Genomic DNA, 57,671 nt, shown 5'->3' with positions numbered 1-57,671 from the left:
CCATTAATTTTGCGAGCTTAGGTATCGCAGTCTCCGTCTCCGGTTGTTCCGCGTATGGCTCCTTTATATCCAGGATGTCTGCATGTAGTGGTGCCGTCTGTTCAGCCGGCTCTGCTTCTTCCTGCGTCGCGAACCGCTGGAAGCCATTTTCCGTTAGGCGGTATACATGCTCGGACAGCGAGATGGCCTGTTCCATCGTCGAGCAGGTCACCAGCACGGTTTTGCCCTGCTCGATGAGACTGGCGATGAGCTTCCGAACGATAATGCAGCTGTCGAGATCCAGATTTTGCTCGGGGTCCTCCCATATGACCAGCTCAGGCTCATGGACAATGCTTCTGGCAAAGCTAAGCCGCCGCTTCTCGGAGATGCTGAGTTTGGTGAGTCGAACCTTGGCTTTGGCCTCCAGTCCGACCGCCCCTAGCAGCTCGTCAACCGGCTTTCCCATCTTATATAGCCGTGCCCAAAATTGCAGGAAATCGCGTACGCTCATGTAACTGTAGACTCCGTCATCCAATAAACAAAGGCCGGCTCGATGCTTCATCTCCGAGCGCTGCAGATGAAGCGACGCACCCCTGTACTGGACGTTGTAGCCGAGATTAGACGGTTCACCTAGAATGGAGCCGATGAACTGGCGTCCATGCTCGTAGTTGCATTGCACAACCGTGCACTGTCCGAGCGTAAGCTCTAGCTCCATTAACGCCGAAGTAACGGTGCTCTCTTCTTTCTGCTGTTGTACTTGCAATACCGTCATACGTTTTGGCGCCTCCTATTGCTTTTATAAAGAGTAAACTTAACTTCCAATCGGCCGGCTTACTGCAGCTCCCCCTCCATGAACCGGATCAGATAGCTCTCCGGCTGAGCGAGAAATTCGGAAAATCCGCATAGGTCCCCGTATTCCTTGTGTTCCAAGTCATAGCAGCCCAGCCCCTTCTTCTTCGGGTTCCATACCAGCTGAAGATGGGAATAGTTGTCGATGTCAGCCGACAAACGAAGCAGCTTCTGCCGGCCGACCTTGAACGGAATCGTATCTGTCAGGGAGAAGAAGTCGATATAGCCGATTTCGTACGAATTGGCCGCTAATTCCAGACGCAGCTGGTCGCCGGTCAAGAAATGCATAACCTCCTCAGACAAATGATAGGACTTCAGCTCGTATGTTTTGTTGGCTGCATCATGAAACGCTGCCGGCTCCAACGATTTCAAATAATCGGCCAGCTCCTTGTTCTTGCTGGCCACAGCAATGGTATAAGGGCGCTCGCCGTCCTTCTCCGCAAGGGTCACATCCGCGCCCCGTTCGATTAGTTCTTTCACCATCGCCTGATTCCCTATACGCACCGCGACAGTCAACGGCGTCGCCCGATAGGGATATACTTGATCGGGTTCATTGTAATTAATATCCACTCCACGATCCAGCAAATAAGTGACGGTCTTCCTGTCATAATCGGAGACCGCCTTGCGCAATAAGGAGCCCCCGTATTGCTTTATATCCAATCCCAGCTCCTTAATAAGCGGGATATTGTGCTTGTTGCCGTAATACGCCTCGCTATACGCATTGGAGCCAACCTTGTTCACCATATCCAGCTTGGCGCCTTGCTCCGCCACATATCGTACAATATTTTCCTTACAGTATCGGACTGCTCGCAAAAAAGCGGAGTTTTGACGATCATTCAGATTAGCACCTTGCTCTACTAGCAGTTTAACGACGTCCAGCTTTTCCGAAAGCAGCGCCATGTCCAGCGGGCTTACCGTTATATGTTTACTGAGCGCAATACCTTCTTCTATATTCCAACCTGCCTCAATAGCTTCTTTCAAAGCCGGAATATCGCCTTTATAAATATGCATCGCGATGTCCGGAAGACTCTCGAACTTTCCGATATCCTTCAGCTTAATCATCGATTTATCCACTCCTGCCTAAGTCTTACAAAAAGTATAGTTGAACTATTCGGCAAAACGCATCCGACCAGGGACTTAGATCGGGCATTTGTCGGAGAGTGCAAGTTCCGTGCAGGCGGCAGGAATACCAACCCTCCCGTTGAATATTGCATAGACGCTTTAAAGAAAGGAGCGGTTCGAAATGAGCGCGTATGATGTGCATATTGGAAAATTAATTAGCGGAAGACGCGAGCTGGAGGGCAAAGGAGTCTACTTGCTCTGCACGCCGGAGAAGACCATTACCGAAATGGAATCTCCCGGCTCCGTTCAAGGAATTCTCGTGAGCTCCCAGGATTGGGAGGATGCTCTGTACGAATTCTGCCAATCTGCCCTCACCCAATATATAGCGGCTGGTCACAATAAAGATGTCTACACCTTCTCCATTCAGGTTGATACGTATCACGGCAGCTTGCTAGTCTATATCAACAACGCGGAGGGTCTGAATCAAAGCATAGAGGACGCGCTTCCGTATGAACGCTCCCGCGCCTCTGCTTCACAGACTGGACAAGACGATAGCCAGCTCCGCGAGCGGCTTCACTACGAGCTCCAGTATGCGGAAGCCGATTACCCCTTTATGTATGACGAGTATCCGCCGAGTCTGGAACATTGGCTGAACATGCTCGCTTGTATCGAGATCGGTACGCCACAACACCTGGACGTAGAGCAAAACTATATTTTTGAGAAGAAAATTACGGATTCCCAGCTCTTTCTCCTTGCTATTAACGTTATTCATCGTCTGAAGGAAGATCTCCGGCAGCTGGATCAAACGGACCGTTTTATTGCTTATGTGTCTGCGGCGGACGGTGTAGGCGGAGACTATCTCACGACCAGCCAGCTCATCCGAAAGTGTATAAGCGAAGAGAAGCTGTATCGGGCTATGCCGGAGGTTCAGGAGATGGATCTTGCTTTCGAAGCAGCCGCGCTGGAGGTGCAGAAGAAGCCTCTACAAGAGCAAGTGCTGCACTGGACAACTGCGATTGAGCAAGGCGAGTTCGGCAAGGGCAGCCCGCAGCAATATGAGAAGACGGACTATGCGTCCTATGAGCAACTCCTCTCGCTCGGTGAACCGGCTATACCGTACTTGAGAGAGCAGCTTCAGACAGAGCTCGAAGAGGATACGAAGCTGATTATAGAAATAGTATTGCAGGACTTGAGTTAGGAAAGGTGGTCTATTTTGAATCAGCCATACGCAGTAATTGATGATGTTATCAAAGACATGCGGGGCTTCATACAGGAGCTTCAGGATCAAGATCCCGATCATTACAGCCGATACCCTATGACATTGGCCAGCGAAGCGGACGAACAGTCCCTCCATAACATTAGCGAGTGGGCATTGCCAGATGAATACCTGTATTTTCTGAAGCGCTATGTCCCACAATCCGTCACATGGAATACCGGCGACTATGTGAACTTGGACATTTTCGGCGCCATGGATTTGGAGAGAGGGCAATGGGGGTACAGCCATAATCCTCAGACAAATGAAGTGTTCCAAGAATGGCCTGACCATTATCTGGTCATCGCCAGCGATGAAGGCGATCCCTATTGTATCGATTTGTCCAGAGGGGACACCGTTATATATGCTGCCGAGCATGGCACAGGATCATGGGATTTTGACGTTGCATACGACAATCTAACCGACTTTCTTCGCAGTGTCCTGCTGCCGCCGAGCAGCTCCTTGGACTGGGACACAGAAGAGTCCAATACCTACACCTATTACAAGATTTTCATTACAGGTGAAGGCAGCAACAAGCTGAAGACATTGGCGTTTATTAAAAAGAAGTTTTCCTGCGACTATGCGCAAGCAAGAGCGTTTATGGAGTCGCTGCCTCTCCTTGTGTACAAGGGAATTCAACAAGGTGCCGAGAAGATCGAGGCACAGCTGGAGGAGAACGGTGCGGAGTATGAAAAGCGAGAAATAAGCTTGGCTGAATTTGTGCAGTAGGTGCAGGCTTACAGCCCCGCATCAAGAAATAGGCGACATACGGCAATTCATTGAGGATTCCATTGAAATCATTGAACATGCGAGGAAAAAAGGAACTAACTCCGTCATCATTGAACCCTATCGTACATAGCTGAGCAATACAAATAGCTTTCCCCTTCATAACCATGGAGAGGAAAGCTATTTTTTGATTCAAGCTTAAGGCGTGGCGACGGATACGAGGAAGTCATTCGTCCCCGAAAGTACCGTTACCTCCGGGGCAAACTCGATATCTCGAATGTACAGAGACTCACCAATGTCCATGCCGCTAATATCGAGTTCAATAACATTCGGCAAGTGCTGAGGCAACGTGTCCACTTCAATAAATTCTTTATGGATTTGCACAACGCCGCCGGACTTGGTGCCCACCGCTGTGCCCGTAAACCTGACGGCAACCTTGGTGCGCACGCGCTCATTCGACTGCACATGCTGGAAGTCGATATGGATCACATCCTGTGTGACCGGATGACGCTGAAGGTCCTCTAACAATACCGGTAACTTCATGTCTCCCTCAAGCTGCAACTGAATAATGCCCGATCCGTCTTGCCTGAGCCATCTCTGAAATTCTATGGCTGAAATATGAATCATCTCATTACTTTTATTCCTGCCGAATACGATGCCGGGAATACGGCCCGAGTGACGCAGATTTCGAAGCGCCGATGTGTTCATATGAGTACGTTTTTCCGCTAGCAAGCTTTTTGCCATAATAAATCGCTCCTCTTCATGAATTTAGCGTGAATTGCCTAATCGCTGAACCCTCCCCTGGCGGGGATACAAAGAGAAACATAGCATCACCTCCCATAACCCTTCTCACGCCATCAGAGCTATACATTTAATGTAAAAACCCCTTAATACGCGCGAAGGCACCCCACTCAGGTAAGAGTGGAATGCCTATGGATTACAGCTACCATATCATAGAAGCTGCGCTTTGTCTAAGATTTGTGGCCATCCGGGTAAGACATAACAAAAGCGGCCCTCATCCATCTCAGGATAAAGGGCCGCTTAACTCATTGAAGATATAAAGACAATTAGACCGGTTGCAGTTCACGGCTTAGACGAAGCGTCTGTGCTGTCGTAGCATGAACTTCCTCAAGCAGTGCAGGGTTCTTCAATAAAGATTCTCCGTAAGAAGGAATCATCGCCTTAATCTTCGGCTCCCACTCCTTGATATGCTGCGGGAAGCATCTGTTCAATACTTCAAGCATGACGGAGACAGCAGTCGATGCGCCCGGCGAAGCACCAAGCAATGCAGCAATCGAACCGTCAGCCGCGCTAACGACTTCCGTACCGAATTGAAGCGTGCCTTTGCCGCCGGCTGCTGTATCTTTGATAACCTGTACGCGTTGTCCCGCGACAACCAGATCCCAATCCTCAAGCTTGGCGTTCGGGATGAACTCGCGCAGCTCTTCCATACGCTTCTCCTTCGACAACATGACTTGCTCGATGAGATATTTGGTTAGCGACATGTTCTTCGCGCCTGCTGCCAGCATGGTGAACAGATTATCCGGCTTCACGGACGTAATCAAATCGAACATAGAGCCCGTCTTCAGGAACTTCGGCGAGAAGCCGGCGAATGGACCGAAGAGAAGTGATTTCTTGTTATCGATGAATCGAGTATCCAGATGCGGCACCGACATCGGAGGAGCGCCGACCTTCGCTTTGCCATATACTTTGGCATGATGCTGCTCGACAACCTCTTGGTTTTTACACACCATGAAGATACCGCTGACCGGGAAGCCGCCCATATGCTTGCCTTCAGGAATGCCGGATTTCTGCAACAGATGCAGGCTTCCGCCGCCGCCGCCAATGAACACGAATTTGGCAGTATGATGCTCGGTTGTGCCGCTGGCTTCATTCCGCACTTTCAAATCCCAGTCGCCTTCGCTCGTGCGTTTCATATTATTGACACTATGCTTGTACTTGATGTCTACATTTTGGCTCTTCAAATGATCGAAAAGCATGCGCGTTAAAGCGCCAAAGTTAACATCCGTACCCGTGTCGATTTTGGTAGCCGCAATCGCTTCGCTCGCATCGCGGTTCTGCATAATGAGCGGAATCCACTCCATCAGCTTCTTCGGATCTTCGGAAAATTCCATTCCTTTGAACAATGGATTAGCGGACATCGCTTCATAACGCTTCTTCAAGAACGAAACATTCTTCTCACCTTGGACTAAGCTCATATGCGGCAAGGGCATAATAAAGTCCTGGGGATTGCGCAGCAGATTGCTATTAACCAGATGAGACCAGAACTGCATGGAAACCTGAAATTGCTCATTAATCTGAATCGCTTTGCTAATATCTACAGATCCGTCCTGCTTCTCGGACGTGTAGTTCAGCTCGCAGAGAGCCGCATGACCGGTTCCGGCGTTGTTCCATTCATTCGAGCTTTCTTCGCCTGCGCTTGGCAACTTCTCAAATACCGTGATTTTCCAGCTGGGGACCAGTTCCTTCAGCAATGCCCCCAGAGTTGCACTCATAATGCCAGCACCAATTAAGATAACGTCTGATTTGGTTTGTTTGTCACCCATTTTTACCGCCCTTACACACTAATATTTAAAGAAAAGATGTAAGACTTCCCGCTCAAGTACATAGCAAAGCAGGGTGCGAACCAGTCACGCACCTTTTCTAAATGAATCATTCAGCCGAACAACAAAATATTTTGAATTTGATATATATACTATTATATGATAGTTAGTTGGTATTTGAAAGCCGTTAAATTTTAGTGTGGCGACCCTGTTGCTGTTAAGAGGGGAGAAAGCTTCCTCTTGCGGTCCAATCAACACAAAAACCAAAGCTTTGCCCTTATTATATGCTCGGGTCTTTGCTTTGGTTTTGGATAAGGACGTTATAGGCTCCTGCTGCTCTCGTGTTATAGGTAGTCCAAGGTATTAAAGATAAGAATTAATCCGACAATACACATGATCCAAGAGATCGCCGATCCCGAATGCTTGGAGATGTAAGTCTGGAGCTTCTCCAGCGGTCTCTGCATCACTCTTCCTAGCAAAACATGCAATGCAAACACAATAAGCGGAGGAAGGACCATAACTACATTGTATCCAGCCAGCATCGGCAGCCATTGAAACATCGGCAAGTGATGGGTCGACATCAGCCCGATAGCCGCAAAATACGGAAAAGCCGTCCCTACCTCAATCAAAGACGTTGTGAATCCAAGCGCAATCATGGACGCGATGCTTTTGGACTTTGGTCTGTGCACGCTTGTCTTTTTGCTCTTCGGATAATAAAAGCTGGCTATGAACAATATGGCGCCTATGATGAATAATCCCCAGCTCACCGTCCGGTTTTCTAATATCGAGGACATAGCCGGGAGCAAGGCATCAAGGCCTAGCATCAGAGCAATGCCAACTGAAAAATAAAAGGCAGCGACTGTGGCCAAATAAATCATAAGGCGAGAGCTTAACCGTTCCTTCTCCGTTAACAACAAGTAGACCGTCACGCCCAGGGTTGCTGGACTTAGCGTATCTAGCAAAGCCAAGCCTCCTACCGTAATAAGGAGCTCATTAGTCATGCTTCTCCTCCTTGCTGGAAGGGCTCTTCACCGAAGAGAGATAGATATCGAATGCTCTCTCCATATAGTCGAGAACCTCCTTCTCGATCGGATAAAGCCCGTGGTTCTCCGATTGCTTAGGAGACTTCCTGATGTCCCATAGTTCATTGACGAACTCATCAGCATCTCCGAATTGCTCCGCCTGCTTTTCCGCCATACGCCGTATAATGTTCTGCACCTTGGATGAAGCCGGATCATCCTTGATCAATCGTTTGATTTGGCCCAGCAGAGCAATCCACTCCAGTGAATCCGGGTCTTCTCCGTTCATCTTGGGGAGCTTGGCCCAGAGGTCCGGGTCCTTAGCCTTCAATTGATGCTCCTTTAAATCCGGCAAGCCTTTCTTATGTTGATTCGACAGCTGAATAAGCTTCTGCACCGCAAGCGGCTCATTCCCGCCCTCGACTGCAATTCCGTTAATGAGCTCGCGCAGAGAAAGCTCCATGCTTCTTAATCTCTTCTGCTCCTCAAGGATAAAGGACAGCTGGCTCTTCAACCCTGTCGACCAATCCCAGTCAGGGTCTGACAGCATATCTTTAATTTCTTGCAATTTATAGCCCATACGCTTGAAAAAATGAATATATTGCAGCTTCTTCAGCTCCTCCTCGGAATAAAGGCGATGTCCCCCCTCTGTCTTGGACGGGGCTGAAAGCAGACCGATCTGGTCATAATAACGTAGCGTTCGAACCGTAATTTGCGTTTGCTTGGCAACATCTTTGATATGAATCAATTCATCGCACCCCCGCACTCGGACGTTCTATTCTTCCTTTTTATTATCTATAGCATACTTAATCAGATACCCCAAACCTAATCCGACCAGCACGCCGGGGAGCGACTGATCGAGCATAAGGCCGATCCCAGCGCCAACAATGACACAAGCATAAATGATAATGTCTCCGGATTTCATGAAAATCATCTCCTTGAAGTGTTCTGGGTTGATTATACAAAATGACGCAACGTCACTTTCAAGGGCTTTTGTAGAAAAAAAAGCCTGCTGCCCACTATAAGAGTGAGTAACAGGCTTTCGCCATAAAATGGGTCATTATTGAGCCGTATAACCGCCATCCACGATCAGGCTGCCGCCCGTCATGAAGGAAGAATCGTCGCTGGCCATGAACAATACTGCTTTCGCCATCTCTTCTGCTTGGCCGAGGCGCTTCATCGGCGTCATGGCGGATAGCGCCTGCTTGCTCTCTTCCGGAATAATCGGCGTATCGATAAAGCCCGGGCACAGCGCGTTCACGCGGATATTCTTCTCCGCATATTCAAGCGCAAGCGAACGCGTCAAGTTCACAACGCCGCCCTTGGCCGCATTATAAGCGGCAGAGCCTGGGGAACCGACCCAGCCGTACATCGAAGCGGTATTGACGATAGTGCCGCCTCCGGATGCCAGCATTACCCGAATCGCCTCACGAGCGACCAGGAACACACCGTCAAGGTCCACGTTCACCGTGTTGCGCCACTCGGCATACTCCAGCTCATGCGTCGGCTGCACACGTCCAATGCCCGCGTTGTTGAACACAATATCTACACGCCCGAAGGCATCCTGCGCCTGGCGGAACACGCCTGCTACTTCTTCTTCACTTGTAATATTAGCCTTTACGAACAATGCATCCGCCTGAGCCGCTTTCAACTCCTGCTCGAACGCCTTGCCTTTCTCTTCGTTCAAGTCAACCAATACTACTTTAGCTCCTTCGGAGACGAACAGGCGCGCTGTTGCGGCACCGATGCCAGATGCTCCGCCTGTGATGACTGCCACTTTGTTGTTCAGTTTACCCATTTAGGAATCCTCCCGTATAATAGAATCGTATGCTTGCAGAAGCTATACGTCTCTGATTAATTTGGACTACAATTTCATTGTACGATTCTGACTATAGATCACAATCAGCAACCTTTTGCGATGTGTCGCATTGGTCGACACTCCCAGGAAAAGTGTCTTTTTTCGAAGGAGGGTATGGAGATGGATAACGAACGAAACGCCGCAACCCGGCGGCAAAACCGGACAAGAGAGCATCTGAAGTCTGCCTTCATCAAGCTGGTGAAGGAGAAGGGCTATCATGCGGTCACCGTAAAAGATATCGTTGAAGGCGCAGCCTATAACCGGAGCACCTTCTATGTGCATTATCAAGACAAGATCGAGCTGACGGAGGATCTGCTGAATACGATGCTGCAAGGTCTTGAAGGGGCTGTCGGGGAACCGTACCAGCCCGGACAGAAGGTATATACGGACAAGCTCGGCGCCCCATCCTTCCGCATTCTGTCGTACATCTACGAGAACCGCGATTTTTTCGAGCTGATCATGTACGAGGACACCTTGCCAGGGCTCCATACGGGATTTCCTCAGACGCTATTGAATATCTACCAGGAGCAATTCCGTTTCGAGACGATCAATCGGCTGCCCGTCAACATGGATTACTTCAAGCGCTACACGGCCTATGGCTTCTACGGGCTGGTGCGCCACTGGATTGAGACAGGGTTCCGGGCATCTCAGGAAGAGTTCATCCAGGAGATCATCGCTCTGACCAAAACTCATATGCAAGCTGTGGAATATGTGGGACGCGCTTCAGATGATCCTCAGCACCCCCCGATACGATAACTGTTACAGCCCTACACCATGAGGATAGCCGTGAATGAGCGGACTCCGGTTCTTATGGCGAGGCAACAAGCGAATACTTTCCGCTATGGGCTAGCTACCTTAGCTGAACAGTCTCATTCAGCTTGCTGTCCCCTCCCGCTCCCGTCAACTGATGCAACAGCAGCTTCACCGACTTGATCACGCTGCCGCTCTCCCAATATTCAGCTGTCTCCGCATTCACCTTAATAAGGACGACGTTGGGGTCATCGTAGGAAGCGTGAAGCAGCTTTTCATAGGCTTTGTTCCAATATTCCTTCTTCTTCTGCAAGTCCTCCACAAACTCAGCCTTACCCCTAATCGATACATAGGATTGTCCTGCATACGAGACATTCACGCTCGGGTTGCTCCGTATTTCATGGAACTTGGCAGTATCCCTCATCGTCACAAACCATAAATCTCCGTCGAACTCGATTTCCTGTGTCTTCATGGGACGGGATACAAGCCCCTCTTCGCCAGAGATGGTCGTCAGCATAGCTGTATCAATGCCTTTGATCAATTCTCGAACCTTTTGAATGGCCTGCTTGCGCTCTGTCTTAGCTTCTTTCATTCTGATCACCTCGCCTTAGGATTCCTTGATAGCCTCCCTTCCATTCGGAAGATCGGCCAGCTTTCTCCATCCGTTCATACAAAAAAACGGCAAGACCGCCCCCCTAAGGTTGCGATCTTGCCGTTGATCATCCTGAATGCTGGAGCTCCTGTTCTTATTGCTGCGGAGCCATGTTGTTGTAGATGCGTGTTGCATTCACTTTGCCTGTGCTCAGATCCTCCGATGTATAGCCTGATACGAAATTGCCGACTTTGAATTCCTTCTGCAGCAGCTCTTCCGATGGCTCGGCAGCAGTTGGGCCGGGGATGCCCAGAATCGTGTCAGTCGTTACCGTTACCCACAGATCACCGACCTTGAAGCTCTTGCCGTCCGCGCTTACTTCTGTAATCTGTCCATCAATGTTCACCATAGCCTTGCCGGTAATCGGCGGGGCGCTTGCTTCTTCCTTCGCCGGAGTCATGTTGTTGTAGATGACGTCCGCCGTTACTTTGCCGCTGCTTACATCCTGAGAGGTGTAGCCCGAGACGACGTTGCCAACTTTGAATTCCTTCTGCAGCAGCTCTTCGGAAGGCGCTGTAGCCGTCGGCTCGTTGCTGCCCAGCTTCGTTTGATCCGTCACTTGAACCCACAGATCGTCGATCTTGAAGCTTTTGCCGTCCGCGCTCACTTCTGTAATTACGCCATCGATATTCACCGCTACTTTGCCCGAGATAGGAGGCTGTGTAATCGTCGTCGGGGGCTGAGTCGGCAGGGTAGGCGCTTGCTGGTTCGTCGCAATCAGACTAACTGACAATACCGCACATGCCGCAATTCCAACCGTCCAACCTGTAATCGTTCTTTTTTTCGCTGTATTCATCATTCTAACCCGCTCCTTTTGATCGTTTCTAGTTGATGGTGTGGATTTATCCATTTCGTTCATCAGCTTCCGGTACGTTGCTTCTTGAAAATCCTCGCTTGTTTTCACACGGGACATCGCAGATTTATAGACTGATTTCTTCATCCTCCAGGCCTCCAATCTTTTCTTTTAAGATAAGGCGTCCTCTTGCAAGCCATGTTCCAACCGTTGCCGACTTGGTCCGCATAATAGCTGCAATTTCCTGGATAGAATATCCCTCATAATAGTGCAGATGAATCGGAATTCGATACTTCTTGTCCAACGCCAGTACGGCCTGAAGAACCTCATTTTCTTCCTTCGGGAGGTAGCTTAAGTGTTCGGGAACAGGATTCCTGCTTTTGAACCATCCGGTTTTCAGCATATTTTTGCTTTTATTGATGGTTGTTCGAATCAACCATGCTTTTTCGTGTTCACTGTTTTCAAAGACGGGGCGCTTCTGCAAGTAGGTCAGGAATACATCCTGCGCCACTTCCTCCGCGTCCGCTATATTTTTCAAATACGTAAAAGCAATCTTGATCATGCTTTGCGAATATAGATCCAAGGCCCGCCGTACAGATTCATTGAGCTCATATGAATTGTACACCTCAGCACCTCCTTTCACTTTTAATACAACTGAGGAGGCTTATATTTTTCATCATGCCCAAACTTTTTTTAGCATCCGGCTATTTTTGATTAAATAAACGCGGTATAGGCGAAAAAAGGTTCCAGGGTTTATTTAAAGAAACCGCTTGACCATAAGTCTGGCCAGAGCGGTATAGTAGGAAGAGAATGACGATCTGGTTGACCTAAGGAGGGTATGTAGATGTATGTTGTAGTTACAGCTTACCGTGAGGATTGGGTACGTGAATTTAATGAGGAATCCAATCGGATCAAGCAGATATTCAGCGATGAATTAATTGCCATTCATCATATCGGCAGTACTTCTGTCCCTGGGCTAAATGCCAAGCCGGTCATCGATATCATGCCGGTAGCTCGGGATATTGGTAATGTAGATTTGTATAATGAGTCCATGAAAGCGCTCGGTTATGAATGCATGGGAGAGTTGGGCATGAAGGGAAGAAGATATTTTCGAAAAGGCGGCGATCATCGCACACATCAGGTGCACATATTTCAGGAGGATAACCTGGTGGATACTACTCGCCATCTGGCCGTCAGAGATTACCTTCGGATGCATCCGGATGAAGCACATCTTTATGGAGGATTAAAAGAAAGCCTCGCTGTCCGCTTTCCGAGGGACATCGAAGCTTATATGAACGGCAAGGATGCCTTTGTGAAAGAGTTGGAGAGAAAGGCCTTGGAGTGGTACAGCCAGAGCGGGAATTGAGGAGACTGCTCTATGATTCAATTCGTGCTCAAACCGCCTACAAAGATCCAGCTTGGGGGCAAGAAAATAACCTTATGCTCCATTGGTTCGGGCTGACTGACTCCTATAATTGGCTCGACTTCGAAGACATTGAATTACTTCGTTATAGCCTAGAGTTCATGAACACGTACAGTATGGACCAAAGTCAGCCTCTAACTCCCTACCGGCTCTCATACTCCACTGCTGCAAGGAGAACCGCCGGGGAACCAGGCTGCGCACCTGTCTTGGCAATTTGGAATAGCTCTTCGTTGATCGCACCATACGACGAGTTGCTACCCGATACGAGAATAATGGAGTTGTAGCCCTCCAAGGCTTCACCGATCGTGGCGGGCAGTTGATCTGCGAATGCATCATGCGGGGCATACTCCGACCGCAAGTATGAGACAAAAGCAGCCCGTTCTTCTGCATCACTCAAAAAATGCAGCTCCAGAAAGTCATCGTCCAACCAGGAGCACCCTATGTTGTCTAGAAATACTGACGGCTGAGCCTCTCCATCCTCGTCATACAGAGTCTCAACAAAAGCGGCCAGCTCGTCCTCTGAGGAGAACCTCGCTCCCCATACGGTCACAATATGTTGCATCTCCACCCCACCACCCGTCTATTCATAGTTCGTTACCAGTGCTTCTCCATAGCTTCCTCGCATCGCGAGAAGCCATTCCTTGCATAGAACTCGATGCTTCCGCTGCTAGGCCACAACACAAGAAACTCAACCGCATTCTCCTTGGCCCACTGTTCCATCGCGGTATGAATTTGACTGCCTATTCCCTGACTCCTGAACTCCGGCCGAGTATAGACATTGGTCACATAACCGAAATAAGGATCGGGCGACTTCCCCGGTCTTGGTACTTTATGAATGAATTGCAGATACATGTGAGAGACAATGCTCCCGTCCGCTTCTGCAACCCATATGTGCCAATCTCCGCCACCGATCGCCTTCGTCAAAAACGAGCTGCACACAGTATGAAACTCCTCATATCGGGCTCCGCTTTGCGTTTCCTCTTCTGAGAACTCCCACCGCATTCGAACAAGTTGATCGACATCTTCCAGTTCAGCCAATCGCACAATCGCCATGGTGCCGCCTCCTCCAATCCCCTTTTACTTATTACGAACATAAAAGGTTATCCTTGTTCCTTGACCTAACGTACTGCTGATATGCAGTCCGGTTCCAAAATGACGCTTTAATCGCTGGTCCGTATTGATCAATCCGACACCTGTCCTGCCGTCCGCCGTTCTTTCGAATAGCCGTTTCACTTGTGCTTCGTCCATGCCGACTCCATCGTCTTCAACGGTTATCTCTGCATACGATTCATGGACAGCAATCCTAATATAGATCTTGCCGCCTCGACTGCGCTTCATTACGCCATGCATGATCGCGTTCTCCACCAGAGGCTGGATCGACAGGAACGGGACTTTCAATGCTTTGCAATCCTCTATCTCCCAAATCACCTGCAGCCTTTCATCGAATCGAACCTGTTCAATAAATAGATAAGAGTTCACCAGACTTAGCTCCTCCTCAATCGGAACAAGTCCATCCATATTGGTAAATCTAAATTTATTCCTCAAATAATTGCTAAACTCTTCAAGCAGCGTACGCATCTTATCCAAGTTAATGTTGCTTAATGCAGTTACAGCGTTTAGTGCATTGAATAAAAAATGAGGCTGGATTTGCGCTTGAAGCCATGCCGCCTCCAACCGCTGCTGCTCCCGAACAAATCGTTTGATTGTAATTAAGGCCTCGATCCGTGATTTTAACTCTATCGCTTCCACAGGCTTGGTTACATAATCATTCGCCCCCGCCATAAAACCGCCGCGAATATCTTCCGGCTGGCTTCTTGCCGTGATGAGCAGAATGGGTAGCTCTGTAAGCGAGAAGCGACCGCGAAGGATTCGCGTCAGCTCGTAGCCAGACATCTGCGGCATCATGACATCCGAGATGACCAAATCCCACTCCTTCTGATTCAGTACAGCCAACGCTTCTTTGCCGCTTGTAACCATCGTGGCATCGTACTCATCCGACGACAGAATCGATTCCAGCACCTGAAGATTGACAGGGTCATCATCCACAATAAGCAGACACGGACGGGGGCAATTGGCTGTAATTTCATGAAGCAGCGGAACGGTCTTCTCCGTAGGAATAGAGTCGTCCTCCATCGGCAGCGATGGCCTATTCACCGGCTCGAATGAGCTCGCAGCGGCGACCTCATTCTTAGCGCCGAGCTCAGCAAGCTCTAACGAGAAGGTAAAGGTGGAGCCTTCCCCTGCTGCAGAGGACACATCCAGCATTCCCCCATGAAGCTCAACCAACTGCTTGCAGATGCTTAAGCCTAAGCCAAAGCCCCCTTCAATCATGGTTTCGCTTCTACCCGCTTGCTCATAGGGACGGAATAGGCGCTTCAGCATCTCTTCATCCATGCCGATCCCTGTATCCGTAATTCGGATATACGCTCTACCGTCCTTGACGGCAGACTGAATCACAATACTTCCTTCATTCGTATACTTCACGGCATTATGCAGCAGATTGAAGATGATCTGTATAACACGATTTTCGTCCGCATAGACAGGAGGGAAATCTACCGGGATTCCATTCGTGATGTGAATCGACTTCACTTCTGCATTATAGCTCAGCATATCCAGTACGCCGGTCACGATAGATTGAATCGAGACGGATGTTTTTTGCAGGCGCGGATTGCCTTCCCGCAAGCTCATGACATCAATCAAATCATTAAGAATCAAGGTGAGCCGGCGCCCTACGGCCAGTACCGTTTCAAGCTCTTTGACGCTCCTGCTCTGCAACAAATGCCGCTCTCGATTCAAGACCGTCTGTGACATATTCAAAATGCTGTGAAGCGGATTGCGAAATTCATGCGACGTATTGGCTAGGAATTGATCCTTGTGGTCATTCATACGCTGCAAGGTGGATGCAATCTCTTTCGTATGGGCATGCATACTGAAGTATTGCTTAAACCAGACAGAAGCCAGGCATCCCATAGCAAAAATCTGATCGAACGGATAGTATACCAGACTGAGGCCGCTATCCCGCCAAAACAACGACCATGCAAAATGATGCACCAGCACAAGTAAGGCAACAAGCAACAGCAGGTTGCTCCTAATATCCTTTACCACGGTTTTGAAGATGGCCATGATCGTAATGATAATGGCTATAGCTCCACCTAGTGTATAAACCGGAAACAGCTGAATAATCTGATCGGGCTGCAAGAACAACGTTATGCTGGCAGACCCTAATATCATGACCATCACGAAAGGGTACATACGACGCCAATACCGAATCTCGCGATGATTCGTGCATTGCAGCAAAGCATAGACACCCAACATTAAGGCACAATTCGCCAACCGGAAATCCCAGGTGGTACCGATATAAAACAATTGGTGGAACAGCTTCTCGTCGTTGCTTAACAGATTAGCAAATGAGATACACACGGTCAGCAGAGAAAAGTAAAGCAGCTTCTTCTCTCTATTTCCGAGTAAAAATAATATAAACGCGTAAGCCGAATGCATGAGAAAGATTACCGTGACCAGAAGCTGCATTGATACAGAGATTTTCATCTCCATGGCGATCGCTTCCTCCGAGCCGAATTTAATCGACCGCGCAATACCGCTATTGCGGCTATCCACGTAATTGGCTGCCTGAATGACAAGCTCGATAACACCATTCTCATCGGCTGTAAACGTTGTAGAATAAGGAAGGTTTTTCGCTATATAATCATGCTCCGCGTCAGCGATACGTCCCGTTCCGGCAAGGAGTCTGCCGTTGACATATAACTCGGATGAAGTTCGCACGCTCGGCACTCGAACACTGTAGTTCTCGTCCTTCGCCGGGTCTACATATAGAAGCAAGCGATAAGAACCAAAGCCGTATGGGGTCGGCCGCTGCTCATTCAGCGCGTCGTTCCATCCGCCTGGAACTTGAATGAGTGTCGAATTACGCTCTCCGGTTGCTTGCTGCCGGTTGCCTTTCATGAGCCATTGAGAAGGATAAAACTCCCACTCCCCATCAAGCAAGAGAATATCTCCATTCTCTGCATGCCAATCGCGTAAGTCCAACTGTCCATTTTGAATGGATACCTGTTTCTGCAGATGGAACCATTCCATCCATAACAGCCGTAAGCCCGATGCAACAGCTAGAACTATCAGTAGCATGATCATAATGCGTGCTTTCTTAAATGGGTATCTTAATGAATAACGTGGCAAGAGGTCTTCTCTCCTAGTCCTATTCTTCAAAGACATTCATATAAAGGCTAACATTATATCTATTATACGATACAAACTTAACAGATGTTGGGTGTTCGGCAGAAACAAAAAAAGAATGAACCAGGATATCCGTTCATTTATTCATCCATAACGCATGGCTTTGTCATCATTTAATAGAAAGTTCAGTTTAAAACGTTTAGTAACATTGTACAATTCCTAACAGAGGCCTATAATAGGATTAATTTTACAAGAAGGTGTGTGATTGATATGACAGTCCTTACATCCGCGATGTCCATTTATAAGGTGCGGAAGGGATAATTCCAACCCATCCCTATCCGTCATACATTCAAATTACGGAGGGAAAACAATATGTCTTTTAGTTATTATGGTGAGCTTTGTACAGAGGTCTATGACCTGACGAAAAAGGTCGGTCAATCTTTGGGAAGAGAACTTGACTACTACCGCGACAGACTTAAGCCTTGCAAAGGGCGTATTCTAGAGGCGATGGTCGGGTCCGGACGGGTCATCATCCCGCTGCTTGAAGCTGGGCTTCTAGTAGATGGCGTGGACTATTCTCCGGAAATGCTGGCTTCATGCCGTCAGCGCCTAGAGGAAAGAGGGCTCATCGCCAATCTATACGAGGCAGACCTTCAAGAGTTGTCCCTGCCCCAGCGATATGAAGCGATCATTATCCCGGCGGGTTCCTTCTTGCTTATTGAGAAACGCGAGGAATCCATTAACGTATTGAAGCGCCTATATGAGCATCTTGAGCCAGGCGGACGTCTCATTCTGGATCTGTTCCTGCCTGACGCTAATTTCGAAGTTGGCAAGGTTGGACCAACATCGACCTTCCGTTTGCCGAATGGCGACAGCATTACGCTGGAGGAGAAGCTCGTAGAAGCGGATCTGCTTCATCAATACAAGGTCTCCCATCTCCGATATGAGAAGTGGCGCGACGGGGCCTTGATTCAGACGGAGTTGCAGCGCTTTGGCCTGCGCTGGTACGGGATTGAGGAATTTAAGCTTGTTTTGGAAAGCATCGGCTTCTCGAATGTAGTTGTATCCGCTGATTTCGAATATGGCCAGGCGCCTGCCCAAGCGAACCAGACGTATGTGTTTGAAGCAACTAGAGCTTAAATGATTAAAGTAATAATCCGAACATTTAAGCCATCCTTTAGAGGATGGCTTTTTGGGATGATCCATTGTCGGGCCTTATTCATGCTCTATGAACCCTATTCATTGCGAGAAATCGCTGCTATACGTTGAATGACCGACTGAACGTCATTAGAGTCTTTGATCACAAAAATATATTCCGCTTCATCTTCTTGAGGTGCATAGTCAGCATCGTTAAGTGATTCTGCTTGTTGCCGATGAAATACCTCTTCAAACGTGGAAGCACTCCTGAATATGGCTGTGCTCCGGGTACTGTTAGCGACTCGCGCTTGAATAATGTCACCGGCAAGATCAAAATGAACCAATATTCGGATAAACCCTTCATTGTGAAACTTGGAAAGCAGCTTTAACCGATCTTTGCAATTACGATTGGAATTGCAAAGAATCAGATGAAGCCCGGTTTGATGAATAGCATACTCTACAATGGTCTGGGTCAAGGCAAACTTGATTCTATTGGGCCCATGTGCGGGCAACAGGGTTCTATAATAGGTATTAATGAATTCGGCATGGTTATCTTGATCAATGACAAGTGCATCCTGAAGCTGTTGCTCTAACGCTATGGCAAAGGTCGTTTTACCGCTATGGGTTTTGCCTACTGTAAGAATGACTAACCTGCTCATACACACAACTCCATCCCAAAATCCATCAATCGCTCTCCCTCTGCCTGCTCACCATTCGAAAAAGCTGTCTTCAATAAGCTCCTCGAATGATCTTGCCAAAACCTTAAGCTCCCCGGTATCATGATAGCAAATCAGCACCTCTCCCGCCGGATTCACAAATATCGGATCGCCGGAGCCGTCCATCGAGATGACATAGCTTTTATGTAAAACCTCCGCACAAGGCAGTTCCTTGCATTGCTCGCGAAATTCCAGCGTCATATCGGTAACCGTCTCCTTTCCGATACTAGAGCCATTAGAGAACGCATGCACCGCAATGCCTGCATACGCTCCTCCGAACGCACGGATAAAATGCACATAATCCTCATGAAAACTTACTCCCAGCCGCTGCTCTGCATGAGCCACTTCCTCCTGGCTCGCAGGAGTGCCTGCTAAGGTACTATTATCCTCACGATGAAGAAATGTTGTTAACCTCTCCATAAGTGCATTATTCATCCAGTAACCCTCCCTGTCATTTGACCCTTACGACTTATTTGCCATCCATTCAAGCAACTCGCGAGCGTGGATGATCTCCTCATCCAACACATCTGTATCAGAATGCGGGGACAGGGCAGACCGCTCAAGTGCAAGCCGGAGCCACTCGACAGACTCCTTGGCCCTCTCCATCTCACATAACCATTCCCCGTAACAGACTGCCGCGGTCCAAATAAAGCAATGCTTTATTCAGCGACGTCTGCCCTTGGTTCATCATCAGTACCTCGATATGGGCTGAATACCACTACCCTTGTTCTTACAAATGATAAGGCGTCGCTTTCCCTGCGACGATGTTGTCAGGATGTACGTCAGTCTGCTCATAACCATTCATGCGAAGCAGAATATACTCTACTTCCTCCAGGGACATGCACAATTGCTTACTGACTTCGTATAACCCGATGTCTTGTGCAAGAAGCTTCCTTGCCTGTTCGATCTTTCCCTCCAGCCAATTATTCTCCAGCATCCAGCCCTTCACCTTCGCCAATAATTGCTGCTGGTCTTCCGTACCCGCATACTTCTTGTACTTCACAATCGACTCCACCAAATATTGATAGAGCCCAATTCCTAGAGCCTCTCGCTGCTCGTTTTTGGACATTCGCAAATACTGCTCATAGGGGATACTAATATCCAGTGTAAGTGTCTGATCCCGGCTATCGAATCGTCTGAAGGTCTTGCGTTCATAACTTTCCGGCAATACACGCCACATGAACGCAATGTGATAAGGAAACGACCAAGCTTCCGCCAATTCGGTGAGCGGCAACAGCTCGTCTTTTAATTGGCCCACGCATGTGCCATGTGTATCCAAGCCAAAGGTTATGTCCACTATCCCCTCTCCCTTATTAGACCAAATGATTGGCATGTCTCGTTGAAGTTACCCTACGCATCCCTGCGACAACAACCATTGCTCCATCGTAACGAACGCCTGCGCAGCATCCTTTTCAAACATGACAGCCACCTCTTGCCCGTAGGCATAATTAAACCGTATATAACCGCCTATTTCCTGATAGAACAGTAGACAGGTAAATTCATTTTCGACGACCAGATCAGGCGGGAAAACCTCCCGGAACATTCCTGACAGCTTCGGAAGCGTCAGTCCATTCGTTCCCGGCGGCAGACGCAAAAAACGATGGTTCCGCGTCTCGGACCACGGTTCATAATAGACCGCCCCTTGCTGGCCACATCCGTATACTTGGCTATAGATGTCATCCAGCAACAAAGCATACATGCTGTCATCCTCCGTCTCCTGTACCTGCACAACCACTCTCTCGATACGCTCCGCATGCCGCGGCAGCCATAACAGCTGCTTCGTCTGCGGATGCACCGCCAGAAAGTCGCCATCTGCGGTATGGCCTATTGCGATGCACTCGCCAATCTGCTCTTGTGTAATGGGGCTGTCAGCATCATGCTCCCATAATTCATATTCCGGGAAAGGACAAAGCACCTCGTTATCCGGTGAGTAGACATTCATCCAACCCCTGTACGTCCCTGAACCAAACCGCTTCATAAACCGAAGATATCCCGGCGGAAAAGAGACGGCTGAATTCAGCTCTATTGCTTCCATGTGAGCCGATGATAGCGGCCCTGGCTGTGATACCAAATACATCATCTTCCTCCTTTACTCTCCTGCTTCTTCTATGTACGGAAGCAGCACGCCTTAAGTTGCTTGAACTGCTAAGTTTAGCCAAAAGGGACTAGCGTGATCATGGGGGAAGCTGCTGTCCATAATGCCATGAGCCTATATGAGTAAGGCGACATAACAAGATAGGCGAAGGGAAACGATGCTTCCCCTCGCCTATCTATGGCATTACTCTGTTATTCCCAGACCAAGTAACACGTTATCGCTTACTCAGGCGTGCCTTGCGTTACCCCATGAACATACGTGAACCATGGCGTATCGAGCGCGCCTTGACCTGGATTATAAGTGAAGAAATATTCAACCGTATCCCCTTGCTGTAGGTTATTGACCGCATAGGTATAGTTGCCATTGCCTGCTGACGTCATAGCGACGTTCTGCTGCCCGCCGTTATTAATCTTATAGTGCAAGTCGGCAAAGGTGGCGCCATTGACATAGAACTGCAGGTTGTTTCCGATTTTCTTCAGCCCGCGCACCGCGTCGCCAATAACAATGACCGTGGGCGCTGCAGGCACCACCGTAATGGTGCTGACAGCTGTCTTGTTGCCGTCAACGGTAGTCGCCGTGACCGTAGCTGTGCCCGGAGCAAGTCCCGTCACCTTGCCGCTCTGATTCACGGAAGCGACGCTCGAATTGGATACGGTCCACGTTACTTGTTTATTCGTCGCATTAGACGGCGCCACTGTAGCATTCAATTGTACGTCCTGCCCTACTTCCACTTGTGCAGAAGTCTGGTTCAGCGTTACACCGGTAACGGATACATTCCCTGGATTCTCACTGTCGCCTTCTTTGTACACACGCACATAATCGACCTGCATCGTTGCAGGAATATCCTGAGGGTCCGGGCTGAGCAGTCCGTCAAAGTATCCGCCGATCGCCAGGTTCATAATGAGATAGAACGGCTGATCGAAAGGCGCGTTCGGATTATTCGGAGCAGCTACGGAATACCATTGGTCTCTTGTTACTTTGAAGAAGAACTCGCCATCGACATACCACTTGAAGTTGTCCTCTTCCCATACCATGGAATAGACACGGAAATCGTTGGCGAAAGTTTGGCCCTCTGGGAAGTGGTATTCACCCGCAATGTAGCGGTTGACCGGCCACTGTCCGCCGAAGTGAAGCGCTCCGCTAGTTGTGCCAGGCAAGCGTCCCTTTGCTTCCATAATATCGATTTCACCGGATGCCGCCCATGCGCCGTAAGCCGAGTCTTCCGGAAGCATCCACAGAGCCGGCCAGACGCCATTGCCCGTTGGCAGCTTCGCGCGGATGTCCACTCTGCCATACTGGAAGGAGAAGTTATCCTTCGTATTCAGCTTGCCAGAAGAGTATTGCGCATAACGAGTTGGGTCCTGAGGGAAGTTCTTCGGATCATTCAGCGCTCTGAGATTCAGCTTCCCGTCTTGAATAAATACGTTCTGCGAGCTGTCCGTATAGTGCGCCAGCTCCGCATTGCCCCAGCCCCAGCTGTTAGGGTCGTTGCTAATGTAATAGCCTGTTTCATAATTCCATTTGTTCGTATCGAGCTGAGTGCCGGCAAACTCATCATTCCAGATGAGGTTCCAGTTCTGGATCGCCGGATTGGTTGGCGTGCCAATCTCAATATCGTCATGATCGCTCACATCCGGACGCGGAGCGTTCGGGTTGCCAATGAAGGTGTAGTAGACATAATTGTTGCCTACGCTGCCGCCGGACTGGCCGTTCAGCGGATAGCCGATACGAATCTGCATATCGACTTGGATAGGCTGGAACCACAGACCATAGATGTAGTCAGCCCAATAGCCCCACTGATTGGCATCGGACATGTTGTTGTAGCCGTTCGGAGAGTAGACGAATCCGCTTTGGCTGGAGTTCGCCATATCTACCCATTGGCCGTTGACATTGATCTGATAGACGAATTTGCCAAGCTCTGTGCCAATCGCCGCACCGCCGTCGATCTTAGGCAGCGGAATGCCGATGACGCCGCTTTGATCCGCGGTAAAGGTTGTTCCGTCATATGGAGTAAGGGTATACGAATTCCGGACCGGTACATTGAAGACGATCGTATAAACAAGATTTGCACCGGAGGTCTTCGACTCCAGCTTCACGTTGATGGACTCGGTTACGGTAAACCAGTAGCCGCCCCCGCCTTCCGTGAATTGACCGAAGTTATTGTCATAAATCCAGCCGCTGGCTGCATTGTTTTCAATATCAATCCACGTGCTGCTGCTCACAGGTTTCACATATACCTTCAAGTCATCCGCAACGGCTGCATAAGGGACCGCCGCATTATTGTTGAAGGTCGGGTAAGTGAAGCCTGCTCCGCCCGTAAAGCCCGCCGTAATCTGCGGCCCCTGCGTGAAAGCCATCGACGAAATCGTCGCTTTGTTAATATTCTGGAATTGAAGCGTGTAATTCAGCGTCACCCCGGGATTGGCCTTAGAGAACAGCTGAATCTCGGTCGTAGCGGAGAGCATGAACCAGTAGCCGTTCATGCCACCGTCGCTCCAGTGCCCCCAGTTCTGGTTGTAGATATAACCGCTGGCACTATCAATGTCGACCCAATTGCCGCCTACTTTCACATTTACGCCTACATCATCGGAGACATCATTCCAGGTAGCTGAGCCTCCATTGAATACAGGCATTACAAATCCGTAGCTGGCTTGTCCGACCCCTGACTTGGAGATGACAGGCCCATCCTCTGCTGAGAAGTAAGCCATTGAAGTAACGGCGGTTCCGGCTGCCTGTACCTTGGATGGCGGCAACAATCCCACGCTGGCGATCATAGCGATTGCTAAGAACATACTCAGTACTCTGTGCTTCAATCTATTCTCCATCCGGTAATATTGCATTACATTTGTCCTCCTTTAATACATAGATGTTTGTGATTTGCTGCGACTAATAGGATAATATTAATTAAAAAGCATAAATATGGGATTTGTTGAATATCGGGAACTGTGCCATTAAGCGCAGTTATGCCTTAATGACCAAGCTTGCCCCTGTTTATTACGTGCTTCGCTCGTCAGCGCTGTCCATCATGACGACCCTGCTGTTACTCCCTTGTGCAGCCCGGGCAGGCTCGCCACCATACGGTGGCTGACGCGCCACATGGCCCCCTTGTACAGATAGGGTATTGCCGCTTCGAATACATGGCTAGCTCATGTATAGCCGCTGGCATACCTGCTGTAAGGCCATTAGACTGCAAGCTTTCCTGCCGAGTCATTCGCTTTATCTGGGCCCGCGGCTTCTGCGACGGACCATGCGAATAGGTCCGTGTACAAGTAAAGGAAACCGCTTACATGGGAGAACATCTTTATTCTAACGAATATCGCAATCTCCTGAAAGGTACAATTGTTTTTGTTATGACCCAATATTTTAGATTGCAGCACTATGCTCAAAAGATAGCAGCGCTATGACCGGAATCATAGCGCTGTGTCTTGGTATTTCCCTTCTCTTTCATACTTCCGCCGCATGAGCACCCTGTATTCAGTAGGCTGCATATTCATAACATCCCGGAATGCGCGGGTGAAGCTCTTATAGCTTTCATAGCCGACCATGGCTGCCACTTCCACGATCTTGTGCTCCGTCTCAGCAAGCAACCGCCGGGCTTTATCGAGGCGCACGTCTCGCAAGTATTCCGCGAAGCCTTTGCCGATATTTTTTTTGAACAGGTTGGAGAAGTAAGCATAATTGAGCGATACGTGATTGGATACCATTGCGAGATCCAGCGGCTTATGGTAGCTCTCATGGATGAAACGAATCGCTTCGTTCAAATCCTGCGAGTTGCGGTAACTGCATTTGAATTCATAATAGAATTGGTTCAGACGAAGCAGCTGCTGCTGAAGCGCCTGGATGTAGTCGCGAATGCCCGGATAATCGAACAGATTGCGCAAGCAGTCAATATCCAGCGCTTCCTCCCCCATATAGGGGCGTATAACACGCTCATACTCCTCCAGCATCTCGACCATGGCGCGACAGAGCTGCTGCGTATAGCGGATATGATAACGCTGCAGGACATCCTTGTGGAACATGGAGGAGATACCTTGGGCGATTTTGCCGCTGTTCTTGGTGCCAATTAGCTGGAACAGCGCATAAATATCCTCATATGGAAGCTGCCACTGCTGTTCCAGCCGATCCACTTGCGAGGGCAGTATGCATCGTTTATCAGGGAACAAATAGCTATGTCGGTGCAGCTCCAGCACTTGCGTGTAGCTGCCCGGAAGCTCCTTTAACCCTTTCTGCGGGCTGGTCATCACTATAGTGGTATCAATCTGTGCAGCCTTGAGCGCGGCGGGCAAAGCGCCCGTATCTACGTCTGCGGCAACCGCTAGAATCAGATGCGGGCCGTGCTGCAGGCAGATACAGCCCCGTCTGCCATAGACGCGATACGCAATGGATTCCATGCTATGAGCACTGCTGGCCCCTGGCTGGTTGATCCGCAGCTCCTCACGCAGCAAGCACAGGCGGTAATGTCGCCATAAATCCGGATTTTGCTGCTGGGTCTGAATAATCCACGACTCGTCATTGGCAGCGCCCTGCATATACATGCACAGCTCCTTGCGGTCCGCTTCCTTGGCGCGGCGAGAGACATGCTTCATATTGCGCGAGAGCGCCTGCCGGGTCTTGATCTCTTGCCATACATGCTCGACCGCGGTTTGCAGATCATCCCGCTTCACGGGCTTAAGAAGATAACCCTTGGCTCCAAGCCCTATCGCCTTCTGGGCATAAGCGAAATCGCTATAGCCGCTAATGATCAGATATTCCACCTTGATCCGTTCCTCTTTGGTGTGCGCCATCAGCTCCAGCCCATCCATATCTGGCATCATGATATCGGTAATCACCAGTTGGATGCTATGCTGACGCAAAATGTCCAGCGCCTCTACCCCGTTAGCAGCACAATAGATGGTATCAAGCTCTAGAGGAAATTGGCGCAGCATGGCCTGCAGGCCATCGCGTATTTGCTTCTGATCGTCCACAATCAACATGTTGATCATGCTCTACCACCCTCCAAGATTCACATTTTCCCAAGGCAATCGAATCGTGACACAGGTATAAGCACCCTGCACGCTCTCAATCCACAGACCGCAGCCTTTGCCATAATGAAGCTGCAGCCGCTTATGCACATTTTCCAAACCCAACCCGTTCTTACTCGCCACGATCGGCGTGTCTGAATCGCCCTGCAGCACAGCCTGCAAGCTGGCCAGCATCTGCGGCTCCACGCCCGCTCCGTCATCCCGTATGTTGATGAGCAGCCGGCTGTCATCCTCCACGGAGACACTGATTCCGATCCGTACGCTGCCGCCACGCGGCGCCGCATGATGAACGGCATTCTCCACGATGGGCTGCATGCACATCTTCGGAATAGTGTACCGCAGCACCTCCGGCGGAAGATCCGCTGTCAATTCAATGCTGCCGCCTTCCATGAAGTTAATAAATTGAATATAGCTTTGAATATTCGCAAGCTCCTCGCTGAGAGCCACGGTATCACTGCGCCACTGCATGCTGTAACGGAGCAGCGAGCCTAACGAGACCAAGGCATCAGCAATAGCCGGCTGCCGCTGAACCTCCGCCTGCATACGGATGGACTCCAGCGCATTATACAGAAAGTGCGAATTGATCTGAGAATGTAGCGAGTGCAACTGCGCGTTCTTGGCAATGAGCTGCTTATCCACCACCTGCGTCATCAGGCGTTTGATCTCGTCCAGCATGTTGTTGTAGCTTACAGCCACTTCATCAATCTCATCGCCGCTCTCGTGGTCATCAAGACCCGTGACAATCTTCGCATCCAGCTGGCCTCTTCGCACCTTGCGCATAGAAACCAATATACTCTCCAGTCTGCGGAACATGCGCCGGGTCGTATGCGAGACGAACAGCATAATGAGCAGCAGCACGCTTAAGGTAATGGCTACGACCAGGGCATACCAGTTGCGCGGACCCTTCATAAGCGCCTGGTGAGATGCAATATCCACCACATAGGCGTCTAACGGAGCAATATACTTGTACAACGCATAGTAGGTATGATCCCCAACCTTGACCTTAACGGGGTCCCCCTGCTCCAGCACATCCAGCTGCCGGTGAATGCTGCCCAGAATATTGCCCAGTTCCTCTCCTGCATTGCCGGTAAATTCATGCTGAGGATTATACACCGTACGGGCAGGGTCCTTGCCATCCATGACAACTGAAAAGAAATTCCCGCCGGTCTCCTCCAGCATGTCTCGGAAAAATGCGCTGTGCTCAACGCGAATCTCCATAATGCTGGGACGCTTCTGCTGCTGCCCCTGAAGGCGAACGAGCCGGTAGTAAGACAGCGTATGTTCCCCATCCTGAAGGGCAAAGATGCGGTATGCCGTCCCTCCCTCATCCCGCAACGTGACCCAATAATCCTGCGGATAGAAGTTGTCATAATGGTAAATTTCCGGCCATATTTCATGCAAATTCGGATTATCAACATAAAAGCTGAGTTGACTAATCATCTCATGGCTTTGAATAATATTGTGCATCTGCTCATATTGGTTCTGTCTGAATTTCACCAGTCTGAGGCCATCGCTGCGCATATTGGAATGGATAAAATCGACAAATGACTTCTGAGTCAACGCCGTGGAGGAAGCGTTTTCAATCATATCCATCCGACTGCGCAATTGTTCATTTAGTCGTGATACATGGCTGCTTCCGCTCGCCATCGCATCCTTGTAGAGCTGAGTCTCCTGCGTTCGGATAAACAGGAAGGATACCAGCACGGCAGGAATTGCAATTGTCAGGCTGAAGGCCATAAAGAACTTTTGGGATATGCGGGAATTGCGGTACAACTTTCTCATTCTCGTCAGCAAATAATTCATTCCAGCGCCCTCCCCTACCTTTGTAATATACCATGTATTACAAACCGGCAGGTAGGTAATCAGGCAATATGGCACCTTCTGGATAGTTCTCGTAAAAGTAGGGAATACCGGCCACCATTACGGCAGCCGGCAATTAACATCCTATAACTATTCGATTACTCCGCCATTTTGGCTTTGCGCACATCCAGCTCGGCCTGACGGAATTCCAGTACTTTGTCAAAGCCATAGCTATCGCGGCGTGCAAGGAAGCTCTCGAACACTTTGTCGAAAGTAGCCTCGTCCTTAGCGGTAATCAGCTCCGGCATGACTTCCTCCCAGTTCTGGGAGATACGCGCCCATGCTACCGCTACATCGGAATCGCCAAGCGGGTCGAGGCCCTTGTAGATACCGCTGTCAATTTCGGCCTGAGCGTTCGCGAAGTCCTCCATTTGCTTCAGAACAGGGGCTTTCTCCGGTCTCCACTGGTTGATAATAACCGGATTGCGAACCATCCAGTACGTATCCATGACGCCGTATTCCTTCTCCAGCTTCTCAATATCGTTCGAAAGAAGATCTACCATCTCCGTCTTCAGCGTCGGCTTGCCGTCGACCATATCCCATGTCTCGCCTTCCTTGCCAAGGAACAGATCGCGCTGGCCTTCTTCGCTGGCCAGGTAAGTCAGGAAGCGAATGGCACGCTCAGGGTTTTTGGTCGATTTGCTGATCATGGTAACCATCCAGCCGTCCATATTGCCCGGGAACAGCTTCGCGCTGTCGCCGTTGCTGTTCTGTGGTCCATCCACGGCAATGTAGTATGAATCCGGGTTGGCGCTTGAAGCCAGCAACGGGTTAACCGCCGCCATACCGTTCCACTCGCGAACCATCATGAAATAACGGGCGTTATTCGTTTTCTCCTCCACTTGCGTATCGGAATCGACCAGGAAATCTACGTTGATCAGTCCGCGCTCGTAAGCCGTACGGAAGGTTTTCAGCCAAGTAACATAATTGGGATCGGTAATACGGTCATATACCTTGCCTTCTTGCTCATGCGGAACAGCCAGCAGATTTTGCAGATACTCGGTCATGCCGTAGGGCACATTGCCTTGTGCAAAAAACGGGCTGATCGGCTGTCCTTTGTATTCCGGATACTTATCCTTCAGCAATTGCAAGGCATTCAGGAAGCCCTCCGGTGTGCTTAGATCCGGCTTGCCCATTTCCTCATACAGATCCTTACGCACCAAAAACGTTTGGTTAGCGGCAGTCATGCCCGTTTCATGCATCAGGTTCGGGCTATACGAATCATTCGGCACGCCGTACGTATTGCCATTCTCTTGACGGTACCACTTCAGTGTGCCATCGCCCGCCACTTTGTAGAAGTAGGGGTCATACTGGTCTGCCAGTTCATTCAAAGCATACACAAAGTCGCCTTCCCATAGCTTTTTGACAGCGTTTTCCCAAGAGCCCATTGTAATAAGGTCCGGCAGTTTACCGGAAGTCATCATGAGCGTAATATGCTCGTTCGCTTCGCCCGAAGGAACTTCAAGCTTGACTTTAACGCCTGTTTTTTCAGTTACATACTTGGAGGCCAAGCTCTCGCCCCAGGAATGCGGATACCAGGAAGCACCTACGAACCACGATAATTCGATCGGGCTAGTATCCAGCTGCCATGCCGGAACCTCAGGGTTCGGCGTTGCTTCGCCAGCGGGCGGCTGCGAGTTGTTCGAAGGCTGGGAAGTTGGCGTGTTCTCCTTGTTCTTCGACCCGGTACACGCGGCCAAGCTTAGCACCATAATTAAAGCCAGGGCCATAATGATGCTTTGCTTCATGCGGTTGCGCTTCATTACGTGATCATCCTCTCTTTTTGTCCCTTTTTTAGTATATATGGATCATACGCCGCTCCGCTCATTACCTTAGATCGGCGTATGACGCTTACCCTTTAATGGCGCCAATCATAACACCTTTGACCAGATAGCGCTGAATAAAGGGGTAAACCAATAGAATAGGAAGCGTAGCTACCATCATGGAAGCGAACTTGATGGAGTTGCCCGGCAGCCTGGCGCCGAATTGCGCCATCGCTTGCTGCTGCATGAACGACATGGAGTTCTCTGCAATAATCTTGTAGAGCATCGTTTGCAGCGGCAGATTTTCCTGCGAGTAGATATAGATAACGCCTTGATAGTAATCGTTCCAGTGATATACCGCCGAGAATAGCGAGATCGTCGCAATAACAGCCATACTGTTCGGCATGACGATGCGGAACAATACGCCGTAATCCGAAGCTCCGTCTACCTTCGCCGATTCCTCCAGACTATCCGGAATGGTGCGGAAGAAGCTCATGAAGATGATCATATTGAAAAACGTGTACATCGCCGGAATGATGAAGACCAGGAAGTTGTCGTAGAGACCCAGCTTTGTCATGAGAATGAACGTAGGAATAAGTCCGCCTGAGAACAGCATCGTAATCAGAGCAATCTTCATATAGACCTTACGGCCGATCAGATTTGTCTTGCTCATGCCATACGCTACGATTGCCGTGAACAGCACATGCGCGGTCGTACCGATAAGCGTACGCATTGTGGTGACGTAGAAGCCATTCATCAAACCTTTATCATTAAAGACAACGCTGTAACTTGCCCACGAGAACGCTTCCGGAAACCAGTTGACCGTACCCAGTATCGCCTTCTCTGGCGCATTAAGCGAGTTGATAAATACAAACCAAATCGGATACAGCGTTAGAAAACAAACCGCCAGCATAATCAGGGCATTGCAGACTTCAAACACTCCGATGCGCCGCATTCTTCCCCGTAATTCCATGGATCTGCCTCCCCTTTGTTAGAAAATGCTGTCGCCTGTCAGTTTTTTGGACATGTAATTGGCCAGGAACAACAGTCCCAGCGCCACAATCGAGCGGGCGAACAACACAGCTGTCGAGAAGGAGTGACGCCCGGATACGAGACCCATGTTATAAATGTACAGGTCCAAGCTTTCCGCCATTCTCATGTTCATGTTGTTCTTCAGCATGAAGATCTGCTCGAAGTTGCTTCCCAGCATTCCGGCTACTGCCAGAATAAACAAGATCGCGATGGTCGGACGAATGCTCTGTACCGTAATATGCCACATTCGCTGCCAGCGGTTGGCACCATCAAGCTCTGCTGCTTCATACAGCGCCGGGTCAATGCCGGCAATGGCAGCAATATAGATAATGGCACTCCAGCCCGTTTCCTTCAGCACGTCGGAGAAATACGTAATCCACCAGAAGTACTTCGGATCGCTGTTGTATAGAATCTCGCGATCCTGAATGCCAAGGCCCATCATCAATTGGTTCATGACACCGCCTTCACCCAGCCAGTTGAGCATAATGCCGCCGAAGATTGTCCATGCGATAAAGTGCGGCAGATACGAGATCGTTTGAACCGTACGCTTGAAGCGTATACTCCGTATTTCATTCAGCAGCAAAGCGAAGAAAATCGGAATCGGAAAGCCGAATACCAGCTTGATTGCGCTCATGCCCAGCGTGTTGCGAATCGAACGCCAGAACCGGTCATCCCCTATGAATTCCTCAAAGTGCTTCAGCCCGACAAAGGGTGATTGCAGCATAGGCTTCGCAATGCTGTAGTCCATAAATCCGATAATCAGCCATAGCATGGGAATGTAGCAAAAGATAAACATCCAGATAATCCCGGGGATTACCATGCTCTGCAGCTGCCATTGCCTGAGCAATGACTTAACTAGTCCTGTCCTCTGTTGGAACATATTCTGTGCCCCCTCCCATTTCATCGTAATGAATATAGGCATAGGAAAAAAAGGCCATGATTTTTGACCCTATCCCATTTTTTTGGATTTGTTCCACCAAGGCCTAAATTTCAGTATGCTGGGATGAAATGAAGGGAGTGTGCAGGGGATGAACAAGCTAATATGGCAGCAGGATTTTTTGGACAGCCGCACGGATTTGAGCTCTTGGAATATTCGTCTAGGCAATGACTTGCTGGATAACGACGGCAAGCCGATCCACCCGGGCTGGGGGAACGGCGAGCAGCAGTATTATACGAATCATGACAGCAATTTGTATATCGATGAAGCTGGCTTGAACTTATGCGCGCGCCGCGAGCTGACCGAGACGGATGACGGACGGAGCTTCCAATATACGTCCGCGCGTCTGGATACAAAGGACCACTTCTCTTATCTCTATGGAAAATTGGTTATTCGCGCCAAACTGCCTGTCGGGCAAGGCCTATGGCCTGCCATATGGCTGCTGCCGCAGGAGCAGGCATACGGCCCATGGCCCGCTTCCGGCGAGATCGATATTATGGAGGCCAGAGGCCGCCTGCCTCAGCAAGTTTCCGGCACGCTTCACTACGGGAAGGACTGGGACCACAAGAAACTGGATGAATATTCGCACCAGCTCGAGGACGGGAATATTAATCAGTTCCGGGATTACACGCTGGAGTGGAGCGAAGGCTCCATCCGCTGGCTCGTGGACGGCCATTGCTATGCCGAGCGCCGCATGGAGAAGGACATGCCGTTCGACAAGTCCTTCTACCTCGTCCTTAATCTTGCCGTAGGCGGCTGGTATGACAATGTTGACATTGATGAATCCGCGCTGCCAGCGGTTATGACGGTATCCGGGATTTGGCTGTATCAGTAATTGAAGAGAATGGAAAAGCCGTTGCAGATGCTGCAGCGGCTTGATTGTTGTGGAGTAGCTCATGTGATTACACGATTTCTATATGACGGTTTTATACCAATCCCTGCACCGCCATCTTTGGGCTGGTTTCTCTTACAATTTAGAGAGGGACGCCCCTTAATTCTGGAAATATCGCACTTTCGGCGCGATTAGAGGTATGTGGCACAACTATTTCACTTTTTGGGCCGCCTCCAAGCATTTAACGTTGCTCTACAACGCTATTTACGTGATTCTGCCCTTTCGGCGCGATTAGCGGTGTGTGGCACGACTATTTCGCCTTTTGGGACTGCTACTTTTCAGTGGTTAGTTCTCACTCCCACCTGCCAATTCATACGCAGCTTCAAGCTCGCGCTGCTGTCGTAGATGATGCCGAGAGTGCATACCAATAAGACTGAACCACTCCTGCGCATTTAACCAGCCGAAGCCGTCATGCCTTACTTTATAATTCGGATGGATATCCTTTAATCGGCCTTCCCATTCCGCTATTCGCGTGAGAACTTGATCTAGCCCTTCCGATAAGTCATCCCTGCTTCTCAAATTATTAGGGTTGTTCTCCGGCCCATCCGGCAATCTGATCTTGATCGCAGGGAATGCTCCAGCGCGAAACAACTTTTCCCCCGCATCTGTCTTGCCGCCAGCCTGCTCTTCGCTTGCAGATGCGCAGCCTTCCACTTGGTCCAGATAATCCAGTGCCGTTAGGATAAGATGATCGTACATTTGCCCAAGAGACCACACCTTTGGTGCGGATATGTAACGAAGCTGCTCTGCAGAATATTGCTGTAGTTCACTCTTGTAGGCCTCGATGCATTCAATATGGTTCATGTGTACACTCTCCCAAGATTTGAGCTTCTACTCCCTCTACTTTACAATATTATGCATAGCCATATTTCTTGAAAATTGCTCTATTTCCATACTTGCCAAAAGCTAAAACCGTATCGCTTTAGCCAGCGAGCCATACCTTAGAAAGAAGGTGCCGCCAAAATGAGCAAATCCGAACGCTTCTGGGACAAAACAGCAAGCAAGTATGATCAAATCGAGATGAAAGATACCCAGACTTACCAAAACATCGTCAACCGAACAAAAAAGCATCTCAAATCAAGCGACATAGTCATGGATTACGGCTGCGGGACTGGATTAATAGCCAATGAAATTGCAGAAAACGTGCAGGAGCTTCATGCCATCGATATTTCCGCGAATATGATTGAGATTGCTGAGAAAAAAGCAAGCGATCGAAGCATCGCTAATATCAGTTATGCACATACGACCATTTTCGATGAACGGTATAAGAAAGGCTCATTTGATGCAATTTTGGCCTTTCATATTCTGCATTTGCTGGAGGATGAACAGGTCGTACTGCACAGAATAAACGAGCTGTTGAAGCCCGGAGCATTATTGATTTCGGCAACACCATGCGTGGGTGAAAAAAGAGTACTTAAAAGCCTCTTGTCCGTTGCAGGTAAAGTGGGACTAATGCCCGCTATTCAAGCATTCAAAATCAACGATCTTGCCGAGGCCATTAAGAAAGGGAGCTTTTCCATTATGGAGACAGATTGCTTAAACCCGCGCACTCAAGAATATTTCAGTGTTGCCAGGAAGAACTAATCTAACCTTGAACGTACATATCGCCAAAAAGCTCCTTGGCCACGTCCCCATTCACGCCAAGCTCTCCACTCCAAGCTGCCCACGGCATCTCCATATCCGATCGGCCTTTTGTATTCGCAAGCTTCTCTCCATGGCTCACCATATATTCGTAATCCGTCCATGTGTTGAAATGAGTCTGAACCAGCAGGTTTGGAATAACTCCTGCTATGGCGAGCGAATTCAATATCCCCCGCCGCACGTATTTGTTTTTCGGCATGACCTTTTCTGCCGCCAGCCGTTTCTCGAATTCACCTGGCGTTTCATCCGGCCCCGAACGCGCCAAGCTGGCCAGCAGGCTTCGAAATACGTCAATATCCTCCTTCGTCGGCTTCACCGGGGGCTGCCCGGCCAGCTCCTTCAAGTCGAGGAGCGCTCCCCAAAGGTTGGAGCCATACGCGTTGCCTAAGTAAAGGGCGTAGTGAAGATAGGAAGCATTTTCCCAAAAGCCATCCTTCTTGTCCTTAGAGAAGGAACAAACCCGGCAAGCCGCATAACGCTCCCCCTCCTGGAAATCATGGTCCGGAATGTTCTGCATCGTATAATAGCTGATGAACGAAGACAAACCCCGAGGATAGCTGCCTCCTACACCCGCGACAAAGCCGTCTATAATGCGTTCACGAGTTAACCGCTTGTCCCCTCTAAGCTTGATTAATTCCTTTATGCAAGAGTCATGAGATAGCCACTCCAATTGGTTGACCGGCCAATTCATTTCCTTCAGGAGCTCTTTCTCCCGATCTGATAATGAATCCTCCTGGTAGAGGCTCACTTCCCGTTCACGATTATAGGTGTAGTTAGTAGCTTGATACAGCTTCTTGAGAACGCTCATTTTCTTTTTTTCCATATCCGTATACCTCCGAACGATCTAGATAAATACTTTACGCTTCCATGGAATGGAAAGTTTCGCTATCCGCCGACTAGAGCGACTCGTCTGCAAACAATACGCCTCCGCTTTTTAATCGAATAGATATTTGACATCAGACTCGCGATCAAGTATCTTGATTATAAAGTATCTTGATGATCAAGATAAATAACGACTCAAGGAGGACTACCTTTTTGTCAAACCATCCACCAGAACAGCCCACAGAACAACAGGAAAACCTTACGATGAGCATGCGCGGACTGGGAAACAGAACGGTACTATACCAGCAAAGTGTAGCTGCTTCCTTAGGGCTTTATAATAATGACTTCTTATCCGTCGACATTCTGCATGAAAAAGGGCCCGTCACCGCCGGTGAGCTGTCAAGACTAACCGGTCTCACAACAGGCAGCGTGACCTCCTTAATTGACCGCCTGGAAAAAAACGGTTTTGTGCGCAGACAACAGGACCCTCATGACCGCCGCAAAGTGATTATCGTTCCGATATATGAAGACAAGGAAGAAGTCCGTCAAACGTATCTCCAGCTTCACGCAGCAATGGTTAAGCTGGCGTCATCTTACTCCGATGAGGAGCTTGAGCTTATTAGCCAATTTCTGAACAAAGCAAGCGTCGTTCTAGAGGAGCAAATTCATCATCTTCATGGAAATGCACGTCCAAATAAAGCAAATGATAAGGGATGAGTCAAATGGCTGTATTAGTAATCTACGCAACAAAAACAGGAGCAACCGAGCAGTGTATAAAAGTTTTGGGTAAAGAAATCCCAAATTGTACAACTTGTGATATTCAGACGGAGAAGCCTATTATCGAGGATTTTGACCACATTATTTTGGGTGCGGGCGTCCGGGACGGGAAGATATACAAGCCGATTCGCGACTTTATCAAAAAAAATCATGACGCCCTGCTGCAAAAGAGAATGGGATACTTTATTTGCAATGAAAAGCCCAAGGAAACGGAAGATATTATAGAACGGAATATTCCCGCCGATCTAAAAGAAGCTGCTGTCTGTATTGAATCGTTTGGCGGTTATAAGGCTTATGCTGCCCCTAAAGAAGGTACCGATCAGCTAAAAGGAATATTCGTGGATACAATACTAGCTTTTGCCGAAAAATTTAAAGAATAATTTCTCCAACATTAGGCTTTCTAAGAAGCTGACCATGATTAAGAGCATTCGTTGTACAAGCGTGCATATCCAATCAAACAATAATATCTCTCAGCATTTATAAAATGCAGAGAGGCATTTTCTTAGGGTTATCGATTGATCCACTTCAACAGCTTTAAAATTTGTTTGCGGCTGATCTTCCCAACTCGCTGTACTATCTGGGTATAGCCGACTACGAGTAACTCAGTATTGGGTCCACTCACGTATTGCCGTAAATGCGGATGTCCTGCATATGCTGCGAAGAGAAAGGCTTGCTCCTTACTTCGAACCGACGGAGGATTGTCGCTACAGTAACACGGGCTATATATGTTTGGCTGAGGTCATTGCCGCGGCAGCAGACATGCCCTATGCCGAATATATGCAGAAGCATATCTTCCAGCCCGCCGGCATGACTTCAACTTTCATCATGAATCGTCGTTATGCGCCGAGGGAGCTCCATTCCATTGCTTGGGGATACATGCGTGCAGAGCAACGCTATTTCCTGCTAGACGATGATCCGGCATTTGCCTATGTATATTACTTGGATGGCATTCAGGGGGATGGCATGGTGCATACCACCATTCGAGATCTGCTCGCCTTCGATCGCGCTCTTCACGCAGGACGGCTCTTGGGAGAACCATACGTGGCGCTCATGGAAAATCCGTTCGTGCTGTTAAGCGGTGCGCAGACGACTTGCGGCTGCGGATGGTTTTTGGATGATGACCCGCGTTATGGCAAGAAGACGATGCATGGCGGAGGCTGGCCTGGCTATCGAGCGGTATTATGCAGATATGTGGAGAAGAATGCCGTCATTATTATTTTGAGCAATGTAGAGGTTGTAGATGGAGAACAGCAACTTAGCTTAGGAGCAATGGTGACGGAGTTCGAGCGGCAGCTAGGACTTTAATTCTCGACCAGGGCTGTCGCTGTTTTTATTTCTAAGATCCGTCAACAGATTTCCAGACAACAATCTGTCACCCTACCGTCTCGTAGCGATTATTCTGCTTCGCCTCTTCAATCCATCCCTCAATCTGATGTCTAGGCAACAGAATGTTACCGCCAAAAGCATTATTCTTATGCAAACCCCAGTCTCCATATACAAGCATATGGTACTGAGTATCCAATCGTTTAACTAATCCCCATACGCCGAGATCTCCCTCTGCACCAGCACTAATAAATAGCCAATTTCGGTAATTAAATAGGTAAGGCTCCCCGAACATTTCAAAGTCGTCCAAGTACCCGCTGCTCCCATCTCGGACCGGAAAACATTGATTATAATCCTTAATCATCCCTACTTCTAATACTTTAACTCGCAACCACGCTTTAGTGTCATTTCGCTCAAGCACACGTTCGATGGAGCAATGTACAAAAGAAGATTGCTCAATTTCTTCAGGATGGGAATCCCAACCGTTGAGGCTGGAGAGTACCGGAGTATACAGCATCCAAAAGGGTTCCCCTATCATCATATGGAATGGATGAGCTGCCTTCACCGTTCTAACTTGACCTTTCTCAGGCGGGTGATCCGACCGAATCCAACGGGACTCATCTAGCGGAGGAATCTCATTTTCGTAATCCGACCATTCCATAACATCATTTTCGAAGCCAACAATATCATAAAACTTACTCTCCATCTTCACGCGCTCCGATACACTGCTGCATGTCTTGCACACCAAGGCGACTACCTCTTGCGCCATCTGTTTCAACTCCATTCTATTAAACAACTGACTATCAGACAGTACGTTCTTATCCCGCACTACTCATAATACGGTGTACCACACTAACAAGTTTAAAAGGCCATCCTTGTGGAATGACCTTCTCTTTTTAGGGACGCTTTATTCTACTTTTCAATTCACTCAACGACGAGCTTATTTTTTCGTACACTTTATAATAAATGCGGGAGGAACTAGGGATGCTTTCTTATGGGTGTACCACACAGCAGGATCTCCCGATTTAATCTCCTCTTGGATTACAACATCTTCAACGACCTTCTCCAGTTGAAAGCCCGCTTGAATTAGCTCGTTAATATACGTACTGATTTTCAGTTGATTCATAATAGCCGGACTATCCCATGGTTCACATTGCTGAAGACCTTCATCATGGTAAGATTTATGAATAACGATCTGTTCCCCATTCTGGCTAATGCGACTATGAAGCGGATGCTCCCAGCTAAATATAAATGTCCCGCCAGGCTTCAAATAGCTATACAGATTCTGAAGAGTCTGCCCCAAGTCAACTGTCCAACCGATCGCATAGATCGAATATACAATATCAAAATGCTCAATTGGTATGCCAGGGTTCTTCTCCATCGGCCCTTGAAAAAGATTTACTTTTGTATGACTGTCTGAGAGCAGTACCCGTGCGGTCTCGATTTGAATATCGGACAAGTCAATCCCCCATAGCTCTGAGGCTCCGTTCGAGGCCATGTATTTTAGAGAATGCCCACTGCCACAACCAACCTCCAACACCTTCTTACCTGATACATCGCCAAATAAGTCTAGTTCCTCTTCGGTGGGTAGAAATGGCCCATATACAGGAAGTGAGGATCTTCCAAAAAAACGCGGCGCTGCATCATCCCAGCTTTTTTTATTTGATAATATATACTCTTCTTGATCGGATTCCAACATGCATGACTTCCTCCTATGCCAAAAATTGTAACCACATATATTCTACTAAAGAGATGTATTATCCTTCCAGAGGCAGGTTGGGCTTTTCTTAATGGAGTCTTAATGGAAGCAAGGCTTCGCCTGTATTTGAATCTTAAAAGGATCGGGACTTGCTAAAATAAAATCGGCCGATGATTTCATGATCAAGCCTTGTAATCCAACTCAGCTGCTGGCACGGATACAAGCTCATCTCCGCAGACCCCAATCTGAGGCGTCACGCCAGCCTAATGTTCCGGACGAGGGTATCGAGATGAAGATGGACGCCGCTCTTATCTAGCGCGCCTTGCGCAACTTGCTGGACATTGCTATCCGTTTTGGTGAGGATGGGCATTATTTGTGGATTCGGCTGGTAGAGGAAGATCGGTTTGATCCATAGTAATGGCTTCAATGCCTCAAAGTTTTATGGTGAAGGTCCACGGAAATAAATGATCTTAACCCTACTTGCTACTCATAACAAGCTTATATTTCTTGAAAATCCAAGCGTTCATCATATCATTCATTGCATTTTGGCTGATGCGTACAGATGGCTTTTGCTCTTGCAAAGTATCACCTGCAGGAACTGAAAAGCGAAGCAGCTTTGTCATCTTCTTAATTTCATTGGCTATTTCATTGAAAAATGCGTACGTTAACGGCTGATGCTCCCGAATATCCTCATACACATAATACTTCCCTTTTTCATCCTCTAGATCAATCTGATAACCTTTAGGCAATGAAAGCATGACACTCGGCAGCTCATCTTCCGCCCATTGTTCATTATAAGGAAAGCTGATCCCTTCATTTCTTACGAAGAACCCAGAGCTTTCATTACTAATCTTAAGAGAAATAGAGTAGACAAAGAACGGGAAATAGTCGGGCTTCTCCGGCATGGTGAAATACTGATAAAAAGTCTGGTAAGCCTCGTATACCTGACCTAGATCGTGCTCTGTCCGGTCATGGTTCGTTCGATGAAATTGTACTTGTTTCTGATCGAAAAGCCTCAACACACTTTGAAACTCATCTGGCGTTATGATGAATTTAAGTTTATAGAATCCGCTATGCTTCAATGTAGTCATTTAACTCACCGCCGTATCTAAACTTGTGGTTCCCCTTATTTTTCGCTCTACCCTGTAAATGTGCGAAGTAAAGACGGCCATACAGAAATGTTCTCGCGGCAGGATGGACATGTGGTTTCCCCCGCTAAATAATGCAAATGCTCGGCCAAGGTTTGCTCTCCAATTGCTTCCGCCCGCTCCGCTAATGCTTGTACTTCCTCATCTGCAAATGATGTGACCGGGACAAGCCTTTGCGGTTCCTGGCCTGCCTGAAAGACGGGATCTTCCGCATAGGCTTGAAGAATACCTGAATGATCTTCAACGGGCCATATGTACACATCTTCCTCGCAAGCCGGACAGACGGCGACATATTCATCACCCTCGCTGAATGTCATCAGCATGTTGGCTATGCTGTATGAGCCGCGATAAGCAGCATCCGCAATCAAAATGTAACGCTTCTCTGTTTCATCCATAGTTTGTTGCGCTGCATAAGCGAGCACTCCCTTTGTAAGCGCCCGGAGCTTATCCATTGCCTCGATATATTCAAAATATAATTCCGTACAAACGGAGCTTCCTACATCCTCAGCTAGTTCAGCCCAAGATGCTGGGAATGGCGCCTTTTCCCGCTCATCGCGGCTTGCCTCGATGATACCGCAATTGATATACAGCTCTTTGCGCACTTCCGAATCCGAAGTAGAGCATGCTAGCTGTGCCAAATACGGCATTGCCGCATAGGTAGCCGTATAAATCGTATTTTGATGGAACAAATACTCCTGAAAGAGTTCGTCAAAAACCTCCTGGCTATACTCCTGCGCCAGCTGTTGCAATAACTCTGGTACGTTGTCTGCCGAACGATACGGTCCTGTAAGTTTTCCCCATACATCGCTATCCCACTTAAGCATACTTTCCCTCCGTTCCTGAATTCCCAATTGCTATAGTTTCCACTTATTGTATCATATGAAAAGATTGGAATCAGTCCTGATATCCTCGTCTTACACACCTGGCTCAGGAGCTCTGCCGAAGCATAGTCACAAGTGATATCTGTATCAGCTCAACTGTAGGTGCAGCTTTAGTTTTAGAGCATTTAAACAAATTCACTATAAAACTATTCTCAATTCCGTTTTGTTGACATATAATAAATTTGTAGTCATCGGTTGACTTTACTCTATAACTACAAAAATTCAAGCGGTGCCAGCAAGCATTACTTTATGATGGGAGTGTACTCTATTGAAACAACTGCGGATCCCTTTATTTCTACATGATATTTTTGGCGAAAAACAATCTGTTGTGTCTATTCTGTCCATATTGCTTTTTGGCGGATTATTAACGGCTTCGTTATATTTGATGTTCCCTCAACTAACGGAAAATTTGCCGGTGTGGCGCAGCACACTGGCATTCCTATTCATTTTCGATATATTTTCCGGATGTGTAGCCAATTTCACTATATCAACCAGCAACTTTTATGCAGCACGAAAAACGAATCGCATCGTATTTATTGCCATACATTTTCATATTGTGCTTGTTGCCCTTCTATTACATACAGACATTTGGTACTCCATTGGGGTTTGGGCGTATACAATCGCAGGGGCATTGATCGTGAATGCTCTGCACGGCAAACAATCACAACTTCTTATTGCAGGCTTGCTTCTATCTATTGGCCTGGGTGGTATTCCACTGCTACCAAATATACAGCCCTATATGCTGACTATCTGTTTATTATTCATGCTTAAAGTGTTATTTAGCTTCGCCGTGGATCATTATAGTAAAGCAATAAATAACATCGGTGAAGAAAAATGAGTTCTCCGTATAGAATATCCAAGCTAACAAAGTCGTACAAACCCGTATTCGTGTCCCTTATGAGCAGGGCGTTTGCTCAAGATCCCTTATTCCTGCACTTGTTTGGCAACTCACAACTCGACCAGAGAGCAAAAAATAAAGTAACCGCTTTTGTTTCCTTTATGTTTGATAAGAGCTTTTTTTGCAATGAGGAGGTGTGGGGAATTTTTGAAAATGAAAGCTTGCTTGGCACTTATCTCATTGAGAAACCGCAATTAAATAAGCTGCAGAATATAAAAGGCGTATTTTTCGCAATCATGTATTCTATTCTATGGAGTACACGAATATCAGGAAAAACCTTGAATCTCCTTAATTCTTATATGCGTATCACAAGATCCGCTGCCCCCTCATTAACGCATCACTACCTCGTTATGATTGGAGTAAAGCCGGAGGCTCAGGGAAAGGGACTCGGTACAGCCATGCTGCTGCACCTGTTAAATATGGTAAATGAAGACGATACCTCGCAAGGAGTCGCTTTGGATACTGAAAATAAAGAAAATATAAAGTTGTATCGGAGATTTGGGTTTACGCTGAGTAGAGAAACACAAGTCAACCATGTACCCGTGTACTGTATGTTTTATCAAAAAGATTAGTCACTCCGTTCATTGATGAAGACAATGAACCGTCCTACTTGTTTCACCGTTTGCAACAGGCAGACTTGTACATATACAATAAGTAAATGACAAAGGCTAAAGTTAGATCGATAGGAGGAATATTAGATGCCGCAATTAATTTTTAGAGGAGTTCCAGCCGAGGGCATACGTTCCATTAGCATACCTCTTGTAGAAGAGATGGCTGCCATATGCCAATGCGGAACGGATAATTTCACTTTAGAATGCTTGCACGTCACCGCTATATTTGACGGAAAATATACCGATTCGTACCCTTTCATCGACGTATGGTGGTTTGAGCGCGGGGATGAAGTGCGCGATAAAATGGCCGAGGCCATTGATAGGCATGTTCGCTCGCTCGGTATACCTGATCTGGAGATTTCATTCCGGGTTGGCCGCGAGGAAGACTTTTATATGAACGGACGCCGTTATAGAGCCTAGCGGAGCCGTCACAAATGCAGAACCACCATTCATGGAATGGTGGTTTCTTTGGTGGAATTCGAAAGCGATTGGCCTGCCTGTGACACTACTGCATAACGAACGGCTTCCTTCCATATGAAACCCTATTTCCTTGTTCAATTTCTTCGCTGCAGAAATTATTATCCTCGAATTCATATATTTCAAAAGTACAGCTGCCCTCAATACGCTTGATTCGAATTCTATACTCGCCAGGCTCAGCTTGTATGACAATTACTGTTCCACTGGCTCCCTCAATCAAACTGCTAACGCGCTGAATACAATCATATATAACATCACTCATAAAGGTTGCAGGTATTAGAAACTCATTTTCTTGAGCTGCTGCTTTAATATCAAGCCATCCATGGTACTCCAGTTCAAAGGATAATTGCACGATTCTCTCAGCTCCTGCATGTTCATTTTCAATGGTATGAACTTGATCTCAAATTCTACGTGCATCCTTTGCGGGATGGCCATTTCTAGTACCATAAGCTTTCTTGCCAAAGTTCATCATGTCTGCTGGTAATTTACCGCAGCAATTAGACAAGCCCTACATAGAAAAGCATAATAAATCCCCTCACTGTCCGCTGCTTGTTCCATATCTATTTGCCCAATAAACTCCATAGTCTCTGAACAGCAAGGGCATGCGGGATATTCCGCATCCTGAATCCAGGCGGGATGACCGCCGATCTGAGAGGTGGGTGCCTCTAGTGTCCAACAGGCTCCTTCGTAGGTTCCTATCGATCGACCCGATATTCGCATGGTACGCAATGGCAGACCTTCATCCAGCTCTGTTTCTGGCAAAAATTCAGGAACGGTATTAAATTCACTCCACGAATAGCTGCCATCCAACTCCACTTTCGTGAACACTGTACCATAGCAGTTACAATGTATGCAGGCCGCAATCCTTAACCGCTCCCCCGAAAGCTTCAAAAACCGAACTAATGGATCCTGTAAATGACAATCAATCAACACCCTTAGCTTACTTTGACACCATGGACAACATTGGTCATCCGGTTGCAGGGCCACTACCGCCGCCGCATTTACAGGCTCTGATCCACCGATCTTTTCCCCATATACTTCAAAATTATAGCTCTCGAGGTGGAAAAGCAGCCGTTTCTGGCCATCTTGATCTAATTCCCAACCAGCTTCATGAGCATAATTCTCTGGAGGGACATAAAGATTTGATGCCCATACAGGCGGACCTTTCTTCCATTTTGCGAACAATCGTACAACCACTTCATCACCTATCCAAGCTAATGCCAGCAACAGATGATTACGGTTAGCTGGATCTCGCTCCACCAGATGAATTAGTTCATCGCGGATAGCTGGACTCGCTTCCTTGTAAAGGATGCCAGGATAATACATTCCTTTGTGAAAGAAGGCATGTAATGCCCTCTCGATTCGAGCATCTGTAAAACATACCAGTGACAGCAGGATAGTCTCGGCTTGGTCAAAGTCTTCTTGATCAATCAACGAAATCGCGTATGTTTCCAGTCGCTCGCAATCAGCTTTAGTCAGTTGATGATATAGTTCCTGTGCGCTTTTATGGTAAGGTAGTTCTCTCACAAGCGGGTTATATTTCCGAGGTGTATGCATGATTTTAAGAACCTCAACTGGATCAATTATACCTTTATACCAATCAACATCTTTCCGATTTTGTAAGATATATGCCTCCTTCTCCAATGCAAGCTTCTTCTGATAACATGGCATACAAGTTCCGCCAGTCTTTAAAGCAGTTGTAGGAAGAATAGTTGCAGAACAACCGGAGTTTTGGCAGGCCACACGTTCACTCATCGAAAAAATCCTCTCCCATCTATGAAAAATTCTCTATCCCTTATTTATGATACGGCTCAGCTTAACAGGTCCTAGGAGGATCCCAATTCACATCTTCAAAACTTGTAACTCCTTTAAACTCTTCATTCTCTAATTACACATCGCTGAGCAGTTTCCCTTTCTTCATATTAAAGGAAAATCAACCTTTGGCAGCAAGATCCGCCCCAACTCAACGATTACAGGTGTGCTATAATATGCTCTAACTGATGAATTAAGAGAATAGGTGTGTGTGAACCGATGGATATAAAGCCGGGACATCTGCCCAAAGCCAAAAAACCGCTATACCTTACCGTATACGATGAACTTTTCAAAAAGATCATGAGTGGCGTGTTCCCCTCCAATGGCCAATTGCCTACTGAACCTGAGCTTGCCAAAATGTTCGACGTCAGCAGAATGACGTTAAGACAAGCATTAGCTCTATTGCAGGATGACGGGCTAGTGACGAGTATTCATGGTAAAGGGAACTTTGTAACCCGATCTCGAATGGTGCAGCGAAATGATGGGCTGGAGAAAATCGGGAACCCCATTAATAAGTGCCATACAGAGGACATTGACCATGTCGACATTCAGTTCAGACTGGACTTGGAGAGTGACTACACGAAAGAGGTCTTGAAGAGAAAAGCCACGGCTGTGGTAGCCATTGAGCGTTGGTATATGAGCAAAGGACAGGCGGTGGCTTACGGGTTTACCTTTATGGCCATTGAAGCAGCAACAGAATTGAACCTGGACCTCCAAAATGAAGAACAACTATTAGACATGCTTGAGAATAAGGTATATGCGCTGGCTAACTCTGCAACGGTGGAGGTCAAACATTCCACGGTGATGAATACCTCATCTCAAAAATATAAACTTGATGCCGGCGAGGGTTGTGACTTGCTGTTGGAAAGTCTATATGTCAATGAACAGTACCCTGTGGTATACAATAAATATTATATTCCCAAAGAATTTAGCCAGATTGTGGTCAATGCTTCGAAAAATTAGAACGTATTGCCATGCAGGGCAGTGGTTTCTCCATCCAAAGGAGAGACCACTGCCCTTTTTGCATAGGAGATTGGCTTAAGGGATAAAATACGGGAAATTCCTCCAGAAAAAATGTGTTGATAAGGGACGGCGATATGTGGTACTTTATCCATGTACCAATTAGACAACTTTCTATACAACTATACCAATTTGTTAGGAAAAGGAGATTTGACATGAGCACATCCCATAAAGAAACACCGCATATTAAACCTGGAGGCGTAGAAATCGCCGAAACGATTCTATTGCCGGGCGATCCCCTAAGAGCGCAGTTTATTGCAGAGAACTATTTGGAGAATGCCGTCCAGTTCAATAATGTCCGCGGTATGCTGGGCTACACAGGAACGTTCAAGGGCAGAAAAATTTCCGTAATGGGAACTGGTATGGGAACTCCGAGCATGAGCTTGTATTCATGGGAGCTGATTCATGTATTCGGCGTTAAAAATCTCATTCGAATTGGTTCCGCTGGGGCGATTCAAGATCATTTGAATCTGTATGACATTGTTTTTGCAATGGGTTCTGCAACCGATTCCAATTACGGACATCAATACAATCTCCCAGGCCACTATTCGATTACGGCATCGTTCGAGCTGCTGGAAAAAGCTAAGAAGATCGCGGATGCGCAGGGGCAGAAGGTTCATGTAGGTAATGTGCTCTCCAGTGACATCTTCTATAATGCGGATCAAACTGCGCTGAAGAGATGGAGCGAGATGGGCATTCTATGCGCTGAGATGGAATCTGCAGGACTGTATATGAACGCAGCTCAAGCCGGCGTTAACGCACTGTGCATCTTGACGATTAGCGATCATATCTTCAGACATGAATCCACGACTACTGAAGAGAGACAGACTGCTTTCACTAAAATGATGGAAATTGCACTGGAACTTGCTTAATCATCTGATTCCAAGAAGGGAATGTGGCGAATGGCTACAATAACTGAACAAGCACCACAAACTACCCCATCCTTTCAAGCGAAAAGGGCCGTCCCTGTCATTCTGCTCTTTTTCGTCTTTGCCTTAATCATCGATAACTCCTTCAAGCTGGTTTCAGTAGCTATAGGCGATGATCTGGGAATCTCGGCAACTATGGTTAGCTTGCAAGCCTCGTTAGCGGGACTTGTAATTGGCATCGGCGCGGTCATCTATGCCTCTTTGGCCGACACCATCAGTATCAGAAAGCTGCTGGTTGCAGGGATTATCTTAATCTGCATTGGTTCGATTATCGGGTATATTTTTCAAGACTCTTATCTAATCATTGTTATTGCTCGTATGATCCAGACTGCTGGTCTGGCCGCGGCTGAAACTTTATACGTAATCTATGTAATGAAACACCTGCCCAAAGAAGAACAGAAAAAGTTCCTGGGCCTCAGCACAAGCAGCTATTCGCTTTCTCTTGTTATCGGTTCCCTTACAGGGGGATTCGTGTCCACCTATTTAAGTTGGACAACGTTATTCTTAATTCCGCTGCTGTCGTTGATCCTGCTTCCCTTCATTCTGAAATATTTGCCGAAGGAGCAATCCCGGAAGAGTCATGTTGATCTTATCGGCCTTATTCTCATATCCGCCATTACGACTTCAGTGTTGATGTATTTGACGGATTTCAACTGGATCTTTATTGTGAGCTTCGTTGTCACAGCAGCACTATTCCTTGGCTATATCAGCAAGAGTAAGAAGGCGTTCATCGGGATTTCCTTCTTCCAAAACAAACGGTTTGCAGCTGTTCTTGCCATCGCTTTTGTGATTTATACCGTTCAGTTGGGCTACATCTTTATTTTCCCTTTCCTGCTTCAAAAGATGTATGATCTGCAGCTCGACACGATCTCACTGCTGTTGATACCTGGTTATGTAACGGCGATCATCGTCGGATCACTGTCTGGCAAGATAGCAAAAGTATTGTCCAATAAGCAAGCGGTTTCTATTGCTATGGGATTAATCGCATGCAGTCTGGCCTTGCCTGGCCTTGCTGGGGGCTCGGTTCCTGTATATGTGATCTCCATGCTGCTGTTCTCGGGGTCATTCGCATTCATGTACGCGCCTATGCTTGATTCCTGTGTACGCTCCATTCCTGCAGAGAAGTCAGGAACAGCCATTGGATTCTACAACCTGGTGTTGAATGTAGCGGCTTCTATCGGCATCACCTATACCGCGTCTCTTATGGATGTAGTATCTTTTGGAACGGTGTTGTGGATCCTTGCTGGCGTTGCCTTGTTCGCTCTATTGATGTACGGGCTGCTTGTAGGCCGACTCACTGAGTCCAAATAAATACCTTTAGCTTAAAACGCCCAAAACACTTCCTCTTTGGAGATGTTTTGGGCGTTTTATATTTTCTCCTTTTGAAGGCGTTCTCTTGAAGCCATCACTTATGATACGGTTCAGCTTAACGGGTCTTTCTACAAAAAAAGTGTTAAACTACTAAACAGAGACCCAACTATCTACAATAAAGCAAGCTTCACAAACGGATGCAGGCAGGGATTACGCCAAGCGCAGTTAGAAAGGACTCACCATGAATAGTTTCTTGAGGAAAATGATGAAATCATTGATCGGCCCAGCGATTCCCGGTGGAATCATGACAATCCTTATATTTTATCTGGATTACTTCCAATTCGAGCTTGTTGAAAAATTTCTGCTGTTTGCAGCCTTCGTCATTGTACCTCTTGTGATTTTACTTTTGAACCATGACGAAAAGAATGCACATCAAAGGAAGATCTATGCTGTTATTAAGCTGCTTCAATTTCCCGCAGCGCTTCTTACCTTAGCCTCCGTAATGAGCAGTAAAATGTGGGGGTTAGGAAGCACCGCAATACCAGGGACTCTCTCCCTTGGGTGGCTGCTGTTCACATTGCTGCTTTGCATTTATGGCTTGACCACTATTGTGATTCATAAGGGAAAAACAGCGGAAATAGCGATTGGCGCGGGGCTCGTTTATTTCTTTATAGGAGGCATTTGGTTCACCTTATATCAGTATCAAGTTAACCTCTTCCAAGCTAATCCTGCAACGCACGCGTTAAGCTCAGTCCACTTTCATTTTTCATCTGCTATCGTTCCGATTTTTATTGGTGTGCTGGGACGGATTATGACGAAAAAAAACTGGTATCCCTGGGTCGTAGCCATCGATATCATCGGACCCATTCTGATCGCTATCGGTATGATTTTCTCCAAGCCGATTGAGTACATTGGCGTCACTATGTTCGCCTGTAATATTGTAATTTACACCACTTATCTCCTTGCATACTTAAGGAGAAACTCTCTACACCATAAGGCAACCTTCTTTTTAGTCCTTTCTTGCATAGCTTTTTATTCGGTTATTGTCCTATCCATTTTCTATCCGTTACTGAAAAACATGTATTCCTTAACCATACTCGATTTCATTCCGATTTACGGAGCGCTGCATGCGTTTGGATTTGTTTTATGCGGGCTGATCGGATGGGTGTACATGGCAGATTCTATTAAGAAAAATCGTTTGCCTTTTTACCCTTAGAATAACGTTTTTAGTTTTTCTTTCATACGATTTATAATCATTTGTCCCGTGTTTACTTCTGTAAGAGTAACGTCCCACATCACGGCATTTGTAGCCGGGTTTGGGTCATCATTCATTAATTTAATGGTAATTTCATTTACTCCATTTAAGGGGATTTGAAAGGTGTCCTGATTCAATCCGCTTTCGGCTGATAAACCTAATGAATAAATCTCTATGCCATCCGCAATAAAAATGATGTCACTTCTCCCATCGCTTGCTGCGTTGATTACATCATCCGGTATTGCGGCATAGCCTGCCATTCTTGTATATTTCCCATTTAAAAGATACGTAAACTCATTAGTTCTTGTATTGTTTCTACTGTATACATTGATCTGAGGCTCAACCTTTTTTTGAACGGAAGTGAAACTTGAAAGGGTTTCATCCCACAGTACAGCCCCATCTTTTAATGCGAGTTGATTCAGGGCTACGACTTCGCCGCCTCCCTTTTCTAAATAATGATTGATGCCACCAGCAATAGCAATGACTCCAATCGCAAGTACAATGGCTGTTAAGAAGATTCGGCAGATCCCTTTGAAGTTATCTCGATCACGGCGCACCAACCGCTGTGCCCCAAATCCTACCGCCGCCCCTAATGTATTAATGATGATATCATCAATATCAAAGGAGCCTAAACGAGAAAGCATTTGTATGATTTCAACAATCGTAATGGACAGAATAAATAAAGTTATAAATCGAATGAAGCGGCAACGAAACAGAAGTGGGATAACAATTCCAAAGGGGATAAAGGCTACAAAGTTGCCCAACTCAAAAAACCAAAGCTGAAAGCTCCGTCCCATTGGAAAGTGTAACGGTATCCCTTCAGGTATTAAACTATATCGCATGCTAGAATCTTCAAGAAAGGAAGCTCGGTTAAAACCTATATACAAAAAATATAAGGTCAAAACGGTATATAATGCTAACAGTATAATGGTGATTTTTCGTAACTTTCCTTGATACATAATTACATCCTTTCTTTTCCGCAAAACTGCAAATGGACGTCTAATTCATTTTTGAACCGTAGCTACTTTGAGTACAGTTTACATACTTACGATACCATTTTAGAGAACAAAAATTAAATATGTGTTAATCAACTCTTATTTTTCCCTAATGATTGCCGCATAGAAAAAGGGCTGGTACAATATAGTTAGTAATGAAATTTTAGGGCACTGCTTCGCTAGCCTTGCTAGAGACAACCCCGCTACTTGTAGCCGGGTTGTTTTTTGTTTTCATTAAAATGAAAAGAGGAGATTCTGATTATGACCGAAACAAGAGCTATCCTCACCAAAGAAGACCTCATAGAACAATTCAAAACATGCGGACTGATGGAAGGACAAACCGTCATGGTCCATACTTCGTTAAGCAAGCTTGGTTTTGTTGTAGGCGGAGCCGAGACGTTGATTCGATCCCTTCTTGAAATCGTCGGAGCAGACGGAACCCTGGTCATGCCATCCCAAACGTGGAAGAATCTCGACCCGTCTAAAGGCGTGCACTGGGAAGAACCCGTAGAGTGGTGGCCTGCCATTAGAGAACACTGGCCCGCTTATGATAAAGAGGTTACCCCCGCAATCGGTATGGGTGTCGTAGCCGAGATGCTTCGCAATTGGCCGGGAGCCAAGAGGTCCGACCACCCTGCGCGTTCCATAGCCGCAGTGGGCAAGCATGCGTCATATATAACGGAAAATCATGATTTAAGCAATATTTTTGGAGAAGGCTCCCCGCTCGATAAGCTGTACCAGCTAAACGGTTACGTGCTTTTGGTTGGCGTCGGCTACGACAAAAACACGTCGCTGCACTTGGCGGAAACAAGGGCCAATTTCCCTGGCAAGAAGTTCTCCGAGGAAAGCAGCGCCATGAAGATTAACGGCATACGCGAATGGGTGACTTACAAGACCCAAGCTGTGGATGACGAAGATTTCATTCAATTAGGGCAGCAATACGATAACGAAAAAAACGTGAAGATTCATAAAGTAGGAAACGCCGATGTGCGCTTCTTGGAACAACGACCGCTGGTCGACTGGGCCACGGCATGGATGGAGCGCAATAGGATGCAGGTCTAGCAGGCTTTATTCCACAACTCTATATCCATAATAGCTTCGTGTATGGATTGCCAACAGTAAATCAGACAAAGCGCTACTAGCCGGACGACCAGTCTTACTGATCTGCAACTGGTCACGACGGTCAACTACTTCGTGGAGCACAGCCCGCACCGCTGGTTGACTCCGGACGTTCCGAGCGGACGATCTGCAGTCGGACACGATATCCAACGGCAGCTCGATGCTTCAACTCACACTCCTGGTACTCTCCGGAAGCGCGAGTGTGGCGATCTGCAGCAATGGTACTCAATAAAGATTCAGCAAACAAAGTCCTCTAAGCTCAAATTATCGCACTCGATAAAGGGATTGCTAACCCGAATGATCAAGCGCTCTTATACGCTATGTCTATTCTAGATGGAGCTGCTACAATTGCGGTTTTTTCCCTCAAGTCCGGCGGCGCACTCTTTGCCGGAATCGCTCGAGTATTATCCGGATTTATGATAGAACAAAAAAACAACGCACAGGAGGATCGCTTGTCTAGCGTCCTTCTGTGTGTTATTACGGTTATATGGTGATTTTTATATTTATTTAAATAGATCCTGTAACGTTTTCACATCAAAGTCGCTAGAAATCTTATATTTATTACTTCCAGTACTATTAGTTGAAGCGTGATCTGTTATTGATATGTATTTTTTACCATAGATGTTAATGGTATAACGAATTTTTCCGTTAACCCCAATCATTAATACATACCATTCCGAGTTGTCGCGCTTAATAGAAAAAACTTTTCTTAGATCTAGATTTGATAGATCTGTAAGGACAGAATTAATTTGATTTTGTTCCGATACATAAATAGTGTCTGCTTCTTCTCCATTTACTTTTATCACATTGAATTGACTAATTTCGTCAATATTCAAATGATCTGTAACTTCATTTTGAAATGTCGTGTTTGCTGTGATTAAATAAAAGGTTAAAACTGACGTGAATAGTAAAATGACTAACAAATAGCGTATGTTCCGCTTTTTCATGTTTCCCCTCCAAAGTATTCAGTACTGGAGTTAAATCTCTCCAGCCTAACTCCCATGTATCTATTGCATCAACAAATGTCGAGCTCTTAGCCCGCTCCTTAGCATTCCGTAGACCAGTTGTTGTAATGCTAGCAATCCCGCTTCCATCACGATAGAGTGGTCCGATATAAACGCGTACAATCGCATTAACATATTAATGGACATTAACTTCATTTCTCACTCTCGTATTTCCTTGCTCCATTCACCTTGTAGGATTCCATATCATCGCTTTGAGTGTTTCATAATCTCTTTCCGGAATATGTTGAAGCCATGTATATTGATCATCCATAATGATGAGCTCATAATTTTGTCCTATCCGAAAGGTTATTGGACTCTTTACGTTTTCAAATTTCATCAAGCAAATATGTCCTTTAAAATCTAATTCATCTATATATAATTGTGTATATTTTTTCGCGGGTTTAATTGACCAATGAGACAGATCAGCATACTTACGTTTCATTCTTGACTCCGCCCAATAAAAAAACTCGATATACCCTAATCGTGCCCCATCCATAACTCCTACAGATCCCTATATCCTTCTTGTCACCCAAATTATCGCCATCGCTTATGATAAGGCTAAGCGTAACACCTATAGAGCAAAATCCCAAGTATTGTATTTAGGTAAGCAGCAAAAAAGAGCTCATCTTACGATGAACTCTTTGGTCTTGCCTTTAGTTTAGTATTTCGCATGCTTCCTCACGATCGAATCATCGCTCTCCAAGAATGGCCATGCCGGGTACTCGATCGGGATGCGGCTGACCTCATCCAGTCTGAGCAGTTCATCGCTTGTTAGAGTAATCCCGCTTGCCGCAAGGTTTTCCTGTAGTTGATCGGGTCGTTTTGCGCCAATAACGACACTCGTTACGGCCTTCTGATTCAGCACCCAAGCAAGAGCGATTCTAGCCACCGTCGTCTCGCGTACTGCCGCAATATCCTGAAGCGTGTCGATAATCGGAAATACTTTATCCTTGTCGACCGGAGGAAACGGAACGTTCGCATGCCGGTCGTTGTCATTGCCCGGATTATCCCGCGTGTATTTACCAGACAGGAAGCCCCCGGAAAGCGGACTCCAGACGATTAAACCCATATTTTGATCCTGAAGTACCGGGATGATTTCCCGTTCGATCTCGCGCGCGGCGAGAGAGTAGTAAGATTGGCTGCTCTTGAAAGCGTGAAGTCCGTGAAGCTGCGAGAGACCCCGAGTTTTCATGATGTTCCACCCGGTCATATTAGAATTGCCGATATAGCGAACTTTCCCGCTCCGAACCAGATCGTCGAGAGCCCGGAGCGTTTCTTCCCAGTCCGTTAATTGATCGGGGTTATGGACTTGATACAGATCGATATAATCCGTTCCGAGCCTCTTCAAGCTTGCTTCCACTTGCCCAATGATATGCAAGCGAGATAATCCGAGCTCGTTCGGACCAGATCCCGTGCGTCCTCTGACTTTCGTTGCGATCAAAGCTTGATGCCTTTTGTTCTTCAGAGCCTTGCCGAGAATTTCTTCCGATTGTCCGTCCGAGTATACATTGGCCGTATCGAAAAAATTCACACCGGCCTCCATCGCTTGATCGACCAGAATGCCCGCTTCCTTTTCGCCCAGGCCGCCGAAAACACCCCACTTCTCACCGCCGCCGAATGTCATTGTTCCCAATCCTATCTCTGATACCAGCACTCCCGTATTGCCAAGCAAGTTGTATTTCATCGTCTTTACTCCCTCCATTATTTGGTTTACATTAATGGAGACGAAGTCAAATCGGAATGGACGCAAATAAGAGAAACATTTTTTGAATAAACTTTCGTTGAGTGGGGGACCGCACCGATGAATTTAGAGCAATTATGGAATGAACACCATGAGCACGTCCGGAATTTCGTTTTGCATAAAACGAATCATCACGCTGATACCGAAGACATTGTGCAGATGACTTTTATGAAAGCTTATGAAGGGATGGCCCGTCTACAGGATGAGGAAAAGAGACGAGCGTGGATTTTTCAAATCGCAAGAAATAGCATCGTTGATCATTTCCGGAAGGAAAAAAAGACGGTGGCACTTCTGGATAACGTGACCATTGTCGAAGAAGAACCAGTCGCAGATTGTAATTCGGAGGCCGCTGAAGGGATGATGAGCATCCTGACTCGCATGCCTGATAAATATCGGGAGGCGCTTGAGCTTTCCGAGCTGCAGGGCATGTCGCAGAAGCAGTTAAGCGAACATCTGAATATCTCTTATTCGGGAGCGAAATCCAGAGTGCAGCGAGGCCGCGAGCTAGTAAAAGAGATGATGACAAGCTGCTGCACTATCGAAGCCGATCATTACGGGAATATCGTAGAATACTCCGTCATTCATGATGAACCGAAACCAAAGAAGAAGTCCGATTAATTTCCAATCCGTATAAGAGCTATATTTATTTTGCTCTATTTGTGATACGGTTTGGCCTAACGGATCTATCGGCGAAAAATTCAACAAAGTAAAAGCTATTGCCGCATAGAAAAAGGGTTGGCATAATATATCCAGTAATGTAATTTCAGAGAACGGCTTCGCTAGCATTGCTAGAGACAACCCCGCTACTTGTAGCCGGGTTGTTTTTTTGTTTTTTATTAAAATGACAAGGTGGAGATTCCAATTATGACGATACGCGATGAAGCATAATCCCGCCGCAGCAAAGCAGCTAGAGATTGAGAAGAAAGATGAGCGTAATATGGCAATCGTTAATCGGGCAAAAGCGAAAGCGTATGACATGATGGTTTTTGTGTTTGGAGCCTTAATTACAGCATGGGCCTTAATGGATTTAGATTTAACAATGGTATTGCTATTGGTTTGTGCCTATTTGTTTATTCTTGGATATGGCACTGATTACCGATTCAAGCGCTTTAAAGAGATGTAATAAAATTTAGAGTCATTGGCATATTTCTGCCCTTTTTTGCTGCGTACTACTTTAGTAGGACTATTATTTGCTGAAATTCCCTTAAGATGTTCAGATAGAGGCGAAGTTCCGTCCACGTGTGAAATGATAAGATGTAGCGGATGAACGAATATCCTATACGCGGTCACATGGATTTTTCACACTTTCTGCATCCACGCCAAGGCTTTTAATTGATCAGAGAATGCTACTTCGTTCAACGAATTAGAATAGAAAGGATGATATAAGAACGATGATGAAACACAGGAGTCGTCACAGGAGAATTTTGTTTCATTTCATACTAGTCATGGCGCTGCTGCTGAACGCAGTCCCGGTTGTTGTCGCAAGTGAAGCGAGCGATTTTATTCCATGGATTCCTAAAAAACACTATACTTTTGATCGTCCAGTCGATTCAACGATAGACAAAGAAGGAAATGTATACATTGCAGATTCAATAAACAATCGAATTGTTAAGGTAGATCGTAATGGAATGTACCTGAACGATTGGGGGGGCTACGGCAGTAGAGAAGGCATGTTTAATTTCCCTAGTGGGATCGCAATTGATAAGAATGACAATGTTTACGTGGCGGATCGCGGTAATAACCGGATTCAAAAATTTGATTCGAATGGAAATTATCTTACCGAGTGGGGCGCGTTTGGCACTGGTAATGGACAGTTCCGCGCTCCGGTTAATTTAGCGATTGACTACAACGGCAATATTTATGTAGCGGATAGGGATAACTATCGAATGCAAATGTTCGATTCCAATGGGAACTTTATCACCCAATGGGGAAGCTTTGGCACCGGAAATGGGCAGTTCAATTTGATTTACGGCATAGCGGTCGACCAGGCCGGTAATGTATATACAGCAGAGAGTGAAAACCATCGAGTACAAAAATTCACTTCGGACGGTACTTATATTACGCAATGGGGAAGCATGGGCACCGGAAATGGGCAGTTTAGATATCCCTTTTCAATCGAAGCTGACAGTAACGGCCATGTTTATGTAACGGATGCCCAAAATAATCGGATTCAGAAGTTTGACTCGAATGGCATCTATATGGACCAATGGGGGAGCTTTGGCACCGGCAGCGGACAATTAAGTTTCCCCAATAGTGTAACAATAGATCCCAATGGCAACATCTATGTGACAGAAGCTTCGAACAACCGATTGCAAATACTTGATCCGAATGGAGAATCCCTCGCCATCCTGAACAGTGCCAGCGCTATTGTCCGGTTTAACGATCCGAATGGGATTGCGTTCGATAGCAACGGTAGTGTCTATGTAATCGAGAGGGGAAGTCATCAGATCCAAAAATTCGATTCTAGTGGAGCCTATCTCGCAGGCTGGGGCAACAGAGGAAATGGGAATGGTGAGTTGGATCACCCATCCAATGTAGCGATTAACAGCGCAGGCCATGTCTACGTAACGGATACCGGCAACCATCGCATTCAGAAATTTAATGCAGTTGGAACCTATACTAGTCAATGGGGAGGACAGGGTTCCGGAGATGGCCTGTTCGTTGCCCCTACAGGCATAGCGGTTAATACGAATGGAGATGTCTATGTGGTGGATAGCGGCAACCACCGTATTCAAAGATTTGATGCCGATGGAAACTATGTCAGTCAATGGGGAAGTCAAGGTGGAGGTAATGGCCAGTTCGAGTCCCCCTCCGGAATAGCGATCGATAGTAACGATCATATCTATATCACGGATAGCGGCAATCATCGTATTCAGAAATTCGATCGAGGTGGCAGCTTTCTTGGTCAATGGGGGAGCCTTGGCCATGATAACGGTCAATTGGATCATCCTCAAGGCATTGCAATCGACAGCCATGGTCAGGTCTACGTAGCTGATAGCAATAATGACCGGATTCAGAGCTTCACCGTTGATGGAGCATATGTTGACCAGTGGGGCAGCACAGGCCATGGAGAAGGTCAGTTTAACAATCCGACAGATATAGCCATTGATCCAAGCGGCAAAGTTAGTGCTGTAGATACAGGCAACCAACGAATTCAATGGAAGGTTGCAAATCTTCCAGCACCTTCTGCACCGAACGTAACCGCAGATGATGCGGCTAACATCATCGTAGGGCTAGATACCACGATGGAGTTTCAGATCGATGGCGGCAGCTATGTAAAGTATGACAGTACGAATGCGCCGAACTTGTCCGGTGACCACACCGTGCTGGTACGGGTAGCAGCAGATACCGCGACGGGGACGCCGGCAGGCGCAGCCACGACGCTGACATTCACCACGAATCCGCCAGCGCCGGCAGCACCGAATGTAACCGCCGACGATGCAGCTAACGTCATCGTGGGTCTAGACACGACGATGGAGTTTCAGATCGACGGCGGCAGCTATGTGAAGTACGACGGTACGAATGCGCCGAACTTGGCTGGTAACCACACCGTGCTGGTACGGGTAGCAGCAGATACCGCGACGGGGACGCCGGCAGGCGCAGCCACGACGCTGACGTTCACCACGAATCCGCCAGCACG

57 protein-coding genes and 1 pseudogene (1 of these 58 running past the window's edge) are annotated in these 57,671 nt (G+C 47.3%); 22 read left to right on the top strand and 36 right to left on the bottom strand.

The genetic code is table 11. From position 1 onward, the window contains the following. Together ACFVSO_RS21155 and ACFVSO_RS21150 are read right to left on the bottom strand one after the other, a co-directional pair. Positions 1–751: the 5' portion of a LytTR family transcriptional regulator DNA-binding domain-containing protein gene (locus ACFVSO_RS21155; RefSeq protein ID WP_387477227.1), read on the bottom strand. 323 nt of this gene lie to the left of the window's left edge; only the first 751 of its 1,074 coding nucleotides appear in the window; it begins with the start codon at positions 749–751; the stop codon falls past the left edge of the window. Positions 752–810: 59 nt separating this feature from the next. Beyond that, the gene (locus ACFVSO_RS21150) at positions 811–1,890 is read right to left on the bottom strand and encodes an ankyrin repeat domain-containing protein (RefSeq protein WP_387477225.1); all 1,080 of its coding nucleotides are present in this window, start codon (positions 1,888–1,890) and stop codon (positions 811–813) included. A 181-nt stretch (positions 1,891–2,071) separates the two neighbouring features. Here ACFVSO_RS21150 and ACFVSO_RS21145 point away from each other — a divergent pair, with 181 nt between their 5' ends. Both ACFVSO_RS21145 and ACFVSO_RS21140 read left to right on the top strand, forming a co-directional pair. Continuing rightward, positions 2,072–3,088 (top strand): hypothetical protein, encoded by a 1,017-nt coding sequence (locus tag ACFVSO_RS21145; RefSeq protein ID WP_387477223.1) that lies wholly within the window; start codon positions 2,072–2,074, stop codon positions 3,086–3,088. 15 nt (positions 3,089–3,103) lie between these two features. Next, positions 3,104–3,871: an SMI1/KNR4 family protein gene (locus ACFVSO_RS21140; protein ID WP_387477221.1), complete on the top strand. Its 768-nt coding sequence runs from the start codon at positions 3,104–3,106 to the stop codon at positions 3,869–3,871. A gap of 195 nt (positions 3,872–4,066) precedes the next feature. Here ACFVSO_RS21140 and ACFVSO_RS21135 read toward each other — a convergent pair whose 3' ends face one another. The 6 genes from ACFVSO_RS21135 to ACFVSO_RS21110 form a co-directional block, all read right to left on the bottom strand. Then, the gene (locus ACFVSO_RS21135; RefSeq protein ID WP_387477219.1) at positions 4,067–4,612 is read right to left on the bottom strand and encodes a 50S ribosomal protein L25; all 546 of its coding nucleotides are present in this window, start codon (positions 4,610–4,612) and stop codon (positions 4,067–4,069) included. 323 nt (positions 4,613–4,935) lie between these two features. Then, positions 4,936–6,435, bottom strand: coding sequence for a malate:quinone oxidoreductase (locus ACFVSO_RS21130; protein ID WP_387477217.1), 1,500 nt, complete (start codon positions 6,433–6,435; stop codon positions 4,936–4,938). A gap of 341 nt (positions 6,436–6,776) precedes the next feature. Continuing rightward, the gene (locus ACFVSO_RS21125) at positions 6,777–7,433 is read right to left on the bottom strand and encodes a GAP family protein (RefSeq protein WP_387477215.1); all 657 of its coding nucleotides are present in this window, start codon (positions 7,431–7,433) and stop codon (positions 6,777–6,779) included. Next, positions 7,426–8,199, bottom strand: coding sequence for a MerR family transcriptional regulator (locus ACFVSO_RS21120; protein WP_387477213.1), 774 nt, complete (start codon positions 8,197–8,199; stop codon positions 7,426–7,428). Before ACFVSO_RS21120 ends, ACFVSO_RS21125 begins: the two co-directional genes overlap by 8 nt. Before the next feature lie 27 nt (positions 8,200–8,226). Next, positions 8,227–8,376 carry a hypothetical protein gene (locus ACFVSO_RS21115; protein WP_387477211.1) on the bottom strand — a complete coding sequence of 50 codons (150 nt, stop codon included), beginning with the start codon at positions 8,374–8,376 and terminating at the stop codon, positions 8,227–8,229. A 135-nt stretch (positions 8,377–8,511) separates the two neighbouring features. After that, positions 8,512–9,249: an SDR family NAD(P)-dependent oxidoreductase gene (locus ACFVSO_RS21110; RefSeq protein WP_387477209.1), complete on the bottom strand. Its 738-nt coding sequence runs from the start codon at positions 9,247–9,249 to the stop codon at positions 8,512–8,514. A 180-nt stretch (positions 9,250–9,429) separates the two neighbouring features. On the opposite strand from ACFVSO_RS21110, the gene ACFVSO_RS21105 reads away from it, so the two are divergent. Beyond that, positions 9,430–10,065, top strand: a complete 636-nt coding sequence (locus ACFVSO_RS21105; RefSeq protein WP_387477207.1) for a TetR/AcrR family transcriptional regulator — start codon at positions 9,430–9,432, stop codon at positions 10,063–10,065. A gap of 94 nt (positions 10,066–10,159) precedes the next feature. Here the strand turns inward: ACFVSO_RS21105 and ACFVSO_RS21100 are convergent, their stop codons facing one another. From ACFVSO_RS21100 to ACFVSO_RS21090, 3 genes are all read right to left on the bottom strand, one after another. Beyond that, entirely contained in the window at positions 10,160–10,651 is a 492-nt protein-coding gene (locus tag ACFVSO_RS21100) for a pyridoxamine 5'-phosphate oxidase family protein (protein WP_387477205.1), read from the bottom strand. Positions 10,652–10,805: 154 nt separating this feature from the next. Continuing rightward, positions 10,806–11,651 (bottom strand): hypothetical protein, encoded by an 846-nt coding sequence (locus ACFVSO_RS21095; protein ID WP_387477203.1) that lies wholly within the window; start codon positions 11,649–11,651, stop codon positions 10,806–10,808. After that, the gene (locus ACFVSO_RS21090) at positions 11,632–12,129 is read right to left on the bottom strand and encodes an RNA polymerase sigma factor (RefSeq protein ID WP_119801939.1); all 498 of its coding nucleotides are present in this window, start codon (positions 12,127–12,129) and stop codon (positions 11,632–11,634) included. The genes ACFVSO_RS21095 and ACFVSO_RS21090 overlap by 20 nt, the downstream gene beginning before the upstream one ends. 219 nt (positions 12,130–12,348) lie before the next feature. On the opposite strand from ACFVSO_RS21090, the gene ACFVSO_RS21085 reads away from it, so the two are divergent. Further along, positions 12,349–12,870, top strand: a complete 522-nt coding sequence (locus tag ACFVSO_RS21085; protein ID WP_387477201.1) for a GrpB family protein — start codon at positions 12,349–12,351, stop codon at positions 12,868–12,870. A 74-nt stretch (positions 12,871–12,944) separates the two neighbouring features. Beyond that, a pseudogene (locus ACFVSO_RS21080) lies at positions 12,945–13,016 on the top strand (hypothetical protein); the annotation flags it as partial. A 53-nt stretch (positions 13,017–13,069) separates the two neighbouring features. Here the strand turns inward: ACFVSO_RS21080 and ACFVSO_RS21075 are convergent. Genes ACFVSO_RS21075 through ACFVSO_RS21065 form a run of 3 tightly spaced genes read right to left on the bottom strand, consistent with a single transcriptional unit; the run spans position 13,070 to position 17,073 of the window. Next, positions 13,070–13,489 (bottom strand): immunity 22 family protein, encoded by a 420-nt coding sequence (locus ACFVSO_RS21075; protein ID WP_387477199.1) that lies wholly within the window; start codon positions 13,487–13,489, stop codon positions 13,070–13,072. 32 nt (positions 13,490–13,521) lie between these two features. After that, complete coding sequence (locus tag ACFVSO_RS21070; RefSeq protein WP_387477197.1) at positions 13,522–13,980, bottom strand: GNAT family N-acetyltransferase; 459 nt, start codon at positions 13,978–13,980, stop codon at positions 13,522–13,524. 24 nt (positions 13,981–14,004) lie between these two features. Further along, positions 14,005–17,073, bottom strand: coding sequence for an ATP-binding response regulator (locus tag ACFVSO_RS21065; protein ID WP_387477195.1), 3,069 nt, complete (start codon positions 17,071–17,073; stop codon positions 14,005–14,007). 414 nt (positions 17,074–17,487) lie between these two features. Between ACFVSO_RS21065 and ACFVSO_RS21060 the strand changes: the two genes are divergently transcribed. Continuing rightward, positions 17,488–18,255, top strand: coding sequence for a class I SAM-dependent methyltransferase (locus tag ACFVSO_RS21060; protein ID WP_387477193.1), 768 nt, complete (start codon positions 17,488–17,490; stop codon positions 18,253–18,255). Between the two features lie 95 nt (positions 18,256–18,350). Here the strand turns inward: ACFVSO_RS21060 and ACFVSO_RS21055 are convergent, their stop codons facing one another. The 10 genes from ACFVSO_RS21055 to ACFVSO_RS21010 form a co-directional block, all read right to left on the bottom strand. Next, on the bottom strand, positions 18,351–18,911 hold the full coding sequence (locus ACFVSO_RS21055) for an ATP-binding protein (protein WP_387477191.1): 561 nt from the start codon (positions 18,909–18,911) through the stop codon (positions 18,351–18,353). A 48-nt stretch (positions 18,912–18,959) separates the two neighbouring features. Next, positions 18,960–19,403, bottom strand: coding sequence for an SMI1/KNR4 family protein (locus tag ACFVSO_RS21050; protein ID WP_387477189.1), 444 nt, complete (start codon positions 19,401–19,403; stop codon positions 18,960–18,962). Positions 19,404–19,698: 295 nt separating this feature from the next. After that, on the bottom strand, positions 19,699–20,265 hold the full coding sequence (locus ACFVSO_RS21045) for a hypothetical protein (protein ID WP_387477187.1): 567 nt from the start codon (positions 20,263–20,265) through the stop codon (positions 19,699–19,701). Positions 20,266–20,313: 48 nt separating this feature from the next. Then, a complete protein-coding gene (locus ACFVSO_RS21040; protein WP_387477185.1) occupies positions 20,314–21,048 on the bottom strand; it encodes a hypothetical protein in 735 nt (244 codons plus the stop codon). Positions 21,049–21,284: 236 nt separating this feature from the next. After that, positions 21,285–23,903 carry a family 16 glycosylhydrolase gene (locus ACFVSO_RS21035; RefSeq protein WP_387477183.1) on the bottom strand — a complete coding sequence of 873 codons (2,619 nt, stop codon included), beginning with the start codon at positions 23,901–23,903 and terminating at the stop codon, positions 21,285–21,287. Between the two features lie 570 nt (positions 23,904–24,473). Further along, complete coding sequence (locus ACFVSO_RS21030) at positions 24,474–26,045, bottom strand: response regulator transcription factor (protein WP_387477181.1); 1,572 nt, start codon at positions 26,043–26,045, stop codon at positions 24,474–24,476. Positions 26,046–26,048: 3 nt separating this feature from the next. Next, entirely contained in the window at positions 26,049–27,887 is a 1,839-nt protein-coding gene (locus ACFVSO_RS21025; protein ID WP_387477179.1) for a sensor histidine kinase, read from the bottom strand. Between the two features lie 155 nt (positions 27,888–28,042). Further along, on the bottom strand, positions 28,043–29,707 hold the full coding sequence (locus tag ACFVSO_RS21020) for an extracellular solute-binding protein (RefSeq protein WP_387477177.1): 1,665 nt from the start codon (positions 29,705–29,707) through the stop codon (positions 28,043–28,045). Between the two features lie 88 nt (positions 29,708–29,795). Then, positions 29,796–30,680, bottom strand: a complete 885-nt coding sequence (locus tag ACFVSO_RS21015) for a carbohydrate ABC transporter permease (protein ID WP_387477175.1) — start codon at positions 30,678–30,680, stop codon at positions 29,796–29,798. 18 nt (positions 30,681–30,698) lie between these two features. Beyond that, complete coding sequence (locus ACFVSO_RS21010; protein WP_387477173.1) at positions 30,699–31,619, bottom strand: ABC transporter permease; 921 nt, start codon at positions 31,617–31,619, stop codon at positions 30,699–30,701. 148 nt (positions 31,620–31,767) lie between these two features. Between ACFVSO_RS21010 and ACFVSO_RS21005 the strand changes: the two genes are divergently transcribed. After that, positions 31,768–32,511 (top strand): glycoside hydrolase family 16 protein, encoded by a 744-nt coding sequence (locus ACFVSO_RS21005; protein WP_387477171.1) that lies wholly within the window; start codon positions 31,768–31,770, stop codon positions 32,509–32,511. Positions 32,512–32,853: 342 nt separating this feature from the next. Here ACFVSO_RS21005 and ACFVSO_RS21000 read toward each other — a convergent pair whose 3' ends face one another. Continuing rightward, positions 32,854–33,372 (bottom strand): DinB family protein, encoded by a 519-nt coding sequence (locus tag ACFVSO_RS21000; RefSeq protein ID WP_387477169.1) that lies wholly within the window; start codon positions 33,370–33,372, stop codon positions 32,854–32,856. A 159-nt stretch (positions 33,373–33,531) separates the two neighbouring features. On the opposite strand from ACFVSO_RS21000, the gene ACFVSO_RS20995 reads away from it, so the two are divergent. After that, entirely contained in the window at positions 33,532–34,152 is a 621-nt protein-coding gene (locus tag ACFVSO_RS20995) for a class I SAM-dependent methyltransferase (protein WP_387477167.1), read from the top strand. A 1-nt stretch (position 34,153) separates the two neighbouring features. Here ACFVSO_RS20995 and ACFVSO_RS20990 read toward each other — a convergent pair whose 3' ends face one another. Continuing rightward, a complete protein-coding gene (locus ACFVSO_RS20990) occupies positions 34,154–35,032 on the bottom strand; it encodes a hypothetical protein (protein ID WP_387477165.1) in 879 nt (292 codons plus the stop codon). A 212-nt stretch (positions 35,033–35,244) separates the two neighbouring features. Here ACFVSO_RS20990 and ACFVSO_RS20985 point away from each other — a divergent pair, with 212 nt between their 5' ends. From ACFVSO_RS20985 to ACFVSO_RS20975, 3 genes are all read left to right on the top strand, one after another. Next, positions 35,245–35,748 (top strand): MarR family winged helix-turn-helix transcriptional regulator, encoded by a 504-nt coding sequence (locus tag ACFVSO_RS20985; protein WP_387477163.1) that lies wholly within the window; start codon positions 35,245–35,247, stop codon positions 35,746–35,748. 5 nt (positions 35,749–35,753) lie between these two features. Further along, positions 35,754–36,188: a flavodoxin domain-containing protein gene (locus ACFVSO_RS20980; RefSeq protein ID WP_387477161.1), complete on the top strand. Its 435-nt coding sequence runs from the start codon at positions 35,754–35,756 to the stop codon at positions 36,186–36,188. Positions 36,189–36,432: 244 nt separating this feature from the next. Then, complete coding sequence (locus ACFVSO_RS20975; protein ID WP_387477606.1) at positions 36,433–37,113, top strand: serine hydrolase domain-containing protein; 681 nt, start codon at positions 36,433–36,435, stop codon at positions 37,111–37,113. Between the two features lie 67 nt (positions 37,114–37,180). Here ACFVSO_RS20975 and ACFVSO_RS20970 read toward each other — a convergent pair whose 3' ends face one another. The 4 genes from ACFVSO_RS20970 to ACFVSO_RS20955 all read right to left on the bottom strand — a co-directional run bounded on the left by ACFVSO_RS20970 (position 37,181) and on the right by ACFVSO_RS20955 (position 40,802). After that, a complete protein-coding gene (locus tag ACFVSO_RS20970; RefSeq protein WP_387477159.1) occupies positions 37,181–37,837 on the bottom strand; it encodes a hypothetical protein in 657 nt (218 codons plus the stop codon). A gap of 234 nt (positions 37,838–38,071) precedes the next feature. After that, complete coding sequence (locus tag ACFVSO_RS20965; RefSeq protein WP_387477157.1) at positions 38,072–38,830, bottom strand: class I SAM-dependent methyltransferase; 759 nt, start codon at positions 38,828–38,830, stop codon at positions 38,072–38,074. A gap of 476 nt (positions 38,831–39,306) precedes the next feature. Next, positions 39,307–39,921: a hypothetical protein gene (locus ACFVSO_RS20960; RefSeq protein ID WP_387477155.1), complete on the bottom strand. Its 615-nt coding sequence runs from the start codon at positions 39,919–39,921 to the stop codon at positions 39,307–39,309. A gap of 47 nt (positions 39,922–39,968) precedes the next feature. After that, positions 39,969–40,802 (bottom strand): hypothetical protein, encoded by an 834-nt coding sequence (locus ACFVSO_RS20955; protein WP_387477153.1) that lies wholly within the window; start codon positions 40,800–40,802, stop codon positions 39,969–39,971. 325 nt (positions 40,803–41,127) lie between these two features. On the opposite strand from ACFVSO_RS20955, the gene ACFVSO_RS20950 reads away from it, so the two are divergent. The 3 genes from ACFVSO_RS20950 (at position 41,128) to ACFVSO_RS20940 (ending at position 42,788) form a co-directional block, all read left to right on the top strand. Further along, entirely contained in the window at positions 41,128–41,697 is a 570-nt protein-coding gene (locus tag ACFVSO_RS20950; protein ID WP_387477151.1) for a hypothetical protein, read from the top strand. Between the two features lie 59 nt (positions 41,698–41,756). Then, positions 41,757–42,329 (top strand): GNAT family N-acetyltransferase, encoded by a 573-nt coding sequence (locus tag ACFVSO_RS20945; protein WP_387477149.1) that lies wholly within the window; start codon positions 41,757–41,759, stop codon positions 42,327–42,329. 126 nt (positions 42,330–42,455) lie between these two features. Continuing rightward, a complete protein-coding gene (locus ACFVSO_RS20940; protein WP_387477147.1) occupies positions 42,456–42,788 on the top strand; it encodes a DUF1904 family protein in 333 nt (110 codons plus the stop codon). 85 nt (positions 42,789–42,873) lie between these two features. Here ACFVSO_RS20940 and ACFVSO_RS20935 read toward each other — a convergent pair whose 3' ends face one another. After that, on the bottom strand, positions 42,874–43,197 hold the full coding sequence (locus tag ACFVSO_RS20935; RefSeq protein ID WP_387477145.1) for a hypothetical protein: 324 nt from the start codon (positions 43,195–43,197) through the stop codon (positions 42,874–42,876). 116 nt (positions 43,198–43,313) lie between these two features. After that, positions 43,314–44,600, bottom strand: a complete 1,287-nt coding sequence (locus ACFVSO_RS20930) for a DUF1963 domain-containing protein (protein ID WP_387477143.1) — start codon at positions 44,598–44,600, stop codon at positions 43,314–43,316. Positions 44,601–44,876: 276 nt separating this feature from the next. On the opposite strand from ACFVSO_RS20930, the gene ACFVSO_RS20925 reads away from it, so the two are divergent. From ACFVSO_RS20925 to ACFVSO_RS20910, 4 genes are all read left to right on the top strand, one after another. Then, complete coding sequence (locus ACFVSO_RS20925) at positions 44,877–45,620, top strand: GntR family transcriptional regulator (RefSeq protein ID WP_387477141.1); 744 nt, start codon at positions 44,877–44,879, stop codon at positions 45,618–45,620. Between the two features lie 212 nt (positions 45,621–45,832). After that, complete coding sequence (deoD, locus tag ACFVSO_RS20920; protein ID WP_387477139.1) at positions 45,833–46,549, top strand: purine-nucleoside phosphorylase; 717 nt, start codon at positions 45,833–45,835, stop codon at positions 46,547–46,549. Positions 46,550–46,579: 30 nt separating this feature from the next. Beyond that, positions 46,580–47,917, top strand: coding sequence for an MFS transporter (locus ACFVSO_RS20915; RefSeq protein ID WP_387477137.1), 1,338 nt, complete (start codon positions 46,580–46,582; stop codon positions 47,915–47,917). Positions 47,918–48,158: 241 nt separating this feature from the next. Continuing rightward, positions 48,159–49,133 (top strand): YndJ family transporter, encoded by a 975-nt coding sequence (locus ACFVSO_RS20910; RefSeq protein ID WP_387477135.1) that lies wholly within the window; start codon positions 48,159–48,161, stop codon positions 49,131–49,133. Here ACFVSO_RS20910 and ACFVSO_RS20905 read toward each other — a convergent pair. After that, positions 49,130–50,131 (bottom strand): VanZ family protein, encoded by a 1,002-nt coding sequence (locus ACFVSO_RS20905; protein WP_387477133.1) that lies wholly within the window; start codon positions 50,129–50,131, stop codon positions 49,130–49,132. The genes ACFVSO_RS20910 and ACFVSO_RS20905 overlap by 4 nt on opposite strands. 297 nt (positions 50,132–50,428) lie before the next feature. Here ACFVSO_RS20905 and ACFVSO_RS20900 point away from each other — a divergent pair, with 297 nt between their 5' ends. Further along, complete coding sequence (locus tag ACFVSO_RS20900) at positions 50,429–51,229, top strand: AAC(3) family N-acetyltransferase (RefSeq protein WP_387477131.1); 801 nt, start codon at positions 50,429–50,431, stop codon at positions 51,227–51,229. Between the two features lie 560 nt (positions 51,230–51,789). Here ACFVSO_RS20900 and ACFVSO_RS20895 read toward each other — a convergent pair. The 3 genes from ACFVSO_RS20895 to ACFVSO_RS20885 form a co-directional block, all read right to left on the bottom strand. Then, positions 51,790–52,233 (bottom strand): hypothetical protein, encoded by a 444-nt coding sequence (locus ACFVSO_RS20895; RefSeq protein ID WP_387477129.1) that lies wholly within the window; start codon positions 52,231–52,233, stop codon positions 51,790–51,792. A 241-nt stretch (positions 52,234–52,474) separates the two neighbouring features. After that, positions 52,475–52,732: a hypothetical protein gene (locus ACFVSO_RS20890; RefSeq protein ID WP_387477127.1), complete on the bottom strand. Its 258-nt coding sequence runs from the start codon at positions 52,730–52,732 to the stop codon at positions 52,475–52,477. A 216-nt stretch (positions 52,733–52,948) separates the two neighbouring features. Then, complete coding sequence (locus ACFVSO_RS20885; protein ID WP_387477125.1) at positions 52,949–53,974, bottom strand: aldo/keto reductase; 1,026 nt, start codon at positions 53,972–53,974, stop codon at positions 52,949–52,951. A gap of 117 nt (positions 53,975–54,091) precedes the next feature. Between ACFVSO_RS20885 and sigZ the strand changes: the two genes are divergently transcribed. The 3 genes from sigZ to ACFVSO_RS20870 form a co-directional block, all read left to right on the top strand. Then, positions 54,092–54,649 carry an RNA polymerase sigma factor SigZ gene (gene sigZ, locus ACFVSO_RS20880; protein ID WP_387477123.1) on the top strand — a complete coding sequence of 186 codons (558 nt, stop codon included), beginning with the start codon at positions 54,092–54,094 and terminating at the stop codon, positions 54,647–54,649. Between the two features lie 259 nt (positions 54,650–54,908). Continuing rightward, positions 54,909–55,154 carry a DUF6442 family protein gene (locus tag ACFVSO_RS20875; RefSeq protein ID WP_387477121.1) on the top strand — a complete coding sequence of 82 codons (246 nt, stop codon included), beginning with the start codon at positions 54,909–54,911 and terminating at the stop codon, positions 55,152–55,154. A 268-nt stretch (positions 55,155–55,422) separates the two neighbouring features. After that, on the top strand, positions 55,423–57,671 hold a 2,249-nt coding region (locus tag ACFVSO_RS20870), incomplete at its 3' end, for a DUF4073 domain-containing protein (RefSeq protein WP_387477119.1).

Origin of the sequence: Paenibacillus sp. NPDC057967, from assembly GCF_042887015.1 — a bacterium.
GTDB lineage: Bacteria > Bacillota > Bacilli > Paenibacillales > Paenibacillaceae > Pristimantibacillus.
This window is presented reverse-complemented; position numbering and strand designations above follow the sequence as displayed.

Excerpts from the sequence above, each read along its gene's own strand:
- ACFVSO_RS21050 (WP_387477189.1), bottom strand. The coding sequence starts at position 19,403 with ATGAATAATGCACTTATGGAGAGGTTAACAACATTTCTTCATCGTGAG.
- ACFVSO_RS20895 (WP_387477129.1), bottom strand. The coding sequence starts at position 52,233 with ATGAAAAAGCGGAACATACGCTATTTGTTAGTCATTTTACTATTCACG.
- ACFVSO_RS20885 (WP_387477125.1), bottom strand. The coding sequence starts at position 53,974 with ATGAAATACAACTTGCTTGGCAATACGGGAGTGCTGGTATCAGAGATA.
- ACFVSO_RS21095 (WP_387477203.1), bottom strand. The coding sequence starts at position 11,651 with ATGAAGAAATCAGTCTATAAATCTGCGATGTCCCGTGTGAAAACAAGC.
- ACFVSO_RS21015 (WP_387477175.1), bottom strand. The coding sequence starts at position 30,680 with ATGGAATTACGGGGAAGAATGCGGCGCATCGGAGTGTTTGAAGTCTGC.
- ACFVSO_RS21110 (WP_387477209.1), bottom strand. The coding sequence starts at position 9,249 with ATGGGTAAACTGAACAACAAAGTGGCAGTCATCACAGGCGGAGCATCT.
- ACFVSO_RS21115 (WP_387477211.1), bottom strand. The coding sequence starts at position 8,376 with ATGAAATCCGGAGACATTATCATTTATGCTTGTGTCATTGTTGGCGCT.
- ACFVSO_RS21105 (WP_387477207.1), top strand. The coding sequence starts at position 9,430 with ATGGATAACGAACGAAACGCCGCAACCCGGCGGCAAAACCGGACAAGA.
- ACFVSO_RS21035 (WP_387477183.1), bottom strand. The coding sequence starts at position 23,903 with ATGCAATATTACCGGATGGAGAATAGATTGAAGCACAGAGTACTGAGT.
- ACFVSO_RS20995 (WP_387477167.1), top strand. The coding sequence starts at position 33,532 with ATGAGCAAATCCGAACGCTTCTGGGACAAAACAGCAAGCAAGTATGAT.
- ACFVSO_RS21125 (WP_387477215.1), bottom strand. The coding sequence starts at position 7,433 with ATGACTAATGAGCTCCTTATTACGGTAGGAGGCTTGGCTTTGCTAGAT.
- ACFVSO_RS21130 (WP_387477217.1), bottom strand. The coding sequence starts at position 6,435 with ATGGGTGACAAACAAACCAAATCAGACGTTATCTTAATTGGTGCTGGC.
- ACFVSO_RS21000 (WP_387477169.1), bottom strand. The coding sequence starts at position 33,372 with ATGAACCATATTGAATGCATCGAGGCCTACAAGAGTGAACTACAGCAA.
- ACFVSO_RS21085 (WP_387477201.1), top strand. The coding sequence starts at position 12,349 with ATGTATGTTGTAGTTACAGCTTACCGTGAGGATTGGGTACGTGAATTT.
- ACFVSO_RS20900 (WP_387477131.1), top strand. The coding sequence starts at position 50,429 with ATGACCGAAACAAGAGCTATCCTCACCAAAGAAGACCTCATAGAACAA.
- ACFVSO_RS21070 (WP_387477197.1), bottom strand. The coding sequence starts at position 13,980 with ATGGCGATTGTGCGATTGGCTGAACTGGAAGATGTCGATCAACTTGTT.
- ACFVSO_RS20915 (WP_387477137.1), top strand. The coding sequence starts at position 46,580 with ATGGCTACAATAACTGAACAAGCACCACAAACTACCCCATCCTTTCAA.
- ACFVSO_RS20930 (WP_387477143.1), bottom strand. The coding sequence starts at position 44,600 with ATGAGTGAACGTGTGGCCTGCCAAAACTCCGGTTGTTCTGCAACTATT.
- ACFVSO_RS20890 (WP_387477127.1), bottom strand. The coding sequence starts at position 52,732 with ATGAAACGTAAGTATGCTGATCTGTCTCATTGGTCAATTAAACCCGCG.
- ACFVSO_RS20965 (WP_387477157.1), bottom strand. The coding sequence starts at position 38,830 with ATGTTGGAATCCGATCAAGAAGAGTATATATTATCAAATAAAAAAAGC.
- ACFVSO_RS20940 (WP_387477147.1), top strand. The coding sequence starts at position 42,456 with ATGCCGCAATTAATTTTTAGAGGAGTTCCAGCCGAGGGCATACGTTCC.
- ACFVSO_RS21005 (WP_387477171.1), top strand. The coding sequence starts at position 31,768 with ATGAACAAGCTAATATGGCAGCAGGATTTTTTGGACAGCCGCACGGAT.
- ACFVSO_RS20905 (WP_387477133.1), bottom strand. The coding sequence starts at position 50,131 with ATGTATCAAGGAAAGTTACGAAAAATCACCATTATACTGTTAGCATTA.
- ACFVSO_RS21055 (WP_387477191.1), bottom strand. The coding sequence starts at position 18,911 with ATGAGCAGGTTAGTCATTCTTACAGTAGGCAAAACCCATAGCGGTAAA.
- deoD (WP_387477139.1), top strand. The coding sequence starts at position 45,833 with ATGAGCACATCCCATAAAGAAACACCGCATATTAAACCTGGAGGCGTA.
- ACFVSO_RS21145 (WP_387477223.1), top strand. The coding sequence starts at position 2,072 with ATGAGCGCGTATGATGTGCATATTGGAAAATTAATTAGCGGAAGACGC.
- ACFVSO_RS20970 (WP_387477159.1), bottom strand. The coding sequence starts at position 37,837 with ATGGAGAGTAAGTTTTATGATATTGTTGGCTTCGAAAATGATGTTATG.
- ACFVSO_RS20925 (WP_387477141.1), top strand. The coding sequence starts at position 44,877 with ATGGATATAAAGCCGGGACATCTGCCCAAAGCCAAAAAACCGCTATAC.
- sigZ (WP_387477123.1), top strand. The coding sequence starts at position 54,092 with ATGAATTTAGAGCAATTATGGAATGAACACCATGAGCACGTCCGGAAT.
- ACFVSO_RS21060 (WP_387477193.1), top strand. The coding sequence starts at position 17,488 with ATGTCTTTTAGTTATTATGGTGAGCTTTGTACAGAGGTCTATGACCTG.
- ACFVSO_RS20990 (WP_387477165.1), bottom strand. The coding sequence starts at position 35,032 with ATGGAAAAAAAGAAAATGAGCGTTCTCAAGAAGCTGTATCAAGCTACT.
- ACFVSO_RS20945 (WP_387477149.1), top strand. The coding sequence starts at position 41,757 with ATGAGCAGGGCGTTTGCTCAAGATCCCTTATTCCTGCACTTGTTTGGC.
- ACFVSO_RS20875 (WP_387477121.1), top strand. The coding sequence starts at position 54,909 with ATGAAGCATAATCCCGCCGCAGCAAAGCAGCTAGAGATTGAGAAGAAA.
- ACFVSO_RS21100 (WP_387477205.1), bottom strand. The coding sequence starts at position 10,651 with ATGAAAGAAGCTAAGACAGAGCGCAAGCAGGCCATTCAAAAGGTTCGA.
- ACFVSO_RS20980 (WP_387477161.1), top strand. The coding sequence starts at position 35,754 with ATGGCTGTATTAGTAATCTACGCAACAAAAACAGGAGCAACCGAGCAG.
- ACFVSO_RS21010 (WP_387477173.1), bottom strand. The coding sequence starts at position 31,619 with ATGTTCCAACAGAGGACAGGACTAGTTAAGTCATTGCTCAGGCAATGG.
- ACFVSO_RS20955 (WP_387477153.1), bottom strand. The coding sequence starts at position 40,802 with ATGCTTAAGTGGGATAGCGATGTATGGGGAAAACTTACAGGACCGTAT.
- ACFVSO_RS21030 (WP_387477181.1), bottom strand. The coding sequence starts at position 26,045 with ATGATCAACATGTTGATTGTGGACGATCAGAAGCAAATACGCGATGGC.
- ACFVSO_RS21135 (WP_387477219.1), bottom strand. The coding sequence starts at position 4,612 with ATGGCAAAAAGCTTGCTAGCGGAAAAACGTACTCATATGAACACATCG.
- ACFVSO_RS21065 (WP_387477195.1), bottom strand. The coding sequence starts at position 17,073 with ATGATCATGCTACTGATAGTTCTAGCTGTTGCATCGGGCTTACGGCTG.
- ACFVSO_RS21025 (WP_387477179.1), bottom strand. The coding sequence starts at position 27,887 with ATGAATTATTTGCTGACGAGAATGAGAAAGTTGTACCGCAATTCCCGC.
- ACFVSO_RS20960 (WP_387477155.1), bottom strand. The coding sequence starts at position 39,921 with ATGACTACATTGAAGCATAGCGGATTCTATAAACTTAAATTCATCATA.
- ACFVSO_RS21040 (WP_387477185.1), bottom strand. The coding sequence starts at position 21,048 with ATGATGTATTTGGTATCACAGCCAGGGCCGCTATCATCGGCTCACATG.
- ACFVSO_RS21020 (WP_387477177.1), bottom strand. The coding sequence starts at position 29,707 with ATGAAGCGCAACCGCATGAAGCAAAGCATCATTATGGCCCTGGCTTTA.
- ACFVSO_RS21150 (WP_387477225.1), bottom strand. The coding sequence starts at position 1,890 with ATGATTAAGCTGAAGGATATCGGAAAGTTCGAGAGTCTTCCGGACATC.
- ACFVSO_RS21075 (WP_387477199.1), bottom strand. The coding sequence starts at position 13,489 with ATGCAACATATTGTGACCGTATGGGGAGCGAGGTTCTCCTCAGAGGAC.
- ACFVSO_RS20910 (WP_387477135.1), top strand. The coding sequence starts at position 48,159 with ATGAATAGTTTCTTGAGGAAAATGATGAAATCATTGATCGGCCCAGCG.